Below are 57,498 nucleotides of genomic sequence, written 5' to 3' on the forward strand. Positions count from 1 at the left end.
AGCCGCTGCTCACGGCCGGCCGCCATCTGGCGCGGCTCATCGACCTCTACCGCGCCCCTGCCCCCACCGCCTGACCCGCAGCCCGGTATGCGGCTCTTTCGCCGCCCCCACCGCCTGAGCCGCCACCCGGTATCCGCCGCGCCGCCGCCTGACCCGCAGCCCGGTTTCCGATCTCTTCGCCACACCCACCGCTTGACCCGCAGCCCGGTATCCGCCGCGCCGCCGCCTGTCCCCCAGCCGGCATCCGGCACCCCTCCGCCGCCGCCGACGGGAAGGCACGTTCCCCCGGCGCGGCGCCGGAAGGGCACGTTCCCGGCGCGGCCGGCACCGTCCCACCGAACCGCACTCCTCCACGTCACGGAAGGAGTACGCTCCGTCGCGACGCCGGAGCAGGGGCGGTTCCACAGGAGGCATGGTGCGGGCCACGGCAGTCGGCGACGTGATCGCCGACCGGTACGTTCTGCATGAGCTCATCGGCCGGGGCGGCATGGGCAGCGTATGGCGGGCGGAGGACACCGGGCTGAACCGCCCGGCCGCCCTGAAGTGCGCGCGGACCGAGGACCCGCGCTCCACCAGACGACTGCGCAGAGAGGCGAGCATCGCCGCCCAGTTGCACCACCCGCACATCGTCACGGTCTTCGACATCCTGGCGGCCGGACCGGAGTGCTGGCTGGTCATGGAGTACGTACCGTCCCGCAGCCTGGCCCAGCTGATGAAGGACGAGGGCCGGTTGGCACCGGAGCGGGTCGCGGCGGTCGGCCGGCAGATCGCCGACGCGCTGGCCCATTCCCACGCCCGGGGCGTGGTGCACGGCGACATCACCCCGGAGAACATCCTGATCACCGAGGAACACGTCGCCAAGCTGACCGACTTCGGCATCTCCCGCGCGCTGCGCCAGGACCTCGCCCACAGCTTCACCGGAGGACTGCGCGGCAAGCCGCGGTATCTCCCCCCCGAGGTGGCGAACGGCGCGGAGGCGACGTTCCGCTCCGACATGTTCGGACTGGGCGCGTCGTTGTACGCGGCGGTCGAGGGCCGGTCCCCCTACGGTGAGGCCGACGATCCGGTGGCCTATGTGTGCCGGGCCGCCCAGGGCGACGTGGCCCCGCCGGAACGGGCCGGTCCGCTCACCGAGCCGCTGCGGGCGCTGCTGTCACCGGACCCCGGGGAGCGTCCCGACGCCGTGGCGACGCGGAGCGCCCTGGCGCGGATCACCCCGCCCGCGCCGCGGATGCCGAAGCCGCCCACCGGCCTCGCGCCCGCGGCGCCACGGGCGGCCGGCCGGCCGTCCCGGCTGCTCGGCCCGCGCCGCCGCGCCCCGCACACCGGCTCACCGTCCACCACCTCCCAGATGGCGGGCCGCCCGAACACCCCCGCCGACGCGCCGGCCCCCGCCGACGGGCCGGCCCCCGCCACGGGAGCGGCCTCCGGCGGGGAACCGGCCCGGGACGGAGTGTCTGCCGGCCGCCGTCCGGCCGCCGCCCGGCGCCGGCTGATGCTCGCCACCGCCGCCCTCACCGCCACCGCGCTCGCCGCGGTGACCACGATCGTGTTACTCGACCGCGACCGGCCGGACGGCGGGGGCACCCCCGGGGCGTCCGGGGCGGCACGCCACCCGGCATCGCCGCCCGCGTCACCGGGCGGCGGACCGGAGGCGCCCGGGGTCACGGGCGCGGCTGCCACCCTGGGCGACCCCGGCACCGCCGACCCCTGCGGCCTGCTCGACGTGCCGGTGCTGGAGCGCTTCGGGGACGCCGAACTCGTCACCGACTTCGGGGCGTTCGACAGGTGCGACGTCCTGATCACGGTCGGCGGCGAGACGGTCGCGGACGTCCGGCTCAACTTCGCCAACGACCCGGTCGAGCCGGGCTCCCAGGTGCGCGTCCGGCGGGTCGGCAAGGTCACGGTCGCCGAACCACCGCGGAACGGCGACTCCTGCGACCGCAACCTCGGCCTCCGCGACGGCCGGCAGATCTGGATCACCGCGGAGCGGGAGGGCCGCCCGGCTCCCGACGTGTGCGAGCTGGCCGGTGCCGCCGCCGACCACGCGGTGCGGAAACTCAACCGCGGCCCGGTTCCCCGGCGCCCCTCGCCCCTCCCCGCCGGTTCGCTGGCCCATCTGGACGCCTGCGGGCTGCTGGACGCCGCCGCGCTGCGGAAGGCGACCGGCCACCACCCGGGGCGTCCGGACCCGGGCATCGCCGACTGGGACTGCACCTGGCACCTGGGCTCCGCACACCGCACCGTCGAGCTGGACTTCGACCGCGACGCCGGGCTGGGGCCGGAGGACGGCCGGCCCACGACGCTGGCGGGCCGCAGGAGCTACGTGGAACCGGAGGACGGCGGCCAGAACCTCTGCGTCGTCCGCACCGAGCACCGGACGTACCAGAACATCGAGGACCGGCGCACCACCGAGCTGGTGATGCTCACCCTGTCCGGCCCCGCCTCCCCCGAGCGCCTCTGCGAGCAGGCGGAAGCCCTCGGCGCCACGGTCGCCGCCCACCTGCCGCAACGCTGACCCCGGACGCGCAACCCTGACACCGGCCGGGAACCGGCGGCGGGCGGGAACCCGGGCGCCGGGCGGCGGGCCGGTCAGCGGGGCCGGAGGGCGGGCCGGACCGGGGATCCGAGTGCGGGCCGGAACGTGGATCGGACCGGGGCCGGGAGGCGGGCCGGGGCCGGGAGGCGGGCGGCGGGCCGGGGCCGGGAGGCGGGCGGCGGGCCGGGGCCGGGAGGCGGGCGGCGGGCCGGGCGGTGGGCGGGCCGACCCGGGAACCTCCGCGGCCCCGGGGTTCCGCCGACCCACACATCGTCATGACCGTCTTTGCCATACGGAAATGACATCCGGCTGGTCCGGCGCTACCGTCGACAAATCGCCGACATGCGGCGCGCCGCCGCCGGCCCAAGGGGAGGTCCACCACGTGCAGCCGAAGGACGAAGCACGCTCCGGTCTCGCGTACGGCTTCGCCGCCTACGGGCTGTGGGGCCTCTTCCCGCTGTACTGGCCGCTGCTGGAACCGGCCGGTGCCGGCGAGATCCTCGCCCACCGCATGGTCTGGTCCCTCGTCGTCGCGGTCTGCGTGCTGGTGGCGCTCCGCCGCTGGGCATGGATACGACCGCTGCTCCGGCAGCCACGCCGACTGGCCGCGATCGCCCTCGCCGCCACCGTGATCTCGATCAACTGGGGCATGTACATCTGGGCGGTCAACTCCGGCTATGTGGTGGAGACGGCCCTGGGCTACTTCATCAACCCGCTGGTGAGCATCGCGTTCGGCGTGGTGCTGCTCCGCGAGCGGCTGCGCCCGGTGCAGTGGGCGGCGGTCGGGGTCGGCGCGGCGGCCGTGGTGGTGCTCGCCGTGGGGTACGGCCGGCTCCCCTGGATCGCGCTCACCCTCGCCTTCAGCTTCGGCACCTACAGCCTGGTCAAGAAGCAGGTCGGGCTGGACGGGCTGGAGTCCTTCGCAGCCGAGACCTCGGTGCAGTTCCTGCCCGCGCTCGCCTTCCTGCTCTTCACCGGCGCCCAGGGCGACGCCACCTTCGTCGGCGAGGGCGTCGGGCACACGCTGCTGCTCGTCACCACCGGGGCCGTCACCGCGATCCCGCTGATCTGCTTCGGCGCGTCCGCGGTCCGGCTGCCGCTGTCGACGCTCGGGCTGATGCAGTACCTCGCGCCCACCTTCCAGTTCGTCCTCGGACTGGTGGTCTTCCACGAGTCCATGCCGCCCGAGCGGTGGGCCGGCTTCGTTCTCGTCTGGCTCGCGCTGGCCCTGCTCACCTGGGACGCGCTGCGCCACGCCCGGCTCGGCAGGCTGGCCAGGGCGAGCGCCCGGGCCGCCGCCGCACAGGCGGCGGCCATCCCGCCGGCGGCCCCGGCGGCCCCGGCTCCCGACGCCTCCCGCTGAGCCCCGGCCCGGACGGCCTCGGCGCCGGGTACGCCGCCGGCCGCGGCGGCGCGCCACACGGGCGGAGGCACCCCCGCCCCTCGCCCTCCGGGCCCGCGCGGTCTCACCGGCCCGCGCGGCCGCTCCGGCCCCCGCGGCCGCTCCGGCCGACTCAGCCGGATATCGCGTCGGCGACCGCGGACAGCACCGACCGCCAGTGCTCGCGGCGGTCGGCCCGTTCCGCGGCGTCCACCAGGTGCTCCTGATGGAAGCGGAGCACCGTACGGCCGCCGGAAGCGTCCCCTCCGGCGGGTGCGACCGCCACCTGGACGGTGGTGGTGTGCTCCTGGCCGCGGGGGTGGTGGGTGACCCGGATGCGATCCCGCGAGCGGTAGCCGCGGACCTCCCCGACGGTGCCGTCCGCCGTGGTGTACCGAGCCCCCTTGGCGGCTTCGAGCGTGGCGCCGGGGCCGAGCCACAGCGCCAGCCCCTCGGGGCCGGAGACGAAGTCCCACACGACGGACAGCGGAGCGTCCAGCGTCCTGGAGACCCCGATCTGCCAGCCGGCGTCCTTGGTGAGTCCGGTGGGCATCACATCACGTCCTCTCGTCGTCACGGTCATCACTCCGCTCCCCTCTCGCCACCCGGCGCGCCGCCCCGCCCGCCGGCCGGCTCCTCCGGCCCCGGGGCGCCGTCGGCCTGGCGGGCCCGCAGGGCACGCACCTTGTGCCGGTTGCCGCAGCGCTGCATGGAGCACCAGCGGCGCCGGCCGGGCCGTGAGGTGTCGACGAACAGCAGGTAGCAGTCGTCGGCGCCGCATTCGCGGATCCGGTCGGCGTACGGCCCGGAGAACAGCTCCACGGCGTCCCGCGCCACCGTGGAGAGCAGCTGCGAGGCGGTGGCCGGCCAGTGCCAGCCCCGCTCGCCGCCGGCGGTCAGCACGGGCGCCAGCGGGGGTGCCGCGGCCGCCTCGTTGACCACCGCCAGGTCCGCGGGGCGCGGCGGACGGCCATGCGCCCGGTCGGCCGCCAGTCGCCACAGGGCGTCCCGCAGCCGCCGCGCGCCGGCCACGTCCTCCTCGCTCACCACGATCTCCGGGGGCGGCTGGAGGCGGCAGCTGCCGACCCAGGCGGCGAGGTCGGCGGGGGCGCGCATGATCTCGTACCGCGCGTAGGCGCCCGGGCCGCCGGTCGGCAGCAGCTCCAGGCACAGCGCCCCGGGGTCGAAGCGGTAGGCCACCCCTTCGGGTGAATGAAGGATCAGGCCGGTTGTGGACTCCATCACGTAACCACTATAACTGGTGTCGCGAGCTCGACCACGCGTTCGACGCGAGTGGCTCGCGGAGACGGATCCGAACCGAGGACATGGGGGAACAGTGATGGCGCTGGAGTGGAAGCTGGTGGTCGACGCGTCCGACCCGCACCCGCAGGCGGCGTTCTGGGCGGCGGCTCTCGGCTACGTGGTGGAGGACAACAGCGCGCTGATCGAGAGCCTGCTGGGCCATGGTGCGATCGGGGCCGAGGCGGTGACCGGGGCCGGGGGCCGGCGCGCCTGGCGGGACCTCGCCGCGGTGCGGCACCCGGACGACCCCTTCGACGGCCACAGCGGCACGGGCCTGGGCAGACGGCTGCTGTTCCAGCGGGTTCCCGAGCCGAAGGCCGCGAAGAACAGACTCCACATCGATGTGCGGGCGGCGCCGGGAGAGCGGGACGCCGAGGTCGCCAGGATGGTGGAGCTCGGAGCCACGGTGGTGCGCCGGGCCAAGGAGCCCGCCGGTGAGTGGGTGGTGCTGGCGGACCCCGAGGGCAACGAGTTCTGTGTGCAGTGAACCCGTCCTGCCCGCGCGGGCGCGGGCAGGACCATCCACACGTTCCAGCCCGGACTGGCCCTGGCGTCCTGCCCGCGCGGGCGCGGGCAGGACCGGTCAGGCGGTGATGTCCCTAGAGGTGAAGCGCGCCCAGGCGGCCGAACCGAACACCGCCAGATACAGGCCCTGCAGACCGAGGTTCTTGAGCACTTCGTCCCAGTAGACGGGATCGCGGAGGAGGTCGGAGAAGCTCAGCCAGTAGTGCGTGAAGAGATAGGGATGCACCACGTGCAGCTGGGGGATCGTGTCGATGATCTGCACGGTGATCAGCAGCCCGACGGTGGCGGCCATGGCGGCGATGCCGCTGTTGCTGAGCGTGGAGATGAACAGTCCCACCGCGGCCAGGCCCACCAGCGAGAGGGTGACCACTCCCGCGATCATCGCGGCGCGCATCAGACCGTCGGTGAAGGACACCGTGGTACCCGAGATCAGGGTGACGTCGCCGACCGGGAAGAGCATCGCGCCGACGGCCAGCGCGGTGGCCGCCACCACGAGGGTGGCCGCCAGACAGAAGGCCAGGACGGCGGTGAACTTGGCGAGCAGCAGCCTGGTGCGGCCGGCCGGGGCGACCAGCAGATAGCGGAGGGTTCCGGCACTCGCCTCGCCCGCGATGGAGTCGCCGGAGACGACACTGATGGCCATCGGGAGGAAGATCGGCAGTATCGCCGCGAGTGAGGCGAAGACCAGGAAGATCCCGTTGTTGGTGATCTGGGTGAGGAACGCCGGGCCGTCTCCTTCCCCTCCCCCGCCGTCGCCGACGGTGCCGCCGTTACTCGTCTCGATCTTGACGGCGATACCGATGAGCACCGGCACCAGCGCCAGTACCCCCAGCAGGGCGACGGTGCGCCAGCGCCGGAAGGCGATGCCGAGTTCATTGCGGAACAGCGCGAGTGTCCACAACGGATTGCGGCCGCGCCGGGCGGCCTGCGCCGGCGGCGCGTCCCGCACTTCAGCCTGCGACATCGAAGCCCTCCCCGGTCAGCGAAACGAACACATCCTCCAGCGACGCCCGTTCGGTACCGAAGGAACGCACCCGGACCCCGGCCCGCACCAGGGCGGCGTTGAGGTCCGCCAGATCCCAGTCGGGAGCCGCGGGCGGCGCCCCGGCCGAGGACTCGGCGGTGGGCAGCTCTCCGGTGACCCGGTCGTCCACCACGACGAGGTCCGTCACTCCGTACTCCTTGAGGACGCGGACCGCGTCGGCCGGGTCGGGGGTGGTGACGGCCAGCCTGCCTCGGCTGGCCGCCACCAGGTCGGCCACGGTGCCCTGGGTGATGAGCCTGCCCTGGGTCATCACCGCGGCGTGGGTGCAGACCTGTTCGATCTCGTCGAGGAGATGAGAGGAGAGGAAGACGGTGATGCCGTCATCAGCGAGTTCACGCACCAGGGTGCGGATCTCCCGCATGCCCTGCGGATCGAGGCCATTGGTCGGCTCGTCGAGAACCAGCAGGTCACGCGGTTGGAGCAGGGCTGCGGCAAGCCCCAGCCGTTGCTTCATACCGAGCGAGTAGGCGCGCGCCTTCTTCCGCGCCGCGGCCGCGAGACCCACTCGCTCCAGCGCCGCCGCCACTCGGGTGGCCCGGGTACGGGGATCGGCGGTGGGGTCGGCGGAGTCGAAACGGATGAGGTTGTCCCGGCCGCTGAGAAAGCCGTAGAGAGCCGGCCCCTCGATCAGGGCACCGACTCGGGGCAGCACGGTACGAGCGGCGCGGGGCATCGGTTCGCCGAGGACGCGGATCCTGCCGGCGGTGGGTTCGATGAGCCCCATCAGCATCCGGATGGTGGTGGTCTTGCCCGAGCCGTTGGGACCGAGGAACCCGAAGACGCTGCCACGGGGCACGGTGAGGTCGAGCGAGGCGACCGCCAGGTGCCCGCCCCGGTAGCGCTTGGCCAGTCCCCGGGTCTCGATCGCGGCCCAGTCGCGCCCGCCGGCCGGTCCCGTGGCCGGGCCCCGCCCCTTCCCGAGCGAAGCCCGGTGTCCCTCCTCGGGCGAAGTCCCGTCCTCGCCCGACCGGCCCCGCTCGCCTTCGGGCCCGCCCTCGTCCTCCGCCGACGCCTGCCGGTCATCGCCGGACCGGGCCTCGACCACGGCGGCCTCGACCCCGGAGTCGTCGCCCCCAGAGTCGTCGCCCTCGGAGTCGTCGCCCCCGGAGTCGTCACCCCCGGCGGACGGCGACGACCGCCGGCCATCCGCAGGCCGGTCCTCGGCCGCGGCGGCCTCGGCCGCGGCGGCCTCGGCCCCGGGGCCGTCCTCCCCGGTGGGCTGCGGCTCGGCGGCGGGAGGCGGGGCCGCGGGCTGGTCCTGCGGCGGGGCGGGGGCGTGCTGGGACCCGGCGGGCGGGGCCGCTGGCACCGTGCCCGGAGCGGCCGTTGCCGATGCTGCCGCGGCGGTGTCCTCGGCGGACGGCTTCTCCAACGAGCTCCCCTTCATCGGTGGTCGTGCCTGGTCGTTCAGGTGGTGCGCGGCCGGCCGGTGGTGCCCGGTCGCTCGACGGCGCACGGCCGTTCGGTGGTGCGCGGTCGTTCGGGTGCCCGGCCGGTCGGTGGTTCACGCCCATTCAGGGCGCCCTGCCGTTCGGTGGTGCGCGGTTGTTCCGAGGGCGTGCGGTTGTTCGGTCGTACGCGGTTCGTCGGTGGCCGCGCGGTCGATCGGTGGTACGCGGTCGGTCGGTGGTACGCGGTTGTTCGGTGGTACGCGGTTGTTCGGTGGTGCGCGGTCGGTCGGTGGTGCGCGTCGGTCGCGGGGGCCGGTTCGGCCGCCCGGTGGTGTGTGGCGTGCCGGCACCGGGCGGCCGGAGCGGGCCGGCGGTAGGACCGCCGGCCCGTCCGTCCGGTGCTACTTCGCCTCGTTGGCGGCCTTGATCAGGGCGTCCTTGTCGACGGCGCCGACGAAGACCTTGCCGTCGTCGGTGAGCAGGGCGTTGACCAGGCGGGTGCTGAACACCGTGCCGGAGCCGAAGTCGCCCTTGACCTGGTCACCCAGGCTGCCGAGCAGATCGGCCGCGGCGCCCTCGCCCTCCGCGGACGGGTGCTGACCGGACGGCACGCCGCCGGGCAGCTCGAACTGGCCGATCGAGCCCCAGCTCTCGCCGATCACCTTGAGGCCGGACAGCTCCTCGACCGGGTTCTTCCCCTTGGACTCGCCCTCGAGCTTCCCGGCCTCGCGCTCCAGGTCGCTCTGCTCGGTGACCTTGGTGCCCTTGGGCGGGGTGAACTCGAAGCCGCTCGCCGACGGCGCACCAAAGTCGATCTTGGTGAAGCCGGCCTCGACCACGGCCTTGCCGCCGCTCTTCGGGCTGAGGGTGAACTTCAGCGGCACGCCGCTGTCCGCGTCCACCGCGATCCGGACCGCTCCGATCGTCGAGTCACCCTGCTTGGGGGTGATCTTCAGCTGGTAGGCGTCCCGACCGGCGACCTTCGCGGTGCCGTCGACCGTGACCTCGGTGCTGTCGTCCACCGCGGAGAGCGCCTGTTCGGCGAGGTCCTGCGGGGTGGCGTCGCGCAGCTCCGCCGGGAGTTCGGGCTTCTTCCGCTCCGCCTCGGCCGCCGCGCCCCGGGGGGCCTTGGCGTGGAAGGCGGTGTTACTGGCGCTGTCGTACGCCCACACCTCGTCGCCGTTGTGGATCACGCTGTACTCGGCGGCGTCCTCGATGATCGAGATCCGGTGCTTGTCCGGCCCGTCCACCGCGAAGCGCAGGGTGTGCGTACCGGACGCCAGTTCGGGCAGCTTGGATTCGGGTGAGGCGGTCGCCTCGCCGTCCTCACCCGCACCGCCGCCGAGGGTGAGGCCCCCCGGCATCGAGGGGAAGCCCAGGTCCGTGCTGATCTTCACCGTTCCGGACAGCTGCTGCGCGTCGGCCTCGGCGATCTTGCTGATGAGTTCCTGCGCCGAGATCTTCGGCAGCTCGGGGTCACCGGAGTCGGCGAGCGCCGGGACGAGCCCGATGGTCGCCGCCGCCATCCCGGCCACCGCGACGGGAACCGCGTACCGGACCGTCTTGCGGCGTCGTACGGGGCTCTCGTCGCCCCAGTCGTCGTCGGCGACCTGTGTCGGTCGGATCCGTGCCATGTGTGCTCTACCTCCGTCGTTGGCGGCGGTTGTCAACCTCGCACTCGTCCACCTCTCGGGCCATTGTCACCCGAGCCGCCGTGCGGTGGTGATTCCATCCCACCAAAGCGGGCTCGACGACGCGTCAGCCCCCGGGATCAAGTTGCCCTACTGCTCGGGTATGACACGCCCCCGCCTTCCGACTGCCCCGGGAGCATCCGCCGCCGCCCCGCCGCGCCCCGGCCCGAGGCACGCCCCGGCCCGCCGCACGCCCCGGCCCGCTCCCACCGCACGTCCGGCCCACCGCAGGCCCCGGACCCGAGGCGCACTCCGTCCCGCCCCGCCGCACGTCCCGCTTCCGCGGCCGCCGGTCCGGCGCCGCGGGCCCCGCCTGGGGGTCAGCCGGCCCGGTGCACGACGGCGTCGCAGAGCCCTTCCAGCGCCGTCCTGGCGGGTCCGGCGGGCAGCGGCGCCAGCATGGCCCGGGCCTCGCCGGCGCGGCGGACGGTGTCCTGGCGCGCCTGCTCCAGCGCCGGGTGCTCGCGCAGCCTGCGCAGCACCTCCGCGTGCCGTCCGTCGTCCGTGAGGTCGCCGTCCAGCAGTTCGCACAGCTCCCGGTCCTCCGGCGAGCCGGTCGCCTCGGCCTGGGCCCGCAGCCGCAGCACCGGCAGGGTCGGGATGCCCTCGCGCAGGTCGGTGCCGGGCGTCTTGCCCGACTCATGGCTGTCGCTGGCGATGTCGAGGACGTCGTCGGCGAGCTGGAAGGCGGTGCCGAGCCGCTCGCCGTACTGGGTGAGGATGTCGATCACGGACTCGTCGGCGCCCGCCATCATGGCGCCGAACCGTCCGGACACGGCGATCAGCGAGCCCGTCTTGCCGGCGATCACGTCCAGGTAGTGCTCGATCGGGTCCCGGCCGTCCCGGGGGCCGGCGGTCTCCAGGATCTGCCCGGTGACCAGTCGCTCGAACGCCTCGGCCTGGACGCGTACCGCCTCCGGGCCCAGGTCGGCCAGGATGTGCGAGGCGCGGGCGAAGAGGAAGTCACCGGTGAGCACGGCCACCGAGTTGCCCCAGCGGGCGTTGGCACTGGGCACGCCGCGGCGCACCGCGGCCTCGTCCATGACGTCGTCGTGGTACAGGGTCGCCAGGTGGGTGAGTTCCACGACCACGGCCGAGGGCACGATCCCCGGCGCGTGCGGGTCGCCGAACTGCGCGGCCAGCATCACCAGCAGCGGCCGGAATCGCTTGCCGCCGGCCCGCACCAAGTGCTGCGCGGCTTCCGTGATGAACGGCACGTCGCTCTTGGTGGCCCCGAGGAGGCCCTCTTCCACGGCCACCAAACCGGCCTGGATGTCGGCTTCCAGAGTCTGGTCCCGCACGCTCAGCCCGAAGGGCCCTACGACGGTCACGAGAGGTACTCCTGTCTGCCTGCGATCACGGGGGGTTGTTGGGGGCACCTCCCAGCGGTAGCTGGGGGAGTGTCGCTGTCTCCACCGAAAGTCAGCGTATCCGGTCGGGTCTCGATCACTGTGGGCGCCTTCCCGGGGTGTGTGCGCTCTCACCTCCGGCACCGCCCGGCCCGGCTTCCTGCCCGTATGTCCACCCTCGCTCCGTAGCGCTCCCGCGTACGCTCCGTAACCGCGCCGGCCGTCACCTCTCCCCCACCTCCCCCGTCTCCCCCATCCCCCCGTCTCCCCGCCTCCCCGCCGCCCCGCCGCCCCGTATCTCCGTATCCCCCGTCGCGCCCGCACGTCGCGGGAGCGGGGTCCGGGCCGTCCGGAGCGGCCACGGTGACCTCCCCCTCTTCTCCCCTTCTCTCCTTCTCTCCCCCGGGGGCCGTGGCCGTTTCGCCACGCCGGGCCGCCGGTGCCACGCCCGCGCCGGGCCGCCGGGCCGCCGGTGCCACGGCCGCGCCGGGCCGCCGGTGCCACGCCCGCGCCGCCCGCCGGTGATTGCCCGTTTATCGATCAGGGGTCACCGGTCAGCGGTGACGGCATACGCTGTGCCCGGCCACGAGTACGGCCAACCCAGTGACGAGGAGAAGGCGAGGCAGCACCCCATGCCGCAGCAGAGCCCGCTCGACCTGCCAGAAGACGACCCCTTCGGGCCGCACAACCTCCCCTACGGCGTCTTCACCACGACCGACGCCCCCCGGCACCGGCGGATCGGAGTGCGGTACGGAGACCATGTGCTGGACACCGCCGCCGCGGCGGCGGCACTCGGCTCCGCGCACACCGAGGTGCTCGGCGCACCGCTGCTCAACCCGCTGCTGGCCGCGGGCCGCCCCGTCTGGGAAGCGGTACGCGCCGAGGTGCGCGGCTGGCTCACCGACCCGGCGCACCGGGCCGCGATCGAGCCGCTGCTGTTCCCGCTGGCCGACGTCACCCTGCACCTTCCCTTCGAGGTGGCCGACTACGTCGACTTCTACGCGAGCGAGCACCACGCCACCAACGTCGGGCAGATGTTCCGTCCGAACGAGGCGGCGCTCCCGCCCAACTGGAAGCACCTGCCCATCGGCTACCACGGCCGCGCCGGCACCGTCGTGGTGTCCGGCACGCCCGTGGTGCGTCCGCTCGGCCAGCGGCTGCCGGCCGGCGGCGGCAGTCCGGAGTTCGGCCCGACCCGCCGGCTGGACATCGAGGCCGAGGTGGGCTTCGTGGTGGGCACCCCCACCGCGCTCGGCGAGCGGGTCCCGCTGGACTCCTTCCGCGACCACGTCTTCGGGGTGACCCTGCTCAACGACTGGTCCGCGCGGGACGTCCAGAGCTGGGAGTACCGTCCGCTGGGCCCGTTCCTGGGCAAGTCGTTCGCCACCTCCGTCTCGGCGTGGATCACCCCGCTGGAGGCCTTCGACGCGGCACGCACCAGCCCCCCGGCCCGTGACCTGCCGCTGCTGGACTACCTGGACGACTCGGCCGCCGAGCCGGGCGGTCTGGACATCCGCATCGAGGTGGCGGTCAACGGGCACACCGTCTCCCGTCCGCCGTTCTCCGCCATGTACTGGACCGCCGCCCAGCAGCTGGCGCACATGACGGTCAACGGCGCCTCGCTGCGCACCGGCGACCTGTTCGCCTCCGGCACGGTCAGCGGCCCGGAGCGGGAGCAGCGCGGCTGCCTGCTGGAGCTGACCTGGGCCGGCCGGGACCCGCTGGAACTCCCCGACGGCGAGCGGACGTTCCTGGCGGACGGCGACGAGGTGACGCTGACCGCGTGGGCGCCCGGTCCGGACGGCAGGCGGGTCGGGCTGGGCGAGGTGAGCGGCCGGATCGCGGCGGCGACCGGCTGAACCACCGTCCCGGCAGGGGCGCGTGACGGAGCGGCGGCCCCGTCACGCGCCCCTGCTAGTTTGACGGGTTCCTGCTCATCGACCGAGGGAGACGCAGGTGCGCCAAGCGGCACGGATCACGGGGGCGGCGCTCTTCGCCGCCGTGCTGATGACCGGTTGTTCCAGCAGTGACGACGACGGCAAGGGGGAGGGCACCGCGTCGAAGGCGCCGGCGGCCGACGTCCCGGCGAGCGGGGACGCCGGGAAGGGCGTCGGCGCCTCGGACCTGGAAGGCGGCTGGGCGACCGACGCCACCCACACCGACCAGGGCCTGCTGATCCTCTCCGTGCAGGGCGGCACCGCCACCCTCCTGGGCAAGACCTCCTGCACCGGCAAGGTCGAGGACTCCCGGCCGGTGAAACTCACCCTGGCCTGCAAGGACGGGTCGTCCGACCGCTCCGACGGCTCGGTGGTGCGCGGTGACGCCGAGTCCCTCACCATCTCCTGGGGGTCGGGGAAGGAGAGCACCTTCAAGCGGACCGTGACGCCGGACGGGAAGCCGAAGCTGCCGAGCGGCCTGCCCACCGACCTGCCGACGGACCTCGACCTGCCGACGGGCTTGCCCACCGACCTCGACCTGCCGACGGATCTCCAGGTGCCGGCCTACCCGCCGGTGGACCGCCCGGCCGGCTGACCGGCCGGCCGCCGGACACCGCACAGCACGAAGCCCGGCTCCGCACGTGGCAGGTGCGGGGCCGGGCCCGGCTTGCGGTGTCCGTGCGACCCTCAGCGCACGAACACCCCGGCGTCTCCCGCCAGTTCGAGGAAGTACTGCGGCGCGACGCCCAGTACCAGGGTCACCGCGACGCCGATCGCGATGGCCGAGGAGGTCAGTGCGCTGGGCACCGCGACGGACGGGCCGTCGGCCTTCGGCTCGCTGAAGAACATCAGCACGATGACGCGGATGTAGAAGAACGCCGCGACGGCCGAGGAGAGTACGCCGACCACCACCAGCGCGCCCGCGCCGCCTTCGGCCGCCGCCTTGAACACCGCGAACTTGCCCGCGAAGCCGGAGGTCAGTGGGATGCCGGCGAAGGCGAGCAGGAAGACCGCGAACACCGCCGCGACCAGCGGCGAACGGCGGCCCAGCCCGGCCCACTTGGACAGGTGGGTGGCCTCGCCCCCGGCGTCCCGGACCAGGGTGACCACGGCGAACGCGCCGAGCGTCACGAAGGAGTAGGCGGCCAGGTAGAACAGCACCGAGGAGACGCCGTTCTCGTTGGTCGCGATGACACCGGCCAGGATGAAGCCCGCGTGGGCGATCGAGGAGTAGGCCAGCAGCCGCTTCACGTCGGTCTGGGTCACCGCGACGATCGCGCCGCCCAGCATGGTGGCGATCGCCACGCCCCACATCACCGGGCGCCAGTCCCACCGCAGGCCGGGCAGCACCACGTACAGCAGGCGGAGCAGCGCGCCGAACGCGGCGACCTTGGTGGCGGCCGCCATGAAGCCGGTGACCGGGGTCGGCGCGCCCTGGTAGACGTCCGGCGTCCACATGTGGAACGGCACCGCCCCGATCTTGAACAGCAGCCCCACCAGCAGCAGCGCGCCGCCGATCAGCAGCAGCGCGTCGTTGCCCATGGTCTGCGCGAGCGCCGGGTCCATCCGGGCCACCTCGCCGTCGACGACGTCGGCGATCCCGGCGTAGCGGATGGTGCCCGAGTAGCCGTACAGCAGCGCGATGCCGAACAGCAGGAAGGCGGAGGAGAACGCGCCGAGCAGGAAGTACTTGACGGCGGCCTCCTGCGAGAGCAGCCGGTGGCGGCGGGCCAGCGCGCACAGGATGTACAGCGGGAGGGAGAAGACCTCCAGCGCCACGAAGAGGGTCAGCAGGTCGTTCGCGGCCGGGAAGACGAGCAGTCCGGCGACGGCGAACAGCAGCAGCGGGTAGACCTCGGTGGTGGTGAACCCGGCCTTCACGGCGGCCTTCTCGGCGTCGCCGCCGGGCACCGCCGCGGCCTGCGCGGCGAACGCGTCCACGTCGCCGCCGTGGCCCGCGGGGCGCTCCCCGGCGGCCCCGGGTACCGGGTCCAGGCGCCGTTCGGCGAAGGTGAGCACGGCGACGATGGAGACCAGCAGGATGGTGCCCTGGAGGAAGAGCGCCGGGCCGTCGACCGCGATCGCCCCCATCGCGGCGATGCCCGCCTTGGTGGTGCCGTAGTCCCCGGCGGCCAGGGCGATGACCGCGGCGAACGCGGACGCCAGGGCGACCACGGAGACGAACAGCTGTGCCGCGTAGCGGCTGCGGCGGGGCAGCAGCGCCTCGATCAGGATGCCGACGATGGCGGCACCCAGCACGATCAGCACCGGGGACAGCTGGCCGTACTCGATGTGCGGTGACGGGATCTTGTCCTGCGCCGGAGCGGCGGTCGTCCACAGGTTGTGGACGAGTGGGGCGCTGGTCACTTGGCACCTCCGGGAGCGTGGTGGTCGCCCTTGGGGCTGTAGTCGAACCAGCCCGCGTCGGTGACGGGGTGATCCGGTGCGGGGTCCTTCTTGTCGACCACCGACAACGTGTGGTCGACGGCCGGGTCGAGGATCTCGGTCACCGGCTTGGGATAGACGCCGAGGAAGATCAGCAGGGCGATCAGCGGCGTCACCACCACCAGTTCCCGGACCCTGAGGTCGGGCATCCCCCGCACCTCGGCCTTGACCGGGCCGGTCATGGTGCGCTGGTAGAGGACCAGCACGTACAGCGCGGCGAGCACGATGCCGACGGTGGCGACGATCCCGAGCGCCGGATAGCGGCTGAAGGTGCCCACCAGCACCAGGAACTCACTGACGAACGGGGCCAGTCCGGGCAGCGACAGGGTGGCCAGCCCGCCGATCAGGAAGGTGCCGGCGAGCACCGGGGCGACCTTCTGCACCCCGCCGTAGTCGGCGATCAGCCGCGAGCCGCGGCGGGTGATCAGGAACCCGGCGACCAGCATCAGCGCGGCGGTGGAGATGCCGTGGTTGACCATGTAGAGGGTGGCGCCGCTCTGGCCCTGCGAGGTCATCGCGAAGATGCCGAGGATGATGAAGCCGAAGTGGGAGATCGAGGCGTAGGCGATCAGCCGTTTGATGTCCCGCTGGCCGACCGCGAGCAGCGCCCCGTAGATGATGCTGATCACCGCGAGCACCAGGATCGCGGGGGTGGCCCACTTGCTCGCCTCGGGGAACAGCTGGAGGCAGAAGCGGAGCATCGCGAAGGTGCCGACCTTGTCGACCACCGCGGTGATCAGCACCGCCACCGGGGCGGTGGCCTCGCCCATGGCGTTGGGCAGCCAGGTGTGCAGCGGCCACAGCGGCGCCTTGACCGCGAAGGCGAAGAAGAAGCCGAGGAACAGCAGCCGCTCGGTGCCGGTGGCGATGTCCAGCTCACCGGCGGCCCGGGCCTCGGTGATCCGCTGCAGCGAGAAGGTGCCGGCGCCCAGGTCGTCGGCGGTGACGACGTACAGCCCGACCACCGCGGCCAGCATGATCAGCCCGCCGGCCAGGTTGTAGAGCAGGAACTTCACCGCCGCGTAGGAGCGCTGGGTGGCCGACTCCTCCGCGGTCCGGCCGCCGGCCCGGTCCCCGAAGCCCCCGATGAGGAAGTACATCGGGATGAGCATGGCCTCGAAGAAGATGTAGAAGAGGAACACGTCGGTGGCCTCGAAGGAGAGCACCACCATCGCCTCGACCATCAGGATCAGCGCGAAGAACCCCTGGGTGGGCCGCCACCTGCGGTTGGGGCGGGCGTCCTCCAGGTGGTCCGCGTCATGCCAGCCGGCCAGCACGATGAACGGGACCAGCAGCGCGGTCAGGGCGACCAGCACCACCCCGATGCCGTCCACGCCGAGTTCGTACCGGACCCCGAAGTCCTCGATCCAGGCGTGTGACTCGGTGAGCTGGTACCGGTCGCCGTCCGGGTCGAAGCGCGCCAGCGCCACCGCGGCCAGGGCGAGGGTGGCGAGCGAGAACGCCAGCGCCACCCACTTCGCCGCGACGCTCCCCCGGAGCTTCCCGGAGGTGCCCCCGGTGGCCGGCAGGGCGGCGACGACGATCGCGCCGATCGCCGGTACCGCGGCCGTTGCTGTCAGCAGAGGAAATGACATCGATCAGACCGCCCTCATCAGCAGGGTCGCGGCGATGAGCACCGCCGTACCGCCGAACATCGAGACCGCGTACGTCCGGGCGTAGCCGGTCTGCAGTTTCCGCAGCCGTCCGGACAGCCCGCCGACCGAGGCCGCGGTGCCGTTGACCACCCCGTCGACGAGCGTGTGGTCGACGTAGACCAGGCCGCGGGTGAGGTACTCGCCCGGCTTGACCAGCACCACGTGGTTGAAGTCGTCCTGCAGCAGGTCGCGGCGGGCGGCCCGGGTCAGCAGGCTGCCGCGCGGCGCCCGCACCGGGACCGGCCGGCGGCCGTACTGCGCCCAGGCGAGCGCGACACCGATCACCAGCACCACCACGGTCCCGGTGGTGACGGCCGCCGCGCTCAGCGGCGAATCGCCGTGGTCGTGCCCGGTGACCGGCTCCAGCCATTTCAGGAAGGAGTCGTTGAGGCTGAACAGGCCGCCCGCGAACACCGAGCCGAAAGCCAGCACGATCATCGGGATGGTCATGGACTTCGGCGACTCGTGCGGGTGCGGCAGCTCACCGGGGCGCGCCTGGCCGCCGGGCTCGACGTCGGCGGCCGTGGCCGGGTCGGGCGCGGGCTGCCAGCGCTTCTCGCCGAAGAACGTCAGCAGCATCACCCGGGTCATGTAGTACGCGGTGATGGCCGCGCCCAGCAGGGCCACGCCGCCCAGGATCCAGCCCTCGGTGCCGCCCTTGGCGAACGCCGCCTCGATGATCTTGTCCTTGGACCAGAAGCCGGACAGCCCGGGGAAGCCGATGATGGCGAGGTAGCCGAGCCCGAAGGTGACGAAGGTGACCGGCATGTACTTCCGCAGCCCGCCGTACTTGCGCATGTCGACCTCGTCGTTCATGGCGTGCATGACCGATCCGGCCCCGAGGAACAGCCCGGCCTTGAAGAAGCCGTGGGTGACCAGGTGCATGATGGCGAAGACGTAGCCGATCGGGCCCAGCCCGGCCGCCAGGATCATGTAGCCGATCTGCGACATGGTCGAGCCGGCCAGCGCCTTCTTGATGTCGTCCTTCGCGCAACCGACGATCGCACCGAACAGCAGCGTGACCGCGCCCACCGTGACCACCACGAGCTGCGCGTCCGGCGCGGCGTCGAAGATCGCGCCGGAGCGGGTGATGAGGTACACGCCCGCGGTCACCATGGTGGCCGCGTGGATCAGGGCCGAGACCGGGGTGGGACCCTCCATCGCGTCGCCCAGCCAGGACTGGAGCGGGACCTGCGCCGACTTGCCGCAGGCGGCCAGCAGCAGCATCAGGCCGATCGCGGTCAGCTTGCCCTCGCCCGCCTCCTCCGCGCCGGACAGCACCGGGGCGAAGGCGAAGGAGCCGAAGGTGGTGAACATCAGCATGATCGCGATGGACAGGCCGACGTCACCGACGCGGTTGACGAGGAACGCCTTCTTCGCCGCGGTGGCCGCGCTCGGCTTGTGCTGCCAGAAGCCGATCAGCAGGTACGAGGCGAGACCGACGCCCTCCCAGCCGACGTACAGCAGCAGGTAGTTGTCGGCGAGGACCAGCAGCAGCATCGCCGCCAGGAAGAGGTTGAGATAGCCGAAGAAACGGCGGCGGCGCTCGTCGTGCTCCATGTAGCCGATCGAGTAGATGTGGATCAGCGTGCCCACACCGGTGATCAGCAGCACGAAGGTCATCGACAGCTGGTCCAGCTGGAAGGCGACGTCGGCCTGGAAGCCGTCCACCGGGATCCAGCTGAACAGATGGCTGTGCATGGCCCGGTCGTGCTCGTCCGCGCCCAGCATGTCGGCGAAGAGCACCGCGCCGATGACGAACGAGGCCGCGGCGAGCGCGGTGCCCAGCCAGTGGCCCGTACGGTCCATACGACGCCCGCCGCAGAGCAGCACCGCGGCGCCGAGCAGCGGCGCCGCGACGAGCAATCCGATGAGGTTCTCCACTTGAACGCGACCCCTTCTAGAGCTTCATCAGGCTGGCGTCGTCGACCGAGGCCGAGTGGCGGGAGCGGAAGATCATCACGATGATCGCGAGGCCCACCACGACCTCGGCCGCGGCGACCACCATCGTGAAGAAGGCCACGATCTGCCCGTCGAGGTTGCCGTGCATCCGGGAGAAGGCGACGAACGCCAGGTTGCAGGCGTTGAGCATCAGCTCCACGCACATGAACACCACGATGGCGTTCCGCCGGATCAGCACCCCGGCCGCGCCGATGGTGAACAACAGCGACGCGAGATACAGGTAGTTGACCGGGTTCACCGGGCACCCCCCTTGGATACGTGGTCGTCCGCGCCGCCGTGCGCGCCGCCGTCGGTGGTTCCGGCGGCGTCCGCCCCCTCCTCGGCGTCCGGGCGGTAGGCGGCGGAGCCGGCGTGCTCGGGGCGGTACAGGGTGGACCCGCTGCCGCCGCGCTGGGCCCGCCACTCCCCGGCGCGCTGCTCCAGGGCGGCGAGGTCGGCCAGCGCCTCGCCGGAGACGTCGCGGATCTGGCCGCGGGCCCGCAGCGTGGCGTTGACGGTGAGGTCGGAGGAGCTGCCGTCGGGCAGCAGGCCCGGCAGGTCCACCGCGTTGTGCCGGGCGTACACGCCGGGCGCGGGGGCCGGGGTCGGCAGCGGCCAGGCGATGTCGCCGCGCTCCGGGCGGGGACCGGACGGCGGCCCGGCCTGCGCCCCGGTGCGGACCCGGTGCACGGACAGCTCCCGCTGGGTGCGGCGGCCCTCGGTGCGCTCCCGGTGGGTGAGCACCATCGCGCCGACCGCGGCGGTGATCAGCAACGCGCCGGTGACCTCGAACGCGAAGACGTAGTCGGTGAAGAGGAGTTCGGCCAGGCCCTGCACGTTTCCGCCGGCGTTGGCCTCACCGGTGCCGTTCCAGGACGTCAGCGAGGCGTTGGCGATCCCGGCGCTGAGCAGGATGCCGAAGCCGAGGCCGCACAGCGCGGCCATCCACCGCTGCCCCTTCAGCGTCTCCTTCAGCGAGTCGGCCGCGGTGACCCCGACCAGCATGACCACGAAGAGGAAGAGCATCATGACCGCGCCGGTGTAGACGACGATCTGCACCACGCCGAGGAAGTACGCGCCGTTGGCGAGGTAGAACACGGCCAGGATGATCATGGTGCCGGCGAGGCTGAGCGCCGAGTGCACGGCCTTCTTCATCAGGACCGTGGCCAGCGCCCCGGCCACGGCGACCACGCCCAGCACCCAGAACTGCACGGCCTCGCCCGTGGAGGTGCTGGACGCCGCCAGCAGCGTGCCGCTCATGCCCGCACCTCCTTGCCGGTGCCGGTGCCGGTGCCGGTGCCGCCGGTGCCGCCGGAGGTGCCCGGGGAGGTGCCCGAGAGGTCGGCCGGCCCGGCCGGCTCGGCGTCGACCGGCGGCTCCTCCCCCTTGCTGCGGGCGACCTGGCGGACGGTGCCGGGCGCGGCCTCGGTGACCAGGCCGCGGTAGTAGTCCTGCTCGTCCATGCCCGGGAAGATCGCGTGCGGGCTGTCGACCATGCCCTCGGTCAGCCCGGCCAGCAGCTCTTCCTTGGTGTAGATGAGCGACTCGCGGGACCGGTCGGCGAGTTCGTAGTCGTTGGTCATGGTCAGCGCCCGGGTCGGGCACGCCTCGACGCACAGCCCGCACAGGATGCAGCGCAGGTAGTTGATCTGGTAGACGCGGCCGTACCGCTCACCCGGGGAGTAGCGCTCCTCCTCGGTGTTGTCCGCGCCCTCCACGTAGATGGCGTCCGCCGGGCAGGCCCAGGCGCACAGCTCGCAGCCGATGCACTTCTCCAGCCCGTCCGGGTGCCGGTTGAGCTGGTGACGGCCGTGGAAGCGGGGAGCCGTGGGCTTCTTCTGCTCCGGGTACTGCTCGGTGATCCGCTTCTTGAACATGTTCCCGAAGGTCACACCGAAGCCCGCGAGCGGGTTCTGCCAGGGGGTCCGGGAGGACTCCTGGCCGGGATTGCTGTCAGGCACCGTCGGCCTCCTCACCATGGGTGTTCTCCGCCGGGCCGTTGCCGACCAGCTGGCGCTCGTGGCGCGGCCGCCGGCGGGGTACGGGCGGCAGGGTCTGTCCGGGCAGCGGCGGGACGGGGAAGCCGCCGGTCAGCGGGTCGAAGGGCGGCTCGCCGGCCGCTTCGGCCTCGGTGGCGGCCCGCTTCTCCTCCCGGTCCCGGAAGATGTCGAAGACGACGGAGACCAGCAGGAGCGCGATCACCCCGCCGCCGACGTAGAGCACGATCTGCTGGAAGTCGTAGTCCTCGTTGCGCAGCGCCCGCACCGTGGCGACGAGCATCAGCCACACCATGGAGACCGGGATGAGGACCTTCCAGCCCAGCTTCATGAACTGGTCGTAGCGCACCCGGGGGACCGAGGCGCGGACCCAGATGAAGACGAACAGGGTGGTGCTGACCTTGACGAGGAACCACAGCAGTGGCCACCAGCCGTGGTTGGCGCCTTCCCAGAAGGTGCTGACCGGCCAGGGCGCCCGCCAGCCGCCGAGGAAGAGGGTGACCGCGACCATCGAGACGGTGACCATGTTGATGTACTCGGCGAGCATGAACATCGCGAACTTGATCGACGAGTACTCGGTGTTGAAGCCGCCGACCAGGTCGCCCTCGGACTCCGGCATGTCGAACGGGGCCCGGTTGGTCTCGCCGATCATGGCGATGATGTAGATCAGGAACGAGACCGGCAGCAGCACCGCGTACCAGCGTTCCTGCTGCGACTCCACGATCGCCGAGGTCGACATGGACCCGGAGTAGATGAACACCGCCGCGAAGGACAGGCCCATCGCGATCTCGTAGCTGATCATCTGGGCGCACGAGCGCAGACCGCCGAGCAGCGGATACGTGGAGCCGGAGGACCAGCCGGCCAGCACGATGCCGTAGATCCCGACCGAGGCGGTGGCCAGGATGTACAGCACCGCGATCGGCAGGTCGGTCAGCTGCATCGCGGTGCGCTCGCCGAACACCGAGATCTCGTTGCCGGCCGGCCCGAACGGGATGACGGCGACGGCCATGAAGGCCGGCACGGCGGCCACGATCGGCGCCAGGACGTACACGGCCTTGTCGGCGCGTTTGACGACCACGTCCTCCTTGAGCATCAGCTTCACGCCGTCCGCGAGGGACTGCAGCATGCCCCAGGGGCCGTGCCGGTTGGGGCCGATGCGCTGCTGCATCCAGCCGAGGATCTTGCGCTCGAAGACGATGGCGATGAGCACGGTCACCATCAGCATCGCGAAGCAGAAGACGACCTTGATCAGGACCAGCCACCAGGGGTCGCCCCCGAACATGGACAGGTCCTCGACCGCCAGCACCGCGGGCCGGTGCTGCTCGATGTGGGTGAGGGCAGTCACGCTCGCACCTCCGGTTCGGTGGCTGCGGTGGCGGCCGGGCCGATGCGGACGAGTTCGCCCGGGCGGGCGCCCGTGTCGTGCTGCACGGTGCTCGATCCGCCGGTGGCGGGCGAGTTCAGCGGCAGCCACACCACCCGGTCCGGCATCGGGGTGACGCACAGCGGCAGGACCACCGAGCCCGCCGGGCCGGTGACGGCCAGCGGGTCGCCGTCCCGGACGCCGGTCTCGGCGGCGGTGGTGGCGGACAGCCGGGCCACCGCCGCGTGCCGGGTGCCGGCCAGCGCGTCGTCGCCCTGCTGGAGCCGGCCCTGGTCGAGCAGCAGCCGGTGGCCGGCGAGCACCGCTTCGCCCTGCTGCGGGCGGGGCAGCGGCTGCCCGACCGCTGCCGGGCCGGCCGGCCGCGGGCCGGTCCAGGGGCCGAGCCGGGTGAGTTCCCGGTGGACCGCCGCCGCGTCCGGCAGCCCCAGGTGCACGTCGAGGGCGTCCGCGAGCATGTGCAGCACCCGGGCGTCCGACGGCACGTGCGGCCGGGTGGCCTGGGCCGGTTTGACCGCCGTCTCGAACGGCCGGGCCCGGCCCTCCCAGTTGAGGAAGGTGCCCGTCTTCTCGGCGACCGCGGCGACCGGGAGGACCACGTCGGCCCGCGCGGTGACCTCGCTGGGCCGCTGCTCCACGCTGACCACGAAGCCCACCGCGGCCAGCGCCTCGGCGGCGCGCGCCGGGTCCGGCAGGTCCGCGACCTCGACGCCCGCGACGAGCAGCGCCCCGAGCTCGCCGCTCGCCGCCGCCTCGATGATCTGGCCGGTGTCCCGCCCGTAGGCGTGCGGCAGCGCGGCCACTCCCCACACCTCCGCGACCTCCTGGCGGGCGCGCGGGTCGCCCGCCGGACGGCCGCCGGGCAGCAGCGCGGGCAGCGCCCCGGCCTCCACCGCCCCGCGCTCCCCGGCCCGGCGCGGGATCCACACCAGGCCGGCGCCGGTGGCGGTGGCCAGCCGGACGGCCGCGGTGAACGCGCCGGGGACGGCGGCCAGCCGCTCGCCGACCAGGATCAGCGCCCCGTCGGCGCGCAGCGCCTCGGCCGCCGCCCGGCCGGTGTCGCCCAGCGTCGCGGGCGCGCCGCCGCCGTCGGCGGTGGCGGGGTCGCCGGCCAGCGCGTCGAGCCACTCGGTCTCGGTGCCGGGGGCGGCGGGCAGCAGCGTGCCGCCGGCCTTGACCAGGCCCCGGCTGGCGTGGGTGGCCAGGCCGAAGGTGCGCTGGCCGTGCTTGCGGTGGGCCTTGCGCAGCCGCAGGAAGACGCCGGGCGCCTCCTCCTCCGCCTCCAGGCCGGCCAGCAGCACCGCCGGGGCCTGCTCCAGCAGCGTGTGGCTGACCCCGGTACCGTCCACGTCCAGGCCGCGCCCGGCCACCCGCGCGGCGAGGAAGTCGGCCTCCTCGGCGCTGTGCGCGCGGGCCCGGAAGTCGACGTCGTTGGTGTTCAGCGCCACCCGGGCGAACTTGGCGTAGGCGTAGGCGTCCTCGACGGTGAGCCGGCCGCCGGTGAGGACGGCGACACCGGTGCCTTCACCGCCGGCGGCGCGGCCGCGGGCCGCGGCCAGCCCCTCGGCGGCGGCGCTCAGCGCCTCCGGCCAGCTCGCCCGCTCCAGCTCACCGGTGGTGCGGTTGCGCACCAGGGGGGTGGTGAGCCGGTCCGGGAGCTGGGCGTAGCGGAAGCCGAAGCGGCCCTTGTCGCAGATCCACTCCTCGTTGACCTCGGGGTCGTCGGCGGCCAGCCGCCGCAGCACCTTGCCGCGCCGGTGGTCGGTGCGGGTGGCGCAGCCGCCGGCGCAGTGCTCGCACACGCTCGGCGAGGAGACCAGGTCGAAGGGGCGGGAGCGGAACCGGTAGGCGGCCGAGGTGAGCGCCCCGACCGGGCAGATCTGGATGGTGTTGCCGGAGAAGTAGCTCTCGAAGGGGTCGCCCTCGCCGGTGCCGACCTGCTGGAGGGCGCCGCGCTCCAGCAGCTCGATCATGGGGTCGCCCGCGATCTGGGTGGAGAAGCGGGTGCAGCGGGCGCACAGCACGCAGCGTTCGCGGTCCAGCAGCACCTGGGTGGAGATCGGGACGGGCTTGGCGAAGGTCCGCTTCCGGCCCTCGAAGCGGGTGTCGGGGTCACCGGTGGACATCGCCTGGTTCTGCAGCGGGCACTCGCCGCCCTTGTCGCAGACCGGGCAGTCCAGCGGGTGGTTGATGAGCAGCAGCTCCATCACCCCGCGCTGCGCCTTCTCGGCGACCGGCGAGGTCAGCTGCGACTTCACCACCATGCCGTCGGTGCAGGTGATGGTGCAGGAGGCCATCGGTTTGCGCTGGCCCTCCACCTCGACGATGCACTGCCGGCAGGCGCCGGCCGGGTCGAGCAGCGGATGGTCGCAGAAGCGCGGGATCTCGATGCCCAGCAGTTCCGCGGCACGGATGACCAGGGTCCCCTTGGGTACGGAGATCTCGGCCCCGTCGATGGTGAGGGTGACCAGGTCCTCCGGCGGGACGGGTGCCTGACCGCCTCCGGAGGGAGCATCGGCCGTCACTGTCATGCGTTCACCTCCAGGTGAGGGGTCGTCGGGCCGTCGGCCCAGGCGGTGGACCGGGCCGGGTCGAACGGGCAGCCCCGGCCGTCGAGGTGCTGCTCGTACTCCTCGCGGAAGTACTGCAGGGAGGAGAAGATCGGCGAGGCGGCGCCGTCACCGAGGGCGCAGAACGACTTGCCGTTGATGTTGTCGGCGATGTCGGCGAGCTTGTCGAGGTCCGCGCGCTGTCCGCGGCCCTGCTCGATGTCCCGCAGCAACTGCACGAGCCAGTAGGTGCCTTCGCGGCAGGGGGTGCACTTGCCGCAGGACTCGTGGGCGTAGAACTCGGTCCACCGGGTGACCGCCCGGACCACGCAGGTCGTCTCGTCGAAGCACTGCAGGGCCTTGGTGCCGAGCATCGAGCCGGCCGCGCCCACGCCCTCGTAGTCGAGCGGTACGTCCAGGTGCTCGGCGGTGAGCAGCGGGGTGGAGGAGCCGCCGGGGGTCCAGAACTTGAGCCGGTGGCCGGGCCGCATGCCGCCGCTCATGTCGAGCAGCTGGCGCAGCGTGATGCCCAGCGGCGCCTCGTACTGGCCGGGGCTGGCGACGTGTCCGGACAGCGAGTAGAGCGTGAAGCCCGGGGACTTCTCGCTGCCCATCGACCGGAACCATTCCTTGCCCTTGTTGAGGATGGCGGGAACGGAGGCGATGGACTCGACGTTGTTCACCACGGTGGGGCACGCGTACAGACCGGCGACCGCGGGGAAAGGGGGCCGGAGCCGGGGCTGGCCGCGGCGTCCTTCCAGGGAGTCCAGCAGCGCGGTCTCCTCACCGCAGATGTACGCGCCGGCGCCGGCGTGCACGGTGATGTCCAGGGCGGGGAGATCACCGAGGCCCAGGGCGCGGCTGCGGTCCTCGGCGGTGCCGAGGTAGCCGGCCTCGTACGCCTCCCGGACGGCCTCGTGCAGCCGCCGCAGTACGGGGACCACCTCGCCGCGCAGATAGATGAAGGCGTGGGTGGAGCGGATGGCGTGGCAGGCGATCGCCATGCCCTCGATCAGCGAGTGCGGGTTGGCGAAGAGAAGGGGGATGTCCTTGCAGGTGCCGGGTTCGGATTCGTCGGCGTTGACCACCAGATAGTGCGGCTTGCCGTCGCCCTGCGGAATGAACTGCCACTTCATGCCGGTGGGGAATCCCGCGCCGCCGCGGCCGCGCAGGCCGGAGTCCTTGACCAGCGCGATGACGTCGTCGGGTGCCATGGCGAGGGCCTTGCGCATGCCCTCGTAGCCCTCGTGGCGCCGGTACGTCTCCAGGGTCCAGGCGTCCGGCTGGTCCCAGAAGGCCGACAGCACGGGCACGAGCAGCTTCTCCGGGCTGGTCTCCCCGCCGGCTTCGGGCTGGGGGATCCCGCCGCTCTGGGTCGCCACGCTCATCACTCCCCCTCCTCGGTGACCGGGCCGGACGGGTGGTGCGGGTCGGACGCGGAGGTCCGCCGGGGCGCGTCGTGGGAGCTGGGGTGGCCGGCCGGGGACTCGCCCGGCGCGGCCGGCCGGTCCTGCGGCCCGGCGCCGGACGGGCCGCGCTCGGCCGGCGGGTGCGCCTCACCGGCGGCGGGTCCCGCGCCGCGCTGGGAGACCACCCGGCCGGGGGCGGCCTCGCCCTTGGCCAGCTTGAGCCCGATGAGCGAGGCGTGCCCGGCACCGCCGGTCGCCTCGACGGCGCCCGGCCGGGCGTCGGGGAAGCCGGCGAGGATGCGCGCGGTCTCCTTGTAGGTGCACAGCGGGGCGCCGCGGGTGGGCTCGACGGTGCGTCCGGCCCGCAGGTCGTCGACGAGCCGCCTGGCGGTCTCCGGCGTCTGGTTGTCGAAGAACTCCCAGTTCACCATCACCACGGGCGCGAAGTCGCAGGCCGCGTTGCACTCGATGTGCTCGAGGGTGACCTTGCCGTCGTCGGTGGTCTCGCCGCCGGCGATGCGCAGGTGCTCCTGGAGCGCCTCGTAGATCTCGTCGCCGCCCATCACCGCGCACAGGGTGTTGGTGCACACCCCGACCTGGTAGTCGCCGGAGGGCTTGCGGCGGTACATGGTGTAGAAGGTGGCGACGGCGGTGACCTCCGCCGTGGTGAGGTCGAGCATCTCGGCGCAGAAGCGGATGCCGGTGCGGGTGACGTGGCCCTCCTCGGACTGCACCAGGTGCAGCAGCGGCAGCAGCGCGCTCCGGCTGCCGGGGTAGCGGGCGATCACCTCCCGGGCGTCGGCCTCCAGCCGGGTCCGCACCTCGGCCGGGTAGTCCGGAGCGGGAAGCTGGGGCATCCCCAAGCTGACGTCACTCACAGCGTCTCCCTGGTCGCTTCTCGGCCCGCCGGGCCCCTGCCGCCCGGTGCCGGGCGCGGAGGGAGGACGGGCACGGCCGTCGTGTTCGTCCGCGGCGCGGTGGCCCGTCCCGTGCCGGCCGCCTCCCTGGGACTCCGCGCCGGGGCGCCGCCGGGGAGGGGCCCGCGGCCCGCCGCCGCGCTCCCGGGGCCGCGCCGCGGGGCGGCGTCTTCGATGCGTGCGACGCTCACCGGTCGACGCCTCCCATCACGGGGTCGATGGACGCGACGGCCACGATGACGTCGGCGACCTGGCCGCCTTCGCACATCGCCGCCACGGCCTGCAGGTTGGTGAAGGACGGGTCCCGGAAGTGGACCCGGTACGGGCGGGTACCGCCGTCGCTGACCACGTGCACGCCCAGCTCGCCCTTGGGCGATTCGATCGCCGCGTACGCCTGGCCGGGCGGCACCCGGAAGCCCTCGGTGACCAGCTTGAAGTGGTGGATCAGGGCCTCCATCGAGGTGCCCATGATCTTCTTGATGTGGTCCAGGGAGTTGCCCAGCCCGTCCGGGCCCAGGGCCAGCTGGGCGGGCCAGGCGATCTTCTTGTCGGCGACCATCACCGGGCCGGGCCGGAGCCGGTCCAGGCACTGCTCGACGATCCGCAGCGACTGGTGCATCTCCTCGACCCGGATGAGGAAACGGCCGTAGGCGTCGCAGGTGTCGGCGGTGGGCACGTCGAACTCGTAGGTCTCGTAGCCGCAGTAGGGCTGCGACTTGCGCAGGTCGTGCGGCAGCCCGGTGGCGCGCAGTATCGGCCCGGTGATGCCCAGGGACATGCAGCCGGCCAGGTCCAGGTAGCCGACGTTCTGGGTGCGGCCCTTGAAGATGGGGTTGCCGCTGGCGAGCTTGTCGTACTCGGCCAGGTTCTTGCGCATCTTCTTCACGAAGGCCCGCACCTGCTCCACCGCGCCCGGCGGCAGGTCCTGGGCGAGGCCGCCGGGCCGCACGAAGGCGTGGTTCATCCGCAGCCCGGTGATCAGCTCGAACAGGTCCAGGACCATCTCCCGGTCCCGGAAACCGGTGAACATCACCGTGATCGCGCCCAGTTCCATACCGCCGGTGGCGGCGTAGACCAGGTGCGAGGAGATCCGGTTGAGCTCCATGAGCATCACCCGGATGACGGAGGCGCGGTCCGGAATCTGGTCCTCGATGCCCAGCAGCCGCTCCACCCCGAGGCAGTACGCCACCTCGTTGAAGAACGGCGTGAGGTAGTCCATGCGCGTGACGAACGTGGTTCCCTGCGTCCAGTTCCGGTACTCGAGGTTCTTCTCGATGCCGGTGTGCAGGTAGCCGATCCCACAGCGGGCCTCGGTGACCGTCTCGCCGTCGATCTCCAGGATGAGCCGGAGCACCCCGTGGGTGGACGGGTGCTGGGGGCCCATGTTGACGACGATCCGCTCGTCGTCGGTCTTGGCCGCGGCGGTGACGATCTCGTCCCAGTCGCCGCCGGTGACGGTGTAGACGGTGCCCTCGGTGGTCTCGCGGGCCGGCGAGGGTGACGGGTGGGAAGACATCAGCTGTACGACCTCCGCTGGTCGGGAGCCGGGATCTCGGCGCCCTTGTACTCGACGGGGATGCCGCCGAGTGAGTAGTCCTTGCGCTGCGGGTGGCCCTGCCAGTCGTCGGGCATCATGATCCGGGTGAGCGCGGGATGGCCGTCGAAGACCAGGCCGAAGAAGTCGTAGGTCTCGCGCTCGTGCCAGTCGTTGGTCGGATAGATCTCGACGATCGACGGGATGTGCGGGTCGCTGTCCGGGGCGGTCACCTCCAGCCTGATCAGCCGGTTGTGGGTGATCGAGCGCAGGTGGTAGACGGCGTGCAGTTCCCGGCCGGTGTCGCCGGGGAAGTGCACCCCGCTCACCCCGGTGCAGATCTCGAAGCGCAGCGCGGGGTCGTCGCGCAGGGTGCGGGCGACCCGCGGCAGGTGCTCGCGGGCGATGTGGAAGGTCAGCTCACCGCGGTCCACCACGGTCTTCTCGATGGCGTTCCCGGGGACCAGGCCCTGCTCCTCCAGCGCGCCCTCGAGTTCGTCGGCGATGTCGTCGAACTCCCCGTAGCCGGCCTGGCCGCGCGGCCCCCCGTAGGGGCGGGTGGCGGCACCGGGCATCCGCACCGGGCGGACCAGGCCGCCGTAGCCGGAGGTGTCCGCGCCGGCGCCGGCGCCGAACATGCCGCGCTGGACCCGGACCGTCTCGCCGTGCTCGCCCCGCTGCCCGGGGAGGTTCTGCGCGTTGAGGTCCTGGTCGGGGTTGGTCCCGCCGGGCGCGCCGTGCGCGCCGCCGGTGCTGGAGTCGCTCACCGTGTCACCTCGTTCGCTTCTCCGCCCACGCGGCGCAGCGGCGCGGGCACCCTCATCGGCTGCGGCCCGGCGGCCGCGCGTGCGACGCTCACCGCACCCTCGTTCGCTTCTCCGCCCACGCGGCGCAGCGGCGCGGGCACCCTCATCGGCTGCGGCCCGGCGGCCGCACGTGCGACGCTCACCGAAGCAGCCCCTTCATCTCGATGGTCGGGAGCGCCTTGAGCGCCGCTTCCTCCGCCTCGCGGGCCGCCTCGACACGGTTGACGCCGAGCTTCTCGTGGCGGATCTTCTCGTGCAGCTTGATGATCGCGTCGAGGAGCATCTCGGGCCTGGGCGGACAACCGGGCAGGTAGATGTCGACCGGCACGATGTGGTCCACGCCCTGCACGATCGCGTAGTTGTTGAACATGCCGCCGGACGAGGCGCAGACACCCATGGAGATCACCCACTTGGGGTTCGGCATCTGGTCGTAGACCTGGCGCAGCACCGGGGCCATCTTCTGGCTCACCCGGCCGGCGACGATCATCAGGTCCGCCTGGCGCGGGGATCCGCGCCAGACCTCCATGCCCCAGCGCGCCATGTCGTAGCGCCCGGCGCCGGTGGCCATCATCTCGATCGCGCAGCAGGCGAGACCGAAGGTGGCGCCGAAGACCGAGGACTTGCGTGCCAGCCCGGCCGCGTTCTCCACCGTGGTGAGCAGGAACCCGCTCGGCAGTTTCTCTTCGATACCCATGCGATGTGCCCTCTCTCCCTTTAGCTCCGCTCGGGCCGCCGGCCCCTAGTCCCACTCCAGGCCGCCGCGGCGCCAGACGTAGGCGTAGGCGACGAAGACGGTGAGCACGAAGAGGAGCATCTCCACGAGTCCGAACAGCCCGAGGGCGTCGAAGGTGACGGCCCACGGGTAGAGGAAGACGATCTCGATGTCGAAGACGATGAAGAGCATCGCCGTCAGGTAGTACTTGATCGGGAAGCGCCCGCCGCCGGCCGGCTGCGGGGTCGGCTCGATGCCGCATTCATAGGCTTCGAGCTTTGCCCGGTTGTACCGCCTGGGGCCGACGATCGACGCCATGAAGACGGAGAAGATCGCGAAACCGGCCCCGAGGGCTCCCAGTACGAGGATGGGCGCATATGCGTTCACCGTCCTCGCTCCCTTCGTCGACGATGACTGTGGGGTCCCCCGGCCCGAGGCGGGGGTGGACTGCACCGGGCCGGCTCGCCGCCGCACGAAGATCGCGTTTATGTGAGGCAGTTCACAAGCCCGATTCGCCTGCATCCTATGCCTGTCGTCCTGTGATCTGCGACACGGCTACACGAACGACTTTGTGATCTCCACCACCTGACGAAGGATCATGAAGTCGGATGAGCGGTGATCTACGTACGCGAAGCGTCCGAGCGATCACGAGAGGTGACATTCCGCGCCGAAGGCGCTGGTCAGCGCGGTCTGGCTTTATCAAGGAACGCCTGCTACCGCAAATTGGCACTGGACATCGTCAACTGATAAAGGACCGCCACCCTCGCGAGGGAACGTTCCGCCGCTCCGCCGCGCACCCGAGGTGATCGCCCGCTCGTGAAGCGGCGCACGGAGCGGCCCGGCACCCGGACGGACGCGGGGCGCCGGGGCGGCGGGGCGGCCGGCGTTCGCGAACAAGCCGAGGGGGCCACCGTGAGCGATCGGCGGTGGCCGTCGGTCACGGGCCGGCGGGGCGGGCCCCCCGGTGCGGCGCACACCAGGCCCCGGGGGCGGGTCGGAGGCGACGGGGGGCCATGAGTACCGGGCGGCCGCGGCGGGCCGGGGCGGCGGGAGGGCCCCGGCGGGCGGGGGCGCCGGGAGGGCCCCGGCGGGTGGGCGCGGCGAGAGGGCCCCGGCGGGCGGGCGCGGCGGGAGGCCCCGTAAGCACCGGGGCGGCAGCGGGCCGGGGGCGGCGGGAGATCGCGGCGGGCCGCGAGCCGCGGCCGGGGCGAGGGCGCCGGCTCCGCGGCCGGTCGTCCGGCAGGTGTCCCGGCGGCGTGACGTATCCCACGCTCACACTACTTGTAGATCTCGATTCTTCGGGAAACCTTGGTGCGCGGCATCAGAAGGTGATAAGGACCCGGAGGACCCACCCGAGCCCGTAAATGCCATGCGTATGTACATGATCGAGGATTCCGGACATGCCGTGACCGGCCCCTCGCAAGATCAAAAACGGAGAATTCTAGGCGCGTACACGCCAAGTGTGATGCACGCCACGTTTGTTGATCTCAACCAACGGCCCCTGATAGCCGTTTACCCATGTCCCCGATCGCACACATACCCAGCCACCGGAAGCCCCGCCGTGCCGCGTCCTCGACGCGGGCACTCCGCGCCGGGGTGACCGGTGGCATCCTCAGCCTCGCAGTGGCCGGCACCACGATGCAGGCGACCGCCGCCGAGCCGGCTGCCGCCGAGTCCACGCTGGAGATGCCGACCGTCAGTGACGCGCTGACGGACACGGCCGCGCAGACCGCCGCAGCCACCGAGGAAGCAGCGTTCGGCTACGAGCTGCAGGCACAGCAGGACGAGGCGGCCGAGCAGGCCCGCGTGGACGCCAAGAAGGCCAAGGCCAAGGCGGACGCCAAGGCCAAGGCCGAGCGGGAGGCCGCCCGCAAGGCCGCCGCCGAGCGGGCCGCGAAGGCCAAGGCGGAGGCGGAGGCCGAGCGGGAGCGGGCGTCCCGTTCCGAGGAGCGCACCTCGCTGAACGCGCCCTCCACCAGCACCTCCACCCCCGCGCCGTCCTCGACCGGTTCCGGCAGCGTCTCCACGCTGCTGAACTTCCTGCACGCGCAGGTCGGCAAGGCGTACGTGTCCGGCGCCACCGGCCCGTCCGCGTACGACTGCTCCGGGCTGACCCAGACCGCGTTCCGGCAGATCAACATCAGCCTGCCGCGCGTCTCGCAGGACCAGTCCACGGTGGGCACCCAGGTGTCACTCAACGCCCTCCAGCCGGGCGACATCCTCTACTGGGGCAGCTCCGGCAGCGCCTACCACGTCGCCGTCTACATCGGTGGCGGCCAGTTCATCGGCGCCCAGAACTCCGGCACCGGCGTGGTCATCCGGGACATGGACTACGACATGCCCACCGGGGCCGTGCGGGTTCTGTAACCCCCGCCCCGAGCCCGCCCGCGTGCGCCGACCGGCACGCGGGCGGGCACCAGGCGCGCCGCGAGGGGCCCGCCGCCTCCGGAGACGTCCACGACGTCCGGGGCGGCGGGCCCCTCGCCCGTCCGTCTCCTCGCCCTGTCCGGCCGTCCCCGGCCGTCCCCGGCCGTACGGAGGCATCGCCGGGGCCGCCAAGCGGACCGTCACGCCCGCGGCGTCGCGCGGCTCACGCCTACGACGTCGCGTAGATGCTGTGCGCGAACTCCGCCACCTGCTCGTCGGAGAGGTGCCGGGCCAGGTCCGCTTCACTGATCATGCCGACCAGCCGCTTGTTCTCGATCACGGGCAGCCGGCGGATGCGGTGACTCTCCATCTCGCTCAGGACTTCACTGATGTCGGCGTCCGCGCTGATCCAGCGCGGCGTGCCCTTCGCCAGGTCCCCGGCCGTCATCGCCGACGGGTCCTGGCCCCGCGCCACACACCCGACCACGATGTCGCGGTCGGTGAGGATGCCGCACAGCCGCTCGTTCTCGTCGCTGATCGGCAGGGCTCCGACGTCCAGTTCCCGCATCACCTGAGCCGCCCGGTCCAGCGTCTCCGTCCGCGGGATCCACTGAGCGCCCGGGTGCATGATGTCTGCGGCGGTGGTCATGGTCTGCCTCCTCCAGGGCCCACCGGCACGAGCACGTGGCCCGCAGGCCCTTCTCCGGTGTCGCCGCGGCTGACGCCCACGACGCCCCTTTCCCATCATCACCGTCCCGGCAGGGGCACGCGACCGCTGCCGCCTGCCCCGGCCCGCGGCGGGCCGGGGCGCAGGGCGGGCCGGGCGGGGGTGGCGCCGGGCCCGGACGGGCCGGGTGGAGCGGGGGCGGTAAGCCGGGTGGGCCGGGTGGGCCGGGCGGAGCGCCCCGTGACCCGGGCGGACCGGGCCGGCGCGGGTCCGGCTCAGGAGCGCGGCGCCACCTTGGACAGACCGTTGATGATCCGGTCCATCGCGTCCCCGCCCTGCGGGTCGGTGAGGTTCGCCAGCAGCTTCAGCGTGAAGCGCATCAGCATCGGGTGGGTGAGGCCGCGCTGCGCGGCGAGCTTCATGACCTTCGGATTGCCGATCAGCTTCACGAACGCCCGGCCCAGCGTGTAGTAGCCGCCGTAGGTCTCCTTGATGACCCTGGGGTAGCGCTGCAGGGCCAGTTCCCGCTGGGCCGCGGTGGTCCGGGCGTGCGCCTGCACGATCACGTCCGCCGCGATCTGGCCGGATTCCATGGCGTACGCGATGCCCTCGCCGTTGAACGGGTTCACCATGCCGCCCGCGTCACCGACCAGCAGCAGGCCCCGGGTGTAGTGCGGCTGCCGGTTGAAGGCCATCGGCAGCGCCGCGCCGCGGATCGGACCGGTCATGTTCTCCGGCGTGTAGCCCCAGTCCTCCGGCATGGAGGCGCACCAGGCCTTCAGGATCTCCCGCCAGTCCAGCTCCTTGAACGAGCTGGAGGTGTTGAGCACGCCCAGCCCGACGTTGGAGGTGCCGTCGCCCATCCCGAACACCCAGCCGTAACCGGGCAGCAGCCGCGGCTGGTCGCCGCGCCGGTCCCACAGCTCCAGCCAGGACTCCAGGTAGTCGTCCTTGTGCCGGGGCGAGGTGAAGTACGTCCGGACCGCCACACCCATCGGGCGGTCGTCCCGCCGGTGCAGCCCCATCGCCAGCGAGAGGCGGGTGGAGTTGCCGTCCGCCGCCACCACCAGCGGCGCGTGGAAGGTGACCGGGGTCTTCTCCTCGCCGAGCCGGGCGTGCACGCCGGTGATCCGGCCGGTGCGGTCGTCGATCACCGGGGCGCCGACGTTGCACCGCTCGTACAGCCGGGCTCCGGCCTTCTGCGCCTGCCGCGCCAGCTGCTCGTCGAAGTCGTCGCGCTTGCGGACCAGACCGAAGTCCGGGAACGAGGCGAGTTCCGGCCAGTCGAGTTCGAGCCGGACGCCGCCGGCGATGATGCGCAGGCCCTTGTTCCGCAGCCAGCCCGCCTCTTCGGAGATGTCGATGCCCATCGCCACCAACTGCTTGGTGGCGCGCGGGGTCAGACCGTCACCGCACACCTTCTCGCGCGGGAAGGCGGTCTTCTCCAGCAGCAGTACGTCGAGTCCGGCCTTGGCCAGGTGGTACGCCGTGGCGGAACCGGCCGGCCCGGCCCCGACGACGATCACATCGGCGCTCCGCTCGGAGGCGAAACTCTCGACCGGAGAGGTCTCGGCGGCTGCGGTCTCGCTCACGGAGGACTCCCGGAGATTCGGTAGGAGGTACGACGCGCCCGTCGCGCCCGGGCATGGGACATGTGCAGTCTAGGGGGACGTACTCGCACAACAGAGAAGGGTTGCCACTCCATGAGCAGCGGCCACTCCAGTGACCGGTCCGGCACCCCGGCCGGCGACCCCTCCGGCCCGCGGCGGTCGGTACGGCTCCGGGTCCCCACGGACGGGGACGCGGCCGCCTGGCACCGGGTCTTCGACCACCCGGAGGTGATGGAGTTCCACGGCGGTACCGCCCAGGACCTGGCGTACTACGAGGAACTCACCGCCGGGCAGCGGGCGCACGCCGAGCGGCTCGGCTACTGCCTCTACTCCCTGCTGGACGACGGCGGCCGGGTGATGGGGTTCACCGGCGCGCAGCCGTGGCCGCACGCCTGGGGCCCGTCCGGCGAGATCGAGATCGGCTGGCGGCTCGGGCGGGACTTCTGGGGCAGGGGCTATGCCACGCTCGCCGCCGAGGCCACCCTGGAGCGGCTGCGGGCCGCCGGCGTCACGCGGGTGGTCGCCATGGTCGACGCGCGCAACGAGCGGTCCCTGGCGGTGACCCGGCGGCTGGGCATGGCACCGGCCGAGACCTACGTCTCGCCGGTGTCCGGGGCGACCGGGATCTGCCACCGCCTGGAGCTGTGAGGCGCGGCGGCCGGCCGGGGACGCGGGGCCCCGGCCGGCCGCCCGGGACCCCGCGGCGGATCAGGCCTTGAAGCCGCGGTGCAGCGCCACGACCCCGCCGCTGAGGTTCCGCCAGGCGGCCTTCGACCAGCCGGCCTCCCGCAGCCGCGCGGCCAGCCCGGCCTGGTCGGGCCAGGCCCGGATCGACTCGGCGAGGTACACGTACGCCTCCGGGTTGCTGCTCACCGCCTTCGCCACCGGCGGCAGCGCCCGCATCAGGTACTCGGTGTAGACGGTGCGGAACGGCGCCCAGGTGGGGCGGCTGAACTCGCACACCACCACCCGGCCGCCGGGCCGGGTCACCCGGAGCATCTCGCGCAGCGCGGCGTCGATGTCCTGGACGTTGCGCAGCCCGAAGGAGATCGTGACCGCGTCGAAGACGTCGTCGGCGAACGGCAGCCGGGTCGCGTCCCCCGCGGTCAGCGGCAGCTGCGGGTGGCGCCGCTTGCCCTCCCGCAGCATGCCCAGCGAGAAGTCGCAGGGGACCACGGTGGCGCCGTCGGCGGCGAACGGCAGCGAGGAGGTGCCGGTCCCGGCGGCGAGGTCCAGCACCCGCTGCCCGGCCCGGGCGTCGACGGCCCGCGCGACGGCGCCGCGCCACAGACGGGCCTGTCCCAGTGAGAGCACGTCGTTCATCAGGTCGTATCTGGCTGCCACGTCATCGAACATCGCGGCGACTTCATGCGGCTGCTTGTCCAGCGTTGCTCGGGTCACGCCCCCATTGTTCACCCCCGCCCGGCACGGACCGCGTGGGGGCCACGGAACCCGCCGCACCCGGCCGCCGGGCCGCCCGGCCCCGGCGCGGCGGCGTCAGCGCTCCCGGTACACCAGTCGGCCGGCCAGCACCGTGGCCACGCAGGTCCCCGCGCCGGCCCGGCTCAGGGCCCGCTCGTCCGGTACGTCGAAGGCGGCGAGGTCCGCGCGTCCGCCGACGGTCAGCGGGCCGGGCACCGCGTCGGTCAGCCCGGGGGCGTTCCGGAACGGGTCGAGCGAGACGCCGGCGCCGATCCCCGGCGCGCCGGCCGCCGGCACCTCGGTCAGCCCGGAGCGGGCCACCGCGGTCCGCACCGGGGGCAGGTCGAACGTCCCCGCCACCGCCGTGGTCCCGTACCGGAGCATCCGCTGCAGGCCGCGGCGGGCGCTGGCGCCCCAGCGGGCGTCGGTCATCCCCAGGCCGGCCAGCCGCTCCTCGGGCAGCGGCTCGGTGCCCAGCTCCGCCGCCTCGCGCGGGTCGGGGTGGTAGGTGTGCTGGAGCAGCCGGCGGCCGTGCCACTGGCGCAGGCCCGGGGTGATCACACCGGGCCAGCGGCGGACCCGGGCGGCCGGGTGGGCCGCCGCCAGCTCCGCGTACCGGCCGACGGCCGCGATCCGGTCGCGGTCGACGAGGACCGCGCCGTCCGGCACCGCCCCGGGCACCGGTGCCGGGCCGGCGCCCGCCGGAGGGACGGCGGTCAGGACGAGGGGGGCGGTGTGCAGGGTCAGCATGGTGGCGTCGGCCGGCGGTCGCGGGCGGTCTCGGGTGCGGGTGAGCGGGTCAGCTCGCCCCGACGACCTTCAGCTCGGGGTGCGCGACCCCTCCCCCTTCGATGGCGATCGAGGACAGGTGCGAGACGACGCGGTCGTCGACCGGGTCGTTCGCCGGGTCGTCGTGCACCACCAGGTGCTCGTAGGTCGTGGCCCGCTGCGCCGGGACCCGGTCCGCCTTGCGGATCAGGTCGATCAGCTCCATCCGGTTGGAGCGGTGCCTGGCGCCCGCCGAGGAGACCACGTTCTCCTCCAGCATCACCGAGCCGAGGTCGTCGGCGCCGTAGTGCAGCGACAGCTGACCGGCCTCCTTGCCGACGGTCAGCCAGGAGCCCTGGATGTGGGCGACGTTGTCGAGGAACAGCCGGGCGATGGCGATCATCCGCAGGTACTCGAAGACGGTGGCCTGCGTCTGCCCCTTCAGGTGGTTGTTCTCCGGCTGGTAGGTGTACGGGATGAAGGCGCGGAAGCCACCGGTCCGGTCCTGCACGTCGCGGATCATGCGGATGTGCTCGATGCGCTCGGCGTTGGTCTCGCCGGTGCCCATGAGCATGGTCGAGGTGGACTCCACGCCCAGCCGGTGCGCGGCCTCCATGATCTCCAGCCACCGCTCGCCGGACTCCTTGAGCGGCGCGATCGCCGTGCGCGGCCGTGCCGGGAGCAGTTCGGCGCCCGCCCCCGCGAAGGAGTCCAGGCCGGCCGCGTGGATGCGCTGGATGGCCTCCTCGACCGACACCTTGGAGATCCGCGCCATGTGCTCGACCTCGGAGGCGCCCAGCGAGTGGATCACCAGCTGGGGGAACTCCTTCTTGATGGCCGAGAAGTGCTTCTCGTAGTACTCCACGCCGAAGTCGGGGTGGTGGCCGCCCTGGAACATGATCTGGGTGCCGCCGAGCTCGACCGTCTCGGCGCAGCGCCGCAGGATGTCGTCGAGGTCGCGCGTCCAGCCCTTGGCGGTGTCCTTCGGCGCGGCGTAGAAGGCGCAGAACCTGCACGCCGTCACACACACGTTGGTGTAGTTGATGTTCCGCTCGATGATGTACGTCGCGATGTGCTCGGTGCCCGCGTAGCGGCGCCGGCGGGCCGCGTCGGCGGCGGCCCCCAGGGCGTACAGGGGCGCCGAACGGTACAGGTCGAGCGCCTCCTCCGCGGTGATCCGGCCACCGGCGGCAGCGCGGTCGAGGACGGACTGCAGGTCTGCGCTCTCGTTCACCGGGGCGTCCCTTTCGGAGGGGTTGCGGACGGACTGATCCAGCCTACGCCAGGGCCTGACGCCTCCGATGGCGGGCTCGTCGACCGTCCGTCAGCCGCCCCGCGGGCCCTCCGCTCGGGGCGTTCACGGGGGCGTTCCCGGGGGTGTTCACGGGTGGGGCGGGTGGCGAGGGACGCGGGGGCGTGGCAGCCGGGCGGGGGCGGCGGGCGCGGGGCGGCGGGCGCGGGCGGGCGCGGGGGCGCGCGGACCCACGGGGTGCGCGCGGGCGCCGGGGGATGGGGGGCGCGGGGCGCGGAGGCCCCCGCGCGAGGGGGTCGGCCCCGCCGGGGGCCCGGTGGCGTCCCTCAGTCCCGGTCGGTCCGGGTGAGCCGGGCCGACGGCTTGCCGCCCCGGGTGTCCTCGGAGGTGAAGAGCAGCCCGTCGCCGTCCCGGGTGAAGGTCACTTCGGCCTCGGCGCCGGTACAGCCCAGATCGCCCTCCCGGCCCGTGTCGGGACGTTCCAGGGCGGTGATCCGCTCCCGGTCGGCCGAGATCAGCCTGGCCTCGCTGTAGCAGTGCAGGGCGAGGGACCCCGCCTTCACCTCGTACCGGATGCGCACCACGTACTCGCCCGGCTTCCCCGCGCCGATGGTCGCCGCCATGCTGCCGTTCGGGGTGCCGCCCGTCGTCCGCACGTCCCCCTCCCAGGAACCGGTGAAGTCCGCGGGGACCGAGGACGACGGGTGCGGGGTGCCGGTGGCCGCGGGCGGGTCGCTGTCCTTCTGCGAACCCTTGTCGCCCTCGTCGCCGCCCGGCAGCACCCGGAAGACCACCAGCGCGGTGGTCGCCATGGCCAGCGCCCCGGCGACCGAGAGCACCAGCGAGCAGCTGAGCAGCCGGGGCCGCTTGCGGCCGCCCACCGAGGCGGCCAGGGATATCCGCCGGCCGCCGGACTCCTCGCCGGGCCGGGCCGCGGGGTCGCCGGCGGCGGGCGGCGGGACGGCGCCGGGGTGCGGCGGGCGGCCGGTGCCGCCGGGGTCGCTGTGGTAGGCCGGGTCCGGCGGGCCGAAGGAACCCAGCACCGGGGCGAGGTCCGGGTCGAGCGGGCGGGCGGTGCCGGGCGGCTGGGTGAGGTCCACCGCGGCCGGGCCGGGCGCCGGGGCGGGGCCCCGGGCCGGGCCGGGGACGGGCGGCCGGGCGGGCGCCGCGGCCTCCAGGTCGAGGAGCGCGACGGCCTGCCGGCTGACCTGCTCCACCAGCGGGCCGGGCAGCCAGCCGGGCCCCATCAGCCGGGCGGCGCCGCCCGGTGCCAGATGGCGGGCGATCTGCTCCGGGGTGGGGCGGGCGGCCGGTTCCTTCGCCAGGCAGGCGGCGACCAGGTCGCGCAGGTCCTCGGTGAGCCCGGCCGCCAGCACCGCCTCCTCGTGCACCACCTTGTACAGCAGGGCGGCGGAGCTGTCCCCGGGGAACGGGCCGGCCCCGGTCGCCGCGTACGCCAGCACGGCGCCCAGCGAGAACACGTCCGCGGCGCCGTCGACGGTCCGGCCGAGGATCTGCTCGGGCGACATGTAGCCGGGTGAGCCGATCGAGGCGCCGGTGGAGGTGAGCGAGACGGTGCCCTCGGTGGCGCGGGCGATCCCGAAGTCGATCAGGCGCGGGCCGTCCAGGGTGAGCAGCACGTTGGACGGTTTGACGTCGCGGTGGACCAGCCCCAGCCGGTGCACGGCGGCCAGCGCCTCGGCGAGTCCGGCGGCCAGGGCCCGGACGGCGGCGGCGGGCAGCGGACCGGTGTCCAGCACGGCCTGGCCCAGCGGCGGCCCGGCCACATAACCGGTGGCCACCCAGGGCACCCGGGCCTCCGGGTCGGCGTCCAGCACCGGGGCGGTCCACTCCCCGCCGACCCGGCGGGCCGCGCTCACCTCGCGCCGGAAGCGGGCCCGGAACTGCTCGTCCAGCGCGAAGTGCGGGTGCACGGCCTTGACCGCGACGGTCCGGCCGCCGCTGGTCCGCCCCACGTAGACGCTGCCCATGCCCCCGGCGCCGAGGCGCCCCAGGAGCCGGTACGGCCCGATCGACTGCGGGTCTTCCGCTCCCAGCGGCTGCATGGCGATGGCCTCCCCCTCGACTGCGCCGATCCAGCTTAGGGGGCGCCCCGCGCGGCGGGCCGGGACGTGCGCCGCGCGGGCGCCGCGCACCACCGCCCGCCGCGCGGGCGGCACCCGGCCGGTGTCCGGCGCCTCAGCCGGCCGGGAGCAACTCCACCCGCACGTCCTCGGGGTAGCCCATCCGGTCCCCGGTACGGCGGGCGAACTCCGCGATGCCCTTCAGCTGGTCGTCGCCGAGGCTGAAGTCGAGGGTGGTGAAGTACTGCTCCAGCACCGGCGCGGTCAGCGCCTCCCAGCGGGCGGCCTGTTCCGCGACCTTGGTCACCTCCTGCAACGACAGGTCGCGGGAGGCGAGGAACGCCTCGTGCACGGCGTGCACGATCCCGGGTTCCTGCGCCAGGTAGTCGCGGCGGGCGGCCCAGACGGCGAAGACGAACGGCAGGCCGGTCCACTCCTTCCACATCTGGCCGAGGTCGTGGACCTGGAGGCCGAGCATGGGCGCGTAGTGGAGGTTGGCGCGGAGCGCGGCGTCGCCGATGAGCACCGCGGCGTCCGCCTCCTGCATCATCAGGCTGAGGTCGGGGGGGCACACGTAGTAGTCGGGCTGGACGCCGTGCCGCTCGCCCAGCAGCAGCTGGGCCAGGCAGACGGCGGTGCGGGACTGGGAGCCCAGGGCGACCCGGGCCCGGTGCAGCTGTTCCAGCGGCACCTGGGAGACGATCACGCAGGACATCACCGGACCGTCGCAGCCGACGGCGATGTCGGGCAGCGCGACCAGGTCGTCGGCGTGGCGCAGGTACTCGACCAGGCTCACCGGGCCGATGTCCAGGTCGCCGCGGACGACGAGATCGTTGAGGGCGTCGGGGGTGTCCTTGGTGAGTTCGAAGTCGAGCAGGCTGCCCGTCCGGGCCAGGCCCCAGTAAAGGGGCAGACAATTGAGGTACTGGATGTGACCGACCCGCGGCCGACTCCGGCGGTGACCGGCGGCGGTGGCGGCGGCAGGGGCTGAATTGTCCACAAACGGAGGCTAAGCCCCGGAGGCGGAGCGACCCTCGCCGGGGTCGGTCCGGGCGTGTCCATGTCGCGCCGGACCTGCGGGCTTTCCCGCGCCGGGAACAAAGGAAACCCCCGGATATCGTGATCTTCGGCTCTTTCCCCGTGGAGAGCCAGCGTGCTAGGCTCGCCGCAAGTTGCAGTTTGGTTTCCCTTGCAGTACAGAGCCTGCGGAGCATGTGACCCGCGGGCTTTTGTAATTTTCAGACTTCTTGCAGGTTCTGGAGCAGGGCAACCCTTTGGCCCAAGGAGGGCTTATGGCTACCGGAACCGTTAAGTGGTTCAACGCTGAAAAGGGCTTCGGCTTCATCGCCCAGGACGGCGGCGGCCCGGATGTCTTCGTCCACTACTCCGCGATCAACGCCTCTGGCTTCCGCTCCCTGGAGGAGAACCAGCAGGTGAACTTCGACGTCACCCAGGGCCCGAAGGGCCCGCAGGCGGAGAACGTCACCCCGGTCTGATCGACTGGGGTCGGCCGATCGCGGCCGACGTTTCGCAGTACCCAAGGAGCCCTGCCCACCGCTTCGGCGGCGGGCAGGGCTCCTGCCTTTTCCCGGACCCCCGCCGCCCGGGGGTGCGGCGGGGGTCGGCGCGCGGGTGCCGCGCCCCCGGCGGGGCGGCACGCCCCCCGTACGCGGCAGCCCGGCGGGCGCGCACGCCCCCGTACGCGGCAGCCCCGCGGGCCCGGCGCCCTCGCCCGCGGCGGCCCGCCCGGCCCCGCACGCCCTCCAGGCGCCGCAGCCCGCCCGGCCGGCCCACGCCCGCGCGCCCGGCAGCCCGCCCGGCCCGCACGCCCCCACACGCCGTGCCCGGCCCGCACGCGCGCCCCCACACGCCGTGCCCGGCCCGCCCGCGCCCCCGCGCGCCCCCGCGCGGGACCGTCGCTACCGCGCGTACAGCGCCTCGATCTCGGCCGCGAAATCCCGCACGATCGCGCCGCGCCGGAGTTTGAGCGAGGGCGTCAGATGGCCGGACCGGTCCGTCCAGGACACCGGGAGCACCCGGAAGCGGCGGATCGACTCCGCCCTGGACACCAGGGCGTTGGCGTCGTCGACGGCCCGCTGAACCTCCGTCAGCAGGTCCTCGTCCAGGACCAGCGCGCGCAGCGGCACGTCCTGCTTCTTCCGCATCTGCCGCCAGTGCCGCAGGCCGTCCGGCTCCAGGGTGATCAGCGCCGAGACGTACGGCCGGTCGTCGCCGACCACCATGCACTGGTCGACCAGCGGATGGGCGCGCAGCCGGTCCTCCAGCGGGGCGGGGGCCACGTTCTTCCCCGCCGAGGTGATGATGATCTCCTTCTTGCGGCCGGTGATGGTCAGATAGCCCTCCGCGTCCAGGGCGCCGATGTCACCGGAGGCGAACCAGCCCGCCTCCCCCGCCCCGGTGCCGTTCGGCTGCCCGTGCGCGCCGAGGGCGGCCGGCCCGCCGTGCCGCGCGTCCCAGTAGCCGGAGAACACCTGGCCGCCGCGGAGCAGTACCTCGCCGTCCTCGGCGATCCGCACCGCGCTCCCCGGCAGCGGCCAGCCCACCGTCCCCAGGCGGGGTTTGAGCGGCGGGGTCACGGTGATCGCCGCGGTGGTCTCGGTCAGCCCGTAGCCCTCGAAGACGTCGATGCCCACCCCGGCGTAGAACGCCGCGAGCCGCCGGCCGAGCGGTGAGCCGCCGCAGATGACGTGCCGGACCCGGCCGCCGAGCGCCGCCCGGATCCGCCGGTAGACCAGCGGGTCGTACAGGGCGCGGGCGGCGCGCAGCCCTAAGCCCGGGCCCGGGCCGGTGCCGTCCAGGGCGGCCTCCCGGGCCTCGGCGTACCGGGTGGCGACGGACGCGGCCCGGTCGAAGGAGGCGGCGCGGCCCATCTTCTCGGCGGTGGCCCGCCCGGTGTTGTGGACCTTCTCCAGTACGTACGGGATGGCCAGCAGGAACGTCGGCCGGAAGCCGGCGAGGTCGGCGAGCAGGTCCTCGGTCTGGATGCTGGGCGCGTGGCCGAGCCGGACCCGGGCCCGCAGGCAGCCGACCGCGACCATCCGCCCGAACACGTGCGACAGCGGCAGGAAGAGCAGGGTGGACGCCGGTTCCCTGCTGACCGACCGGAAGATCGGATGGAGCAGCTCGCGGGCGTTGTCCACCTCGGCGAAGAAGTTGGCGTGGGTGAGCACGCAGCCCTTGGGCCGGCCGGTGGTGCCGGAGGTGTAGACGAGGGTGGCGATGTCCTGCGGGCCGCGCTCGGCGCGCCGCCGCTCCACCAGTTCGCCGGGCACCCCGCGGCCCGACGCCACGATCTGCCCGACGGCCCCGGCGTCGAACTGCCACAGATGGGCCAGGGCCGGCAGCTCGCCCCGGACCCCGGTGATCAGCCGGGTCTGCTCGACCCCCTCCACCGCGCAGGCGACGGCGCCCGAGTCGTGCAGGATCCAGCGCGCCTGGTGGGCCGAGGACGTCGGGTAGATGGGCACGGTGACCAGGCCGGCGGCCCAGGCCGCGAAGTCCAGCAGGGTCCACTCGTAGGTGGTCCGGGCCATGATGGCGAGCCGGTCGCCCGGCCGCAGCCCGTGCGCGATCAGGCCCTTGGCGGTGGTGGTCACCTCGTGGGCGAACTCGGCGGCCGTGACGTCCCGCCAGCCGCCGTCCGGCTGTTCCCGGCCGAGGACCACCGCGCCGGGGTCTTCGGCGGCGTTGTCGAAGGGTATGTCGCCGAGTGAGCCCCGGACGACGACCGGCGCGAGCGGCGGCACGGCCGCCTGGCGGGCGGTCCCGCCGACGGCGTGCACCTCGGGCGGCACCGGAGCGGGGGTGGGCGGTGCTGGCTGCTTCGGCATGGCAACTCCTGACCCGTCAGTAACCTTACTGAAAAGTACGGCTGTTGAGGGCTCAAGGGGAAGCCCCGCGACAGCGGGAGTCCGGAGGACGGCCCCGGCCGGCACACGTACCGGACCCCACCGGGCGCGAGGACGGGGCCGCGCCCGGCGCATGTACGGGCCGCACCAGCCGGACGTGCCCGGTCCCGCCGGGCGCGGGACGGCCCCCGACAGGCCCACGGACACCAGGCCCCGCCAGGGGGCTGCGCACCGGGCCGCACCAGCCGGGCGCGCCGGGTTCCACCGGGCGCGAGGACGGGGCCGCGCCCTTGCGCATGTACGGGCCCCCAGCAGCCGGGCGCGCCCGGTCCCGCCGGGTGCGGGAACGGGCCCCACCGGGCCCCATCGGGCGGGGACGGGCCGCACCCAGCGCGGGGACGGCCTCCACAGGCAGGCGGACGGCGGGCACCGCCAGGGGCGCTCACCGGGCGCGGGGACGGCCTCCCGACGGGCGCATGGACACCGGGCCCCGCCAGGGGCTGCGCACCGGGCCCCACCGGGCGCACGCACGGGGCCGCTCGGGACGCGCGGAGCGGAACCACCAGCCGCACGCACCGGACCCCGCCGGGGGTGCGTGCCGGGCCCCGCCAGGGGGGGCACCGGCCCCGCCAGGGGTGCGCACCGGCCGCACCAGCCGGGCGCCCGGGACCCCGCCAGGCCCGCGTGCCGGGGCGCCGGGCGCGCGCATCGGGACGACCGTGACCCCGCCGCCCCGAGCCGCCTTCCCGTCACCGCCCTGGGCCGCCCCCGCCGCCGCGTCCGGGCGCCGGGCGCCGGGGTCAGCCCAGCGCCCACCCCCGGCCGCGCATCAGGTTGCCCAGGCCCGCCCAGGCGAAGTTCATCAACGTGGCCGCGGTCTCCTTCGCCGAAGGGCCCTCCGCGCCCTCGGCACCCGCCCAGTCCGCGAGCGACTCCGCGGCGCCCACCAGCGCCTCCGCCAGCGCCGACGCCTCCTGCCCGGCGGGCTCCGGCACACAGCCGGCCTCCCGGGTCGCCACCGCGATCTGCCGGGTGACCAGTTCCACGATCTCCGCGCGCATGGCGGCGACTTCGAGCGCGAACGGCTCCCCCTGGGTCCGCGCCTGGACGTGCAGCACCGCCCACCCGTCGGGGTGCGCGGCCGTGTGGGCGAAGAAGCCGTTCAGCCCCTCCCACATCTGCCGGTCCGCCGCCGCCCCCGGTTCGATGGCCCCGCGGATCGCCGTCACCAGCGCCGCCGCCTCCCGCCGGATGCAGGCGGTGAAGAGTTCCTCCTTGGAATGGAGGTAGAGGTAGACCAACGGTTTGGAGACCCCGGCCAGTTCGGCGATCTCGTCCATCGACGCCGCCCGGTAGCCGCGCCGGGCGAAGATCCGTACCGCAGCGTCGAGCATCTGCTGTTCCCGGACCGCCCGCGGCACCCGCTTGCCCTTCACCGCTCCCACCTGAAGTCCCTCCCGTCCCCCGCTTCCCCGTCACTCTCCGCCCAGCGTACGGGCACCACGTGCGACAGCGGACACGGTCGGTCGGACCGCGGATCACCGGGTTCCGGGCACTCGCGCCTTAGATTCCTGAGGCGACGGACAAGCGGCTGACGTGCTGACAGGAGGCGTACGGGACGTGTGCGGCGTGGCGGGATGGGTGGATTTCGGGCGGGACCTGACGGACCAGCGGGACGTCCTGCGGGGCATGACGGCGACCATGGCCTGCCGGGGGCCGGACGCCGAGGGGGTGTGGGGCGACCGCCACGCGCTGCTGGGCCACCGAAGACTCGCGGTCATCGACCTCACCACCGGCCGGCAGCCGATGCGTTCGGCGGCCACCGCCGACGGCGGCCGCCCGGCCGCCGTCCTCACCTTCAGCGGGGAGGTCTACAACTACCGCGAGCTGCGCGCCGCGCTGGCCGCCCGCGGCCAGGTCTTCCGCACCGAAAGCGACACCGAGGTGGTGCTCTGCGCCTACCTGGAGTGGGGGCCGGGCTTCGTGGAGCGGCTCGACGGCATGTACGGCTTCGCGCTGTGGGACACCCGCACCGAGGAACTGCTGCTGGTGCGCGACCGGCTGGGCGTCAAGCCGCTCTTCTACCACCCCACCCCGCGCGGCGTGCTCTTCGGCTCCGAACCCAAGGCGGTGCTGGCCCACCCGGGGGCCGGGGCGGTGGTCGACCTGGACGGCATGCGGGAGATGTTCGCCCTGGCCAAGACGCCGGGACACGCCGTCTACCGGGGCCTGCGGGAGGTGGCGCCGGGCCATGTGGTGCGGCTGGGCCGGACCGGGCTGCGCAGCCGCGCCTACTGGACGCTGCCCACCACCGAGCACACCGACCCGCCGGCCGACACCGTCGGCACGGTGCGGGAACTCCTCGACGACGCGGTGGGCCGGCAGCTCGTGGCGGACGTGCCGCGCTGCTCGCTGCTCTCCGGCGGGCTGGACTCCAGCGCGGTCACCGCGCTCGCCGCGCGCCGGCTGGCCGCCCGGGACGAGGGCCCGCTCGCCACCTTCGCGGTGGACTTCGCCGGCGACGAGCGGGAGACGACGACGGCGTACCTGCCGCCGGCCGGCCGGGCCGGGGGGACCGGCGCCGCACCCGACGGCAGCCCCGACCGCCCCTACGCGCACGCCGTCGCCGCGCACACCGGGACCCGGCACACCGACATCGTGCTGCCGGTCACCGCGCCGGCCGACCCGCTGCACCGCACCACCGCGCTCACCGCCCGCGATCTGCCGGTCGGCCGCGGGGAACGCGACACCTCGCTCTACCTGCTGTTCAAGGCGGTGCGCCGGCACTCCACGGTCGCGCTCTCCGGCGAGGCCGCGGACGAGCTGTTCGGCGGCTACGGCTGGTTCCACGACCCCCGCGCGGTGGCCGCCGGCACCTTCCCCTGGCTCGGCACCGGGGGCCCCGGCTTCGCCGACACCCTCGACCGGCTCCTCGACCCGGGCCTGCGCAAGCGGCTCGACCTGGACACCTACCGGCGCGACCGGTACCGGGACGCGATCGCCGAGGTGGAGCACCTGCCGGGGGTCACCGACGCCCGGGAGCGGCGGATGCGGGAGGTGGGACACCTCGCCCTGACCCGTTTCCTGCCGCGCCTGCTGGATCGCAAGGACCGTATGTCGATGGCCACCGGGCTGGAGGCGCGGGTGCCGTTCTGCGACCACCGACTGGTCGGCTACGTGTACAACACGCCCTGGGCGATGAAGACCCAGGACGGGCGCGAGAAGAGCCTGCTGCGCGCCGCCACCCGGGACCTGCTCCCCGCCGCCGTCGCCGACCGGCGCAAGAGCCCCTATCCCTCCACCCCGCACCGCGGCTACACCGAGGCGGTGCGGGGGCAGTTCGCGGAGCTCCTCGCCGACCCCGGCCGGCCGGTGCACGGACTGCTGGACGCGGAGTGGGCCCGGCGGACCGCCCGGGCGGGCGCCGCCTCCGCCCTCGACGACTACCTCGCCCGCTACGGGATGGAGACGGCGCTGCTGCTCGACGCCTGGCTGCGGCGGTACCCGGTGCGGCTGGAGCTGTGACCGGCCGGGCGCCGGTCAGCCCAGTGCCCCGCGCACCGCGCCGACCAGCGCCGCCGCCTCCGGGCCGGCCTGGGCCGCCTCGTCGAGGGCCGCGCCGAGGGTCTCCTCGTAGGTGGTGCGCGCCTCGTCGTAGCGGGCCCGGCCGGAGTCCCTGAGCACGGTGTAGACGCCGCGCTTGTCGTCCGGGCACAGGTCGCGGAAGGTCAGGTCGGCCGCGTTGAGCCGGCCGACCAGCCGGGTCACCGAACTCTGGTTGAGTCCGAGCCGGTCGGCCAGTTCCTGCATCCGCAGCTCGTGCTTGGGCCCGGCGGCCGCCAGGTGCCCGAGCGCCCGGTACTCGGACAGGCCCAGGCCGTGCCGGCGCTGGAGCGCGGCGCTCAGCCGGTGCTCCACATGCGCGTGCAGGGCCAGCAGGTGGTTCCACATCTCCGGGTCCGCCGGGGCGGGTTGCCGCTGGTTGGCCGGTGACATCGACTCTCCCTCGGATCCGGCGGTCCGGGCGGTTCCCGGGCCGGCTGAAGCGATTGACATGAGCTTACTTGTACATGCATGATTCTTCTCGTCGCAAGGAACTTGCACGTACATACATAGAGTGAGGAGTTCACCCCCATGGCCTGGATCTATCTGCTCATCGCCTCCGTCTTCGAGGTCGTCTTCGCCCTCGCCACCAACGCCACCGACGGCTTCACCAGGCTCGGTCCGTCACTGCTGACCGCCGGGGCCGCGGCGGGCGGCATCTTCTTCCTCAGCCTGGCGCTGCGCACCCTCGACGTCGGCGTCGGCTACACCGTCTGGACCGGCATCGGATCGGTCGGCACCGTCGTCCTGGGGACGGTGATCTTCGACGAGGCGCTCAACGGCTGGAAGGTGCTGGCCTTCGTCCTGATCATCGGCGGCGTCCTCGGGCTCAAGCTCGCCGACAAGCTCGCCCAGCAGTCCTCCGAGCCCCGCGCGCCGCAGGCGTCGCCGGACCAGCGGCCCGCCCCGGGGGCGTTCGCCGCCTGACCCCGGCCCCGCCCCGGCTCGCCCCGCCCCACCCGCCCCGATCCGCCCCCGGCACACCGGATCCGTACGCCGCCGCGCACCCCGATCCGTATCCCCATCGCCGCACGGCCCGGACCCGTACGCCCGCCCCGCACACCCTCCCCGCACATCCCGGACCCGCGCGCCCGCCCCCGTGCGCCCCTTTCGAAAGGACCCCGTCATGGCCTGGATCTTCCTCGCGATCGCCATCGTCTTCGAGATCGCCTTCGCGCTCGGCACCAACGCCACCAAGGGCTTCACCAAGCTCTGGCCCTCGGTCTTCACGCTGCTCGCCGCGGCCGGCGGCATCTTCACGCTGAGCCTGGCGCTGCGCACCCTCGACGTCGGCGTCGGCTACACCATCTGGACCGGCATCGGCTCGATCGGCACGGTCATCCTGGGCGCGGTGATCTACAAGGAGAAGATCACCCTGCCCAAGGTGGTGTCCTTCCTCGCCATCATCGCCGGAGTGGCCACCCTCAAGATCGCCGCCGGGGTCTGAGCACCCCCGGGCGGGGGCGGCGAGCGCCCGCCGCACGACGACCGGACCGCCGGCGCCGCACCTCGGGCGCCGGCCCGCGTCATGTCGGGAGCATGGCGCGTTCGTAACGCCATAAGTCCGCACCTTTCAGGGGCTGTTCGCCACATAGCGGACAGAAAGCGATGCTCATCGGACAACGGATGGTCAAATTCTTGTTACCGATCTGTTCGCGCCAGGCAATTGATGCAACTCTCTGGTCGGCCGCACCGGCGCCACTCCCCTGGCGCAGGAGTCGCCCGCGTCCCGTACGCGTCCTGAGCGCCACCAGCACCACCGCACCTAACCCGCACATCGGCGCAACTGCACCATCGGCCCCACCTGTGCAGCACCGGACGGCCTCACCCAGCCGCCCGTCCCCCACACGGCCGCCAACGGCGGCCCCGTGCAAGGAGATCGAGTGAGACGTATCGTTTCCTCCCCTCGCAAGAACGTCATCCGCGGCGCGGCCCTGGTCGCCTCCGCCGCGATGGTCGTGATCGGCGTCCAGACCGGTTCGGCCAGCGCACAGCCCGACCGTGAGGCCGGCGCCTCGGCCGTCCTGCTCTCCGCCGACCAGCGCGCCACCGCCATCAAGGCGGCCCAGGCCGACGCCGCGGCCGAGGCCGACGCCCTCGGGCTCGGCGGCCAGGAGAAGCTCGTCGTCCGGGACGTCGTCAAGGACGCGGACGGCACGGTCCACACCCGCTACGAGCGCACCTACGCCGGACTCCCGGTCCTCGGCGGCGACCTCGTGGTGCACGAGAAGAAGAGCGGCGCGCGCAGCGTCACCAAGGCGGTCAAGACCCGCATATCGGTGGCCAGCACCAAGGCCGGCGTCAGCGCGGCCGGTGCCGAGAAGTCCGCGCTGAAGGCCGCGACCGCGGAGAAGAACGGCAAGGCCGACGCCCAGGCCCCGCGCAAGGTGATCTGGGCCGCCGGCGGCAAGCCCGTGCTGGCCTGGGAGACCGTCGTCACCGGGCTGCAGCACGACGGCACCCCGAGCGAACTGCACGTGGTGACCGACGCCGCCACCGGCAAGCAGCTCTTCGCCGACGAGCGCATCGAGACCGGCACCGGCACCGGTGACTACAACGGCACCGTGCCGCTCAGCACCACCCAGAGCGGCGGCTCGTACAACCTGACCGACCCCACGCACGGCGGTCACAAGACGTACGACCTGAACGCCGGCACCTCCGGCACCGGCACGCTGTTCACCGACGCCGACGACGTGTGGGGCGGCGGCCGGCAGAACCCCGCCGTGGACGCGGCCTACGGCCACGCCACCACCTGGGACTTCTACAAGACCGTGCTGGGCCGCAACGGCATCAAGAACGACGGCAAGGCCGCGTACAGCCGGGTCCACTACGGCAACCAGTACGTCAACGCGTTCTGGTCCGACAGCTGCTTCTGCATGACCTACGGCGACGGCCAGGGCAACACCAACCCGCTCACCTCGCTGGACGTGGCCGCCCACGAGCTGACCCACGGCGTCACCTCCAACACCGCGGGCCTGCGCTACAGCGGCGAGTCCGGTGGCCTGAACGAGGCGACCTCCGACATCTTCGCCACCGCCACGGAGTTCTACGCCGGCAACTCCGCCGACGCCGGCGACTACCTCATCGGCGAGAAGATCGACATCAACGGCGACGGCACCCCGCTGCGCTACCAGGACAAGCCGAGCCGCGACGGCGCCTCGAAGGACTACTGGTACCGGGGTCTCGGCCGGGTGGACGTGCACTACTCGTCCGGCCCCGCCAACCACTGGTACTACCTGCTGAGCGAGGGCAGCGGCGCCAAGACCATCAACGGCGTCAGCTACAACAGCCCGACCTACGACGGCTCCACGGTCGCCGGCATCGGCCGGGACAAGGCCACCAAGATCTGGTACAAGGCGCTGACCACGTACTTCACCTCCACCACCGACTACGCGGGCGCGCGGGCCGGCACCCTGAAGGCGGCGACCGACCTGTACGGCGCCACCAGCACCGAGTACAAGGCGGTCGCGGCCGCGTGGACCGCGATCAACGTCAAGTGACCCACTGACCCGAGTCACCCCAGACGCGGCGGGCCGCACCGGTCACCCCCCGGTGCGGCCCGTTCTGTTCTCCGTGCCGCACGCCTACGCTGATCACATGACTCAACAGGTACGCGGTGTGGTGGCGCGCGGCAAGGGCGAGCCGGTCAAGGTCGAGACGATCGTCATCCCCGACCCCGGGCCCGGCGAGGCGGTGGTACGGGTACAGGCCTGCGGCGTGTGCCACACCGACCTGCACTACCGGGAGGGCGGCATCAACGACGACTTCCCGTTCCTGCTCGGGCACGAGGCCGCCGGCGTCGTGGAATCCGTCGGCCCGGGCGTCGAGGACGTGGCCCCCGGCGACTTCGTCGTCCTCAACTGGCGTGCGGTGTGCGGCCGGTGCCGGGCCTGCCTGCGCGGCCGCCCGTGGTACTGCTTCGACACCCACAACGCCGCCCAGCCCATGACGCTGACCGACGGCACGCCGCTCTCCCCGGCGCTGGGCATCGGCGCCTTCGCCGAGAAGACCCTGGTGGCGGCGGGGCAGTGCACCAAGGTCGACCCGGCGGCGTCCCCGGCGGCGGCCGGGCTGCTCGGCTGCGGCGTGATGGCGGGGCTGGGCGCCGCCATCAACACCGGCGGGGTGGGCCGTGGTGACTCGGTGGCCGTCATCGGCTGCGGCGGCGTGGGCTGCGCCGCGGTCGCCGGGGCGCGGCTGGCCGGCGCCGCGAAGATCATCGCCGTGGACCTGGACGACCGGAAGCTGGAGTGGGCCCGCTCGCTGGGCGCCACCCACACCGTCAACGGCACGGACGCCGACGTGGTGGCCGAGATCCAGCGGCTCACCGGCGGCCACGGGGCCGACGTGGTGATCGAGGCGGTCGGCCGCCCGGAGACCTACCGGCAGGCGTTCTACGCCCGCGACCTGGCCGGCACCGTGGTGCTGGTCGGCGTCCCCACCCCGGAGATGAAGCTGGAGCTGCCGCTGCTGGACGTCTTCGGACGCGGTGGCGCGCTGAAGTCCTCCTGGTACGGCGACTGCCTGCCGTCCCGGGACTTCCCGATGCTGATCGACCTGTACCGGCAGGGACGGCTCGATCTCGACGCGTTCGTCAGCGAGACGATCGGCCTGGACGACATCGAGGAGGCGTTCGCCAGGATGGGGCGCGGCGAGGTGCTGCGCTCGGTGGTCATGCTCTGAGCGGCGGACGTCCGGCGGCGGGGCGCGGCCCGGCCGCCGGACGGACGGCGACCGGGCCGGGCGCCGCACCGGTGCCGCCGGCGGGCGCGCCGGGCCGGCCGCGGCAGGCTCGCGCCGCCTCGTCCCGCCCGCGCGCCCGGCGCGCCGGGGAGGCCCGCTGTCCGGCGGGGGCCCGGAAGGCCCCGTCGCGGGTGTCCGGGCGTCCCCGTCCGCAGCTGTCCGGGAGGCCCGTCCGGCGGGTGTCCACGGCGGCTGCGCCGGGCCCCGCGGCGGCCGTGACACCATCGGTGCGTGATCGACCTCGGCTACTCCCTCTCCCGGCGCTTCCCGGACCCCCCGCAGACCGACTACCGCACGGCGGACGTGCGCGCCCTGCGGCACGACCTGTTCTGCGGCGACGTCTACCTGGCCGACACCGAGCAGGACCGCGAGCTGTCCACAGCCTGGGGATGGGTGCCGGTGCTCGACTTCGCCTGGGCCCTGTGCGACATCGTGGAACGGCTCGACCGCGACCCGCAGGGCAGCCGTTCGGCACGCCGCCACCACGCCGAGCTGGACTTCACCGAGTCGACCGACCGGATGCTCTTCGAGCGCCGGTTCGGCTGGGTGGACGTCACCGCCGACTGGGTCCCGCTGGAGGAACCGCCGCTCACCTTCAACCACGGCGCCCTGCGCCGGGAGGCCCGCGACTTCCTGCACGACCTGATCGCGGACCTCGTCGACCTGCACGAGGGGCTCGGCGACAACCCCGTCGTCTGGGACCTGCAGTCCCGGTTCCCCCGGGTCTGAACGCTCCGCACGGGCCGCCCCGGCAGCCGTCGGACGGCCGGCGGACAGCGCGACGGCGGGCGGCCGGTGGGACGACAGGCTCCCGGTGGGACGGCGGGGAGGCCGGCGGGGACGGCGGGGGCCGGTGAGGCGGCCGGGAGGAGCGGGACAAGGGACTCCGCCGGCCGGCGGGGCGGCGCGGCGGGGGCGGGCGGCGCACGGTGGGCATGGACCTAGGTCCAATTGACTGGCCGCCCGGCCGGCACTGGGATGGCGTCAGTTGACACGTGCCGCCGCAGGATCCCGGACGCGGCGCGGCGGACGTCGAAGGAGCCCTGGCCGATGCCCGACACCGTGCCCCCGCCCGGAGCCCCGCAGGCCGCCGACAGCGCACCCGCCGAACCCGCCCCGTACGACCCGCCCGGCGCCCCCGTCGCACCCGCCCCGCAGGCCGCGGACAGCGCACCCACCGCATCCGCCCCGCACCCGCCGCTCCGGCTCGACGCGCTGGGCCCCGGCGGCCCGTACCGCACCCGGGAACGGCTGACGCTGCGGGACGTGGCGGGCCGCCCGGCGGGCGAACTCAGCCTGGTGCCGACGCTCTACGTCACCCGGGCCATGGCCGCGCTGCACAAGGCCGCGACACCCCCCACGGAGCGGCGGCTGGCGGCGCTGGCGCGGGCCGGCCGGCTGTTCGCCTCGGGCACCGTCGACGGGATGACCGCCGACGCGTACCTGACCACGGTCTGCCGGCTGTCCGGCACCCCGCTCGCCAACGTGCGGATCGCGGTCGAGGCCATCCGGCTCAGCGCCACCGGCGCGTACCGCAGCGTGCAGGCGGCCCGGCCGGTCGGCGCGGTGAACGACTGGCGGGACCCCGCGGCCCGTTCCGGGACCGCGGTGTGGGTCCGGCGCGGGGACGTCTTCGCGGTGCACGCGGCGGGCAACCACCCGGCGGTGCACGCGCTGTGGCTGGAGTCCCTGGCGCTCGGCTACCGGGTCGCGGTGCGCCCCTCACGCCGGGAACCGCTCACCCCGTACCGGCTGGTCAGCGCCCTGCGCACGGCCGGCTTCGGCCCGGACCAGGTGATGCTGCTGCCCACCGACCACGACGCGGCGGGGGAGATCCTGCGGGCCGCGGACCTCGGCATGGTCTACGGCGGGCAGGAGGTCATCGACCGGTACGGCGGCGACCCGCTGGTGCTGCCGAACGGGCCGGGCCGGTCCAAGATCCTGATCACCGCGGACTCCGACTGGCGGGACCACCTCGACACCGTCGTGGACTCCGTCGCCCGGCACGGCGGCACCGCCTGCGTCAACGCCACCGCGGTCTTCGTCGAGGGAGCCGACCCGGCGCCGCTGGCCCGCGCCCTGGCGGAGCGGCTGGCCGAACTGCCCGTCCTGCCGCCGGAGGACGAGCGGGCGGTGCTGCCGGTGCACCCGGTGGACGTGGCGCGGGGGATGGAGAGCCATCTGCACGCCGTCGCGGGCACCGCCACCGCCTGGCTCGGCGGCGCCGGCCAGGGGCCCGGGGGCGGCGGCGTGGTCGCCGAGCTGGGCGACGGCAGCGCGGTGCTGCGGCCCGCGGTGCACCAGCTCGACAGCCCGCACGCCGCCCAGGCCCGGGTCGAACTCCCCTTCCCGTGCGTCTGGGTGGCGCCGTGGACCCGGGAGGCCGGGGTCGAGGTGCTCGGGGACAGCCTGGTGCTCACCGCGATCACCGAGGACGAGGAGCTGCTGGACGCGCTGCTCGCCGAGCCGTCGATCAGGAACCTGTACATCGGCGACCACCCCACGCACTGGATCGCGCCCGGCATCCCGCACGACGCCTACCTCGGCGAGTTCCTGATGCGCAGCAAGGCCGTCATCCGCGGCTAGCCGACCCGGCAGGCGCCGCCCGCGACCGTGAGGAGAACCCACGCCATGCCCGATTCCGCCACCCGCTCCGCGACCCGGGCCGCCGCGGCGGCCGCCCCGCCGGTGCTGGACCTGCCGTTCGACCGGGCGCCGGACCCGGACGAGTTCATCCAGGCCGCTATGGACTGGCACTTCGCGCCGGAGACCGGCTCGCCGTTCTGGCTGGCGCGGGCGGCGTCCCTGGACTTCGATCCGCGCAAGGACATCCGGACCGTCGCCGATCTCGCCCGCTTCCCCGACGTCACCGGGGAGCTCCGGCAGGTCCCGGTCCGCGACCTGATCCCGCTCGGCTACGGGCCCGACCCGGACCTCGTCGGCGTCTTCGAGAGCGGCGGCACCACTGGCACCCCCAAGCGGATCGTGTGCCTCCGGGAGTGGATGGACCGGCTCACCCACGGCATGAGCGCGGACCTCGACACGCTCGGCATCCCCCGCGGGCTGGACTGGCTGGCGATCGCGCCCAGCGGGCCGCACATGGTCGGCGAGATGGTGGGCAACATAGCGGCGCGGCACGGCGGCACGATGTTCCGCGTCGACATGGACCCCCGCTGGGTGAAGAAGCTGATCGCCGCCGGCCGCGGCCGGGAGGCGGACGCCTATGTCGACCACCTCGTCGAGCAGGCGGCGGAGGTGCTGCGCAGCCAGGACGTCGGCGTGCTGATGACCACCCCGCCGATGCTGGAGCGGCTGGCCCGCCACGACGATCTGATCGAGCTGGTCCGGGAGAAGGTGCGGGGCATCATGTGGGGCGGCGCGCACATGACGGCCGACACCCGCGACCTGCTGCGCACCGAGGTGTTCCCCGGCGTGCGGCTCTACGGGACGTACGGCAACACGATGATGCTCGGCGGCGCCACCGAGCGGGTCGCCACCGCGGCCGGAACGGCGGGCCCGGCCGACGGCGCCGAGGAGGACCGCTGCGTCTTCGATCCGCAGACCCCGTTCGTCACCTTCTCGGTGGTCGACCCGGCCGACCCGGCGTCCCGCACGCCGGTGCCGTACGGGGCGCGCGGGCAGGTGGTGATGAGCCACGTCAGCAAGTCCTGTCTGCTGCCCAACAACCTGGAGCGCGACCTGGCGGTGCGGGTGCCGGGACCGGCCGGCTCGGTGGGCGACTCGGTCGCCGACGTGCGGCCGGTGGCGGTCTTCGACGACCAGACGGTCATCGAGGGCGTGTACTAGGCCGTTTCCGCCGATGCGGGGGGTGGCGGCCGGGCGGCCGCGGGCGGTCGCGCGCCCGGACGCCCGTCGGGGGGCGCCGCCTCACCGCCGTTCCGCCGCGGGGGCGGCTAGGATCGCGGGCATGGCCCTGACCATGAGTGACGTGGACCGGTTCGAGGCTGCCCGGCCCCGGCTGGAGGCCATCGCCTACCGGCTGCTCGGCTCGGCGAGCGAGGCGGAGGACGCCGTGCAGGAGACGTTCCTGCGCTGGCAGGCGGCTGATGTCGCGCGGATCGAGGTGCCGGAGGCCTGGCTGACCAAGGCCCTCACCAACCTCTGCCTCACCATGCTCACTTCGGCCCGTGCCCGGCGCGAGACCTACGTGGGGCGGTGGCTGCCCGAGCCGCTGCTCGCCGGGGACCCGATGCTCGGCCCGGCCGACACCGCCGAGCAGCGCGACTCGGTGTCGTACGCCGTGCTGGTCCTGCTGGAGCGCCTGTCGCCCGGCGAGCGGGCGGTGTACGTGCTGCGGGAGGCCTTCGGCTACCCGCACCGGGAGATCGCCGAGATCCTGGACATCTCCCAGGCCGCCAGCCAGCAGATCCTCCACCGGGCCAGGAAGCACGTCGCGGACGGCCGGGCGCGCACCGAGATCGACGAGGCCGCGGCCCGGCGGATCGTCGAGGAGTTCCTGGCCGCGGCGGTCAGCGGCCGTACCGAACCGCTGGTGCGCCTGCTCACCGAGGACGCCGTCTCGGTCGGCGACGGCGGCGGGAAGGTCCCGGCCCGCGCGAAGGCGTTCGAGGGTGCGCGCGCGGTCG

General features: G+C 73.6%; 48 protein-coding genes (2 of these 48 running past the window's edge). 18 read left to right on the forward strand and 30 right to left on the reverse strand.

Going from position 1 to position 57,498, the window contains the following annotated elements; genetic code table 11:
- The 3 genes from ACH4B3_RS05450 to rarD all read left to right on the forward strand — a co-directional run.
- On the forward strand, positions 1–74 hold the 3' portion of the coding sequence (locus ACH4B3_RS05450; protein ID WP_398461363.1) for a TetR/AcrR family transcriptional regulator. Its footprint begins 562 nt before the window's first position; 74 of the gene's 636 nt are visible here — the last part of the coding sequence; the start codon falls outside the window, past its left edge; the stop codon is at positions 72–74.
- Positions 75–415: 341 nt separating this feature from the next.
- Positions 416–2,518 carry a serine/threonine-protein kinase gene (locus ACH4B3_RS05455; protein WP_398461364.1) on the forward strand — a complete coding sequence of 701 codons (2,103 nt, stop codon included), beginning with the start codon at positions 416–418 and terminating at the stop codon, positions 2,516–2,518.
- Positions 2,519–2,921: 403 nt separating this feature from the next.
- Positions 2,922–3,902, forward strand: a complete 981-nt coding sequence (rarD, locus tag ACH4B3_RS05460; protein ID WP_398461365.1) for an EamA family transporter RarD — start codon at positions 2,922–2,924, stop codon at positions 3,900–3,902.
- Between the two features lie 151 nt (positions 3,903–4,053).
- On the opposite strand, the gene ACH4B3_RS05465 is transcribed toward rarD, so the two are convergent.
- A complete protein-coding gene (locus ACH4B3_RS05465; RefSeq protein WP_398461366.1) occupies positions 4,054–4,473 on the reverse strand; it encodes an SRPBCC domain-containing protein in 420 nt (139 codons plus the stop codon).
- Between the two features lie 29 nt (positions 4,474–4,502).
- On the reverse strand, positions 4,503–5,162 hold the full coding sequence (locus tag ACH4B3_RS05470; protein WP_398461590.1) for a CGNR zinc finger domain-containing protein: 660 nt from the start codon (positions 5,160–5,162) through the stop codon (positions 4,503–4,505).
- A 97-nt stretch (positions 5,163–5,259) separates the two neighbouring features.
- On the opposite strand from ACH4B3_RS05470, the gene ACH4B3_RS05475 reads away from it, so the two are divergent.
- Entirely contained in the window at positions 5,260–5,709 is a 450-nt protein-coding gene (locus ACH4B3_RS05475) for a VOC family protein (RefSeq protein ID WP_398461367.1), read from the forward strand.
- A gap of 96 nt (positions 5,710–5,805) precedes the next feature.
- On the opposite strand, the gene ACH4B3_RS05480 is transcribed toward ACH4B3_RS05475, so the two are convergent.
- The 4 genes from ACH4B3_RS05480 to ACH4B3_RS05495 form a co-directional block, all read right to left on the reverse strand.
- The gene (locus ACH4B3_RS05480) at positions 5,806–6,711 is read right to left on the reverse strand and encodes an ABC transporter permease (protein ID WP_398461368.1); all 906 of its coding nucleotides are present in this window, start codon (positions 6,709–6,711) and stop codon (positions 5,806–5,808) included.
- Positions 6,698–7,657, reverse strand: coding sequence for an ATP-binding cassette domain-containing protein (locus tag ACH4B3_RS05485; protein ID WP_398461591.1), 960 nt, complete (start codon positions 7,655–7,657; stop codon positions 6,698–6,700). Before ACH4B3_RS05485 ends, ACH4B3_RS05480 begins: the two co-directional genes overlap by 14 nt.
- Before the next feature lie 927 nt (positions 7,658–8,584).
- Entirely contained in the window at positions 8,585–9,817 is a 1,233-nt protein-coding gene (locus ACH4B3_RS05490; protein WP_398461369.1) for an outer membrane lipoprotein carrier protein LolA, read from the reverse strand.
- Positions 9,818–10,194: 377 nt separating this feature from the next.
- Entirely contained in the window at positions 10,195–11,205 is a 1,011-nt protein-coding gene (locus ACH4B3_RS05495; RefSeq protein ID WP_398461370.1) for a polyprenyl synthetase family protein, read from the reverse strand.
- 650 nt (positions 11,206–11,855) lie between these two features.
- Between ACH4B3_RS05495 and fahA the strand changes: the two genes are divergently transcribed.
- Together fahA and ACH4B3_RS05505 are read left to right on the forward strand one after the other, a co-directional pair.
- Positions 11,856–13,082 carry a fumarylacetoacetase gene (gene fahA, locus ACH4B3_RS05500; RefSeq protein WP_398461592.1) on the forward strand — a complete coding sequence of 409 codons (1,227 nt, stop codon included), beginning with the start codon at positions 11,856–11,858 and terminating at the stop codon, positions 13,080–13,082.
- 97 nt (positions 13,083–13,179) lie between these two features.
- Positions 13,180–13,755 (forward strand): hypothetical protein, encoded by a 576-nt coding sequence (locus ACH4B3_RS05505; RefSeq protein ID WP_398461371.1) that lies wholly within the window; start codon positions 13,180–13,182, stop codon positions 13,753–13,755.
- Between the two features lie 92 nt (positions 13,756–13,847).
- Here ACH4B3_RS05505 and nuoN read toward each other — a convergent pair whose 3' ends face one another.
- The 14 genes from nuoN to ACH4B3_RS05575 form a co-directional block, all read right to left on the reverse strand.
- Positions 13,848–15,527 carry an NADH-quinone oxidoreductase subunit NuoN gene (nuoN, locus tag ACH4B3_RS05510; RefSeq protein WP_398461372.1) on the reverse strand — a complete coding sequence of 560 codons (1,680 nt, stop codon included), beginning with the start codon at positions 15,525–15,527 and terminating at the stop codon, positions 13,848–13,850.
- Complete coding sequence (locus ACH4B3_RS05515; RefSeq protein WP_398461373.1) at positions 15,524–17,200, reverse strand: NADH-quinone oxidoreductase subunit M; 1,677 nt, start codon at positions 17,198–17,200, stop codon at positions 15,524–15,526. Before ACH4B3_RS05515 ends, nuoN begins: the two co-directional genes overlap by 4 nt.
- A 3-nt stretch (positions 17,201–17,203) precedes the next feature.
- Positions 17,204–19,144 (reverse strand): NADH-quinone oxidoreductase subunit L, encoded by a 1,941-nt coding sequence (nuoL, locus tag ACH4B3_RS05520; protein ID WP_398461374.1) that lies wholly within the window; start codon positions 19,142–19,144, stop codon positions 17,204–17,206.
- 16 nt (positions 19,145–19,160) lie between these two features.
- The gene (gene nuoK, locus ACH4B3_RS05525) at positions 19,161–19,460 is read right to left on the reverse strand and encodes an NADH-quinone oxidoreductase subunit NuoK (RefSeq protein ID WP_398461375.1); all 300 of its coding nucleotides are present in this window, start codon (positions 19,458–19,460) and stop codon (positions 19,161–19,163) included.
- On the reverse strand, positions 19,457–20,461 hold the full coding sequence (locus ACH4B3_RS05530) for an NADH-quinone oxidoreductase subunit J (protein WP_398461376.1): 1,005 nt from the start codon (positions 20,459–20,461) through the stop codon (positions 19,457–19,459). Before ACH4B3_RS05530 ends, nuoK begins: the two co-directional genes overlap by 4 nt.
- Positions 20,458–21,180 carry an NADH-quinone oxidoreductase subunit NuoI gene (gene nuoI, locus ACH4B3_RS05535; protein WP_398461377.1) on the reverse strand — a complete coding sequence of 241 codons (723 nt, stop codon included), beginning with the start codon at positions 21,178–21,180 and terminating at the stop codon, positions 20,458–20,460. Before nuoI ends, ACH4B3_RS05530 begins: the two co-directional genes overlap by 4 nt.
- On the reverse strand, positions 21,155–22,480 hold the full coding sequence (nuoH, locus tag ACH4B3_RS05540) for an NADH-quinone oxidoreductase subunit NuoH (RefSeq protein WP_398461593.1): 1,326 nt from the start codon (positions 22,478–22,480) through the stop codon (positions 21,155–21,157). Before nuoH ends, nuoI begins: the two co-directional genes overlap by 26 nt.
- 59 nt (positions 22,481–22,539) lie before the next feature.
- Positions 22,540–25,110, reverse strand: a complete 2,571-nt coding sequence (locus tag ACH4B3_RS05545) for an NADH-quinone oxidoreductase subunit G (RefSeq protein ID WP_398461378.1) — start codon at positions 25,108–25,110, stop codon at positions 22,540–22,542.
- Positions 25,107–26,516: an NADH-quinone oxidoreductase subunit NuoF gene (nuoF, locus tag ACH4B3_RS05550; protein WP_398461379.1), complete on the reverse strand. Its 1,410-nt coding sequence runs from the start codon at positions 26,514–26,516 to the stop codon at positions 25,107–25,109. Before nuoF ends, ACH4B3_RS05545 begins: the two co-directional genes overlap by 4 nt.
- Positions 26,516–27,394 (reverse strand): NADH-quinone oxidoreductase subunit NuoE, encoded by an 879-nt coding sequence (gene nuoE / locus ACH4B3_RS05555; RefSeq protein ID WP_398461594.1) that lies wholly within the window; start codon positions 27,392–27,394, stop codon positions 26,516–26,518. The genes nuoF and nuoE overlap by 1 nt, the downstream gene beginning before the upstream one ends.
- Positions 27,395–27,641: 247 nt before the next feature.
- Positions 27,642–28,970: an NADH dehydrogenase (quinone) subunit D gene (gene nuoD / locus ACH4B3_RS05560; protein WP_398461380.1), complete on the reverse strand. Its 1,329-nt coding sequence runs from the start codon at positions 28,968–28,970 to the stop codon at positions 27,642–27,644.
- Positions 28,970–29,755: an NADH-quinone oxidoreductase subunit C gene (locus ACH4B3_RS05565; RefSeq protein WP_398461381.1), complete on the reverse strand. Its 786-nt coding sequence runs from the start codon at positions 29,753–29,755 to the stop codon at positions 28,970–28,972. Before ACH4B3_RS05565 ends, nuoD begins: the two co-directional genes overlap by 1 nt.
- Before the next feature lie 178 nt (positions 29,756–29,933).
- Positions 29,934–30,488: a NuoB/complex I 20 kDa subunit family protein gene (locus ACH4B3_RS05570; protein ID WP_398461382.1), complete on the reverse strand. Its 555-nt coding sequence runs from the start codon at positions 30,486–30,488 to the stop codon at positions 29,934–29,936.
- A gap of 45 nt (positions 30,489–30,533) precedes the next feature.
- The gene (locus ACH4B3_RS05575; protein ID WP_398461383.1) at positions 30,534–30,893 is read right to left on the reverse strand and encodes an NADH-quinone oxidoreductase subunit A; all 360 of its coding nucleotides are present in this window, start codon (positions 30,891–30,893) and stop codon (positions 30,534–30,536) included.
- Between the two features lie 1,131 nt (positions 30,894–32,024).
- Between ACH4B3_RS05575 and ACH4B3_RS05580 the strand changes: the two genes are divergently transcribed.
- Positions 32,025–32,873 (forward strand): C40 family peptidase, encoded by an 849-nt coding sequence (locus tag ACH4B3_RS05580; protein ID WP_398461384.1) that lies wholly within the window; start codon positions 32,025–32,027, stop codon positions 32,871–32,873.
- Between the two features lie 229 nt (positions 32,874–33,102).
- On the opposite strand, the gene ACH4B3_RS05585 is transcribed toward ACH4B3_RS05580, so the two are convergent.
- Together ACH4B3_RS05585 and ACH4B3_RS05590 are read right to left on the reverse strand one after the other, a co-directional pair.
- On the reverse strand, positions 33,103–33,522 hold the full coding sequence (locus ACH4B3_RS05585) for a CBS domain-containing protein (RefSeq protein WP_398461385.1): 420 nt from the start codon (positions 33,520–33,522) through the stop codon (positions 33,103–33,105).
- A 293-nt stretch (positions 33,523–33,815) separates the two neighbouring features.
- The gene (locus tag ACH4B3_RS05590; protein WP_398461386.1) at positions 33,816–35,132 is read right to left on the reverse strand and encodes a geranylgeranyl reductase family protein; all 1,317 of its coding nucleotides are present in this window, start codon (positions 35,130–35,132) and stop codon (positions 33,816–33,818) included.
- A 111-nt stretch (positions 35,133–35,243) separates the two neighbouring features.
- On the opposite strand from ACH4B3_RS05590, the gene ACH4B3_RS05595 reads away from it, so the two are divergent.
- A complete protein-coding gene (locus tag ACH4B3_RS05595) occupies positions 35,244–35,798 on the forward strand; it encodes a GNAT family N-acetyltransferase (protein WP_398461387.1) in 555 nt (184 codons plus the stop codon).
- Between the two features lie 60 nt (positions 35,799–35,858).
- Here the strand turns inward: ACH4B3_RS05595 and ACH4B3_RS05600 are convergent, their stop codons facing one another.
- The 5 genes from ACH4B3_RS05600 to ACH4B3_RS05620 all read right to left on the reverse strand — a co-directional run bounded on the left by ACH4B3_RS05600 (position 35,859) and on the right by ACH4B3_RS05620 (position 41,676).
- Positions 35,859–36,551 (reverse strand): demethylmenaquinone methyltransferase, encoded by a 693-nt coding sequence (locus ACH4B3_RS05600; RefSeq protein WP_398461388.1) that lies wholly within the window; start codon positions 36,549–36,551, stop codon positions 35,859–35,861.
- Positions 36,552–36,647: 96 nt separating this feature from the next.
- Positions 36,648–37,322 carry an imidazolonepropionase-like domain-containing protein gene (locus ACH4B3_RS05605; protein WP_398461389.1) on the reverse strand — a complete coding sequence of 225 codons (675 nt, stop codon included), beginning with the start codon at positions 37,320–37,322 and terminating at the stop codon, positions 36,648–36,650.
- 49 nt (positions 37,323–37,371) lie between these two features.
- Positions 37,372–38,574, reverse strand: coding sequence for a cyclic dehypoxanthinyl futalosine synthase (gene mqnC / locus ACH4B3_RS05610; protein WP_398461390.1), 1,203 nt, complete (start codon positions 38,572–38,574; stop codon positions 37,372–37,374).
- Positions 38,575–38,918: 344 nt separating this feature from the next.
- Positions 38,919–40,658, reverse strand: a complete 1,740-nt coding sequence (locus ACH4B3_RS05615; protein WP_398461391.1) for a serine/threonine-protein kinase — start codon at positions 40,656–40,658, stop codon at positions 38,919–38,921.
- A gap of 133 nt (positions 40,659–40,791) precedes the next feature.
- A complete protein-coding gene (locus tag ACH4B3_RS05620; protein WP_398461392.1) occupies positions 40,792–41,676 on the reverse strand; it encodes a menaquinone biosynthetic enzyme MqnA/MqnD family protein in 885 nt (294 codons plus the stop codon).
- Between the two features lie 292 nt (positions 41,677–41,968).
- Between ACH4B3_RS05620 and ACH4B3_RS05625 the strand changes: the two genes are divergently transcribed.
- A complete protein-coding gene (locus ACH4B3_RS05625) occupies positions 41,969–42,172 on the forward strand; it encodes a cold-shock protein (protein ID WP_003984261.1) in 204 nt (67 codons plus the stop codon).
- Positions 42,173–42,595: 423 nt separating this feature from the next.
- Here the strand turns inward: ACH4B3_RS05625 and ACH4B3_RS05630 are convergent, their stop codons facing one another.
- Both ACH4B3_RS05630 and ACH4B3_RS05635 read right to left on the reverse strand, forming a co-directional pair.
- Positions 42,596–44,527, reverse strand: a complete 1,932-nt coding sequence (locus ACH4B3_RS05630) for an AMP-dependent synthetase/ligase (protein WP_398461393.1) — start codon at positions 44,525–44,527, stop codon at positions 42,596–42,598.
- A gap of 818 nt (positions 44,528–45,345) precedes the next feature.
- Positions 45,346–45,990 carry a TetR/AcrR family transcriptional regulator gene (locus ACH4B3_RS05635; protein ID WP_398461394.1) on the reverse strand — a complete coding sequence of 215 codons (645 nt, stop codon included), beginning with the start codon at positions 45,988–45,990 and terminating at the stop codon, positions 45,346–45,348.
- A gap of 175 nt (positions 45,991–46,165) precedes the next feature.
- Between ACH4B3_RS05635 and asnB the strand changes: the two genes are divergently transcribed.
- A complete protein-coding gene (gene asnB / locus ACH4B3_RS05640; protein ID WP_398461595.1) occupies positions 46,166–48,070 on the forward strand; it encodes an asparagine synthase (glutamine-hydrolyzing) in 1,905 nt (634 codons plus the stop codon).
- Positions 48,071–48,085: 15 nt separating this feature from the next.
- Here asnB and ACH4B3_RS05645 read toward each other — a convergent pair whose 3' ends face one another.
- Positions 48,086–48,541: a MarR family winged helix-turn-helix transcriptional regulator gene (locus ACH4B3_RS05645; protein ID WP_398461395.1), complete on the reverse strand. Its 456-nt coding sequence runs from the start codon at positions 48,539–48,541 to the stop codon at positions 48,086–48,088.
- A 138-nt stretch (positions 48,542–48,679) separates the two neighbouring features.
- Here ACH4B3_RS05645 and ACH4B3_RS05650 point away from each other — a divergent pair, with 138 nt between their 5' ends.
- The 8 genes from ACH4B3_RS05650 to sigJ all read left to right on the forward strand — a co-directional run.
- Entirely contained in the window at positions 48,680–49,075 is a 396-nt protein-coding gene (locus ACH4B3_RS05650) for a DMT family transporter (RefSeq protein WP_398461396.1), read from the forward strand.
- A 199-nt stretch (positions 49,076–49,274) separates the two neighbouring features.
- Complete coding sequence (locus ACH4B3_RS05655; protein ID WP_398461397.1) at positions 49,275–49,595, forward strand: DMT family transporter; 321 nt, start codon at positions 49,275–49,277, stop codon at positions 49,593–49,595.
- 436 nt (positions 49,596–50,031) lie between these two features.
- Positions 50,032–51,648, forward strand: coding sequence for a M4 family metallopeptidase (locus ACH4B3_RS05660; protein ID WP_398461398.1), 1,617 nt, complete (start codon positions 50,032–50,034; stop codon positions 51,646–51,648).
- 97 nt (positions 51,649–51,745) lie between these two features.
- Positions 51,746–52,831 carry an S-(hydroxymethyl)mycothiol dehydrogenase gene (locus ACH4B3_RS05665; RefSeq protein ID WP_398461399.1) on the forward strand — a complete coding sequence of 362 codons (1,086 nt, stop codon included), beginning with the start codon at positions 51,746–51,748 and terminating at the stop codon, positions 52,829–52,831.
- 291 nt (positions 52,832–53,122) lie between these two features.
- Positions 53,123–53,620, forward strand: coding sequence for a hypothetical protein (locus tag ACH4B3_RS05670; protein ID WP_398461400.1), 498 nt, complete (start codon positions 53,123–53,125; stop codon positions 53,618–53,620).
- 321 nt (positions 53,621–53,941) lie between these two features.
- Positions 53,942–55,477 (forward strand): aldehyde dehydrogenase family protein, encoded by a 1,536-nt coding sequence (locus tag ACH4B3_RS05675; RefSeq protein WP_398461401.1) that lies wholly within the window; start codon positions 53,942–53,944, stop codon positions 55,475–55,477.
- A 45-nt stretch (positions 55,478–55,522) separates the two neighbouring features.
- Positions 55,523–56,698 (forward strand): phenazine antibiotic biosynthesis protein, encoded by a 1,176-nt coding sequence (locus ACH4B3_RS05680; protein ID WP_398461402.1) that lies wholly within the window; start codon positions 55,523–55,525, stop codon positions 56,696–56,698.
- A gap of 121 nt (positions 56,699–56,819) precedes the next feature.
- A protein-coding gene (gene sigJ, locus ACH4B3_RS05685; protein WP_398461403.1) for an RNA polymerase sigma factor SigJ crosses the window boundary here: on the forward strand, positions 56,820–57,498 show its 5' portion. 263 nt of this gene lie beyond the right edge of the window; only the first 679 of its 942 coding nucleotides appear in the window; the start codon lies at positions 56,820–56,822; the stop codon falls past the right edge of the window.

The sequence above is a fragment of the Streptomyces sp. NPDC018031 genome (genome assembly GCF_044327625.1).
In the GTDB taxonomy this organism is placed as follows: domain Bacteria; phylum Actinomycetota; class Actinomycetes; order Streptomycetales; family Streptomycetaceae; genus Streptomyces.

Bases quoted from the DNA above. Each gene is read 5' to 3' on its own strand.
- nuoF (WP_398461379.1), bottom strand. From the start codon at position 26,516: ATGAGCGTGGCGACCCAGAGCGGCGGGATCCCCCAGCCCGAAGCCGGC.
- ACH4B3_RS05530 (WP_398461376.1), bottom strand. From the start codon at position 20,461: ATGAGCGGCACGCTGCTGGCGGCGTCCAGCACCTCCACGGGCGAGGCC.
- nuoE (WP_398461594.1), bottom strand. From the start codon at position 27,394: ATGCCCCAGCTTCCCGCTCCGGACTACCCGGCCGAGGTGCGGACCCGG.
- ACH4B3_RS05570 (WP_398461382.1), bottom strand. From the start codon at position 30,488: ATGGGTATCGAAGAGAAACTGCCGAGCGGGTTCCTGCTCACCACGGTG.
- ACH4B3_RS05630 (WP_398461393.1), bottom strand. From the start codon at position 44,527: ATGCCGAAGCAGCCAGCACCGCCCACCCCCGCTCCGGTGCCGCCCGAG.
- ACH4B3_RS05580 (WP_398461384.1), top strand. From the start codon at position 32,025: ATGTCCCCGATCGCACACATACCCAGCCACCGGAAGCCCCGCCGTGCC.
- ACH4B3_RS05665 (WP_398461399.1), top strand. From the start codon at position 51,746: ATGACTCAACAGGTACGCGGTGTGGTGGCGCGCGGCAAGGGCGAGCCG.
- ACH4B3_RS05515 (WP_398461373.1), bottom strand. From the start codon at position 17,200: ATGTCATTTCCTCTGCTGACAGCAACGGCCGCGGTACCGGCGATCGGC.
- ACH4B3_RS05595 (WP_398461387.1), top strand. From the start codon at position 35,244: ATGAGCAGCGGCCACTCCAGTGACCGGTCCGGCACCCCGGCCGGCGAC.
- nuoD (WP_398461380.1), bottom strand. From the start codon at position 28,970: ATGTCTTCCCACCCGTCACCCTCGCCGGCCCGCGAGACCACCGAGGGC.
- ACH4B3_RS05655 (WP_398461397.1), top strand. From the start codon at position 49,275: ATGGCCTGGATCTTCCTCGCGATCGCCATCGTCTTCGAGATCGCCTTC.
- ACH4B3_RS05680 (WP_398461402.1), top strand. From the start codon at position 55,523: ATGCCCGATTCCGCCACCCGCTCCGCGACCCGGGCCGCCGCGGCGGCC.
- ACH4B3_RS05480 (WP_398461368.1), bottom strand. From the start codon at position 6,711: ATGTCGCAGGCTGAAGTGCGGGACGCGCCGCCGGCGCAGGCCGCCCGG.
- nuoI (WP_398461377.1), bottom strand. From the start codon at position 21,180: ATGGTGAGGAGGCCGACGGTGCCTGACAGCAATCCCGGCCAGGAGTCC.
- ACH4B3_RS05545 (WP_398461378.1), bottom strand. From the start codon at position 25,110: ATGACAGTGACGGCCGATGCTCCCTCCGGAGGCGGTCAGGCACCCGTC.
- ACH4B3_RS05615 (WP_398461391.1), bottom strand. From the start codon at position 40,658: ATGCAGCCGCTGGGAGCGGAAGACCCGCAGTCGATCGGGCCGTACCGG.
- ACH4B3_RS05475 (WP_398461367.1), top strand. From the start codon at position 5,260: ATGGCGCTGGAGTGGAAGCTGGTGGTCGACGCGTCCGACCCGCACCCG.
- ACH4B3_RS05465 (WP_398461366.1), bottom strand. From the start codon at position 4,473: ATGCCCACCGGACTCACCAAGGACGCCGGCTGGCAGATCGGGGTCTCC.
- ACH4B3_RS05625 (WP_003984261.1), top strand. From the start codon at position 41,969: ATGGCTACCGGAACCGTTAAGTGGTTCAACGCTGAAAAGGGCTTCGGC.
- fahA (WP_398461592.1), top strand. From the start codon at position 11,856: ATGCCGCAGCAGAGCCCGCTCGACCTGCCAGAAGACGACCCCTTCGGG.
- ACH4B3_RS05650 (WP_398461396.1), top strand. From the start codon at position 48,680: ATGGCCTGGATCTATCTGCTCATCGCCTCCGTCTTCGAGGTCGTCTTC.
- nuoH (WP_398461593.1), bottom strand. From the start codon at position 22,480: ATGTTCGGGGGCGACCCCTGGTGGCTGGTCCTGATCAAGGTCGTCTTC.
- ACH4B3_RS05675 (WP_398461401.1), top strand. From the start codon at position 53,942: ATGCCCGACACCGTGCCCCCGCCCGGAGCCCCGCAGGCCGCCGACAGC.
- ACH4B3_RS05490 (WP_398461369.1), bottom strand. From the start codon at position 9,817: ATGGCACGGATCCGACCGACACAGGTCGCCGACGACGACTGGGGCGAC.
- ACH4B3_RS05470 (WP_398461590.1), bottom strand. From the start codon at position 5,162: ATGGAGTCCACAACCGGCCTGATCCTTCATTCACCCGAAGGGGTGGCC.
- ACH4B3_RS05605 (WP_398461389.1), bottom strand. From the start codon at position 37,322: ATGCTGACCCTGCACACCGCCCCCCTCGTCCTGACCGCCGTCCCTCCG.
- ACH4B3_RS05645 (WP_398461395.1), bottom strand. From the start codon at position 48,541: ATGTCACCGGCCAACCAGCGGCAACCCGCCCCGGCGGACCCGGAGATG.
- ACH4B3_RS05585 (WP_398461385.1), bottom strand. From the start codon at position 33,522: ATGACCACCGCCGCAGACATCATGCACCCGGGCGCTCAGTGGATCCCG.